The organism is Streptomyces sp. NPDC055103 (assembly GCF_053607625.1).
The window spans coordinates 1-55577 of the sequence record NZ_JBSGTX010000017.1 but is presented as its reverse complement, the minus strand read 5'-3'; the positions used below and the strand labels follow the sequence as shown (position 1 = coordinate 55577).

Annotated in this window: 53 protein-coding genes and 1 pseudogene (1 of these 54 running past the window's edge); 29 read left to right on the top strand and 25 right to left on the bottom strand. The window is 71.6% G+C overall.

Annotation, left to right across the window (positions count from 1 at the left end; translation table 11 throughout):
* Together ACWFR1_RS13815 and ACWFR1_RS13810 are read right to left on the bottom strand one after the other, a co-directional pair.
* Positions 1-414, bottom strand: partial view of a DUF6230 family protein gene (locus ACWFR1_RS13815; protein WP_453550250.1) — the 5' portion only. Its footprint begins 276 nt before the window's first position; 414 of the gene's 690 nt are visible here — the first part of the coding sequence; the start codon lies at positions 412-414; its stop codon lies off the left edge, out of view.
* A gap of 627 nt (positions 415-1041) precedes the next feature.
* The gene (locus ACWFR1_RS13810) at positions 1042-2013 is read right to left on the bottom strand and encodes a tetratricopeptide repeat protein (RefSeq protein ID WP_453550247.1); all 972 of its coding nucleotides are present in this window, start codon (positions 2011-2013) and stop codon (positions 1042-1044) included.
* A 333-nt stretch (positions 2014-2346) separates the two neighbouring features.
* Between ACWFR1_RS13810 and ACWFR1_RS13805 the strand changes: the two genes are divergently transcribed.
* Together ACWFR1_RS13805 and ACWFR1_RS13800 are read left to right on the top strand one after the other, a co-directional pair.
* A complete protein-coding gene (locus ACWFR1_RS13805; protein ID WP_453550245.1) occupies positions 2347-2976 on the top strand; it encodes a TetR/AcrR family transcriptional regulator in 630 nt (209 codons plus the stop codon).
* Positions 2977-3071: 95 nt separating this feature from the next.
* On the top strand, positions 3072-3491 hold the full coding sequence (locus tag ACWFR1_RS13800; RefSeq protein WP_453550243.1) for a PPOX class F420-dependent oxidoreductase: 420 nt from the start codon (positions 3072-3074) through the stop codon (positions 3489-3491).
* 120 nt (positions 3492-3611) lie between these two features.
* Here the strand turns inward: ACWFR1_RS13800 and ACWFR1_RS13795 are convergent, their stop codons facing one another.
* From ACWFR1_RS13795 to ACWFR1_RS13780, 4 genes are all read right to left on the bottom strand, one after another.
* Positions 3612-5312 carry an acyl-CoA mutase large subunit family protein gene (locus tag ACWFR1_RS13795; protein WP_453550241.1) on the bottom strand — a complete coding sequence of 567 codons (1701 nt, stop codon included), beginning with the start codon at positions 5310-5312 and terminating at the stop codon, positions 3612-3614.
* Positions 5313-5384: 72 nt separating this feature from the next.
* A complete protein-coding gene (locus ACWFR1_RS13790) occupies positions 5385-5717 on the bottom strand; it encodes a DUF3817 domain-containing protein (protein WP_453550238.1) in 333 nt (110 codons plus the stop codon).
* A gap of 135 nt (positions 5718-5852) precedes the next feature.
* Positions 5853-6362, bottom strand: a complete 510-nt coding sequence (locus ACWFR1_RS13785; RefSeq protein ID WP_453550236.1) for a MarR family winged helix-turn-helix transcriptional regulator — start codon at positions 6360-6362, stop codon at positions 5853-5855.
* A 42-nt stretch (positions 6363-6404) separates the two neighbouring features.
* Positions 6405-7574, bottom strand: coding sequence for an MFS transporter (locus ACWFR1_RS13780; RefSeq protein ID WP_453550374.1), 1170 nt, complete (start codon positions 7572-7574; stop codon positions 6405-6407).
* A gap of 638 nt (positions 7575-8212) precedes the next feature.
* On the opposite strand from ACWFR1_RS13780, the gene ACWFR1_RS13775 reads away from it, so the two are divergent.
* Together ACWFR1_RS13775 and ACWFR1_RS13770 are read left to right on the top strand one after the other, a co-directional pair.
* The gene (locus ACWFR1_RS13775) at positions 8213-9205 is read left to right on the top strand and encodes a DUF5937 family protein (protein WP_453550233.1); all 993 of its coding nucleotides are present in this window, start codon (positions 8213-8215) and stop codon (positions 9203-9205) included.
* Positions 9206-9298: 93 nt separating this feature from the next.
* Complete coding sequence (locus ACWFR1_RS13770; protein WP_453550231.1) at positions 9299-10318, top strand: glycoside hydrolase family 6 protein; 1020 nt, start codon at positions 9299-9301, stop codon at positions 10316-10318.
* Between the two features lie 18 nt (positions 10319-10336).
* Here ACWFR1_RS13770 and ACWFR1_RS13765 read toward each other — a convergent pair whose 3' ends face one another.
* The 7 genes from ACWFR1_RS13765 to ACWFR1_RS13735 all read right to left on the bottom strand — a co-directional run bounded on the left by ACWFR1_RS13765 (position 10337) and on the right by ACWFR1_RS13735 (position 17937).
* Positions 10337-12298, bottom strand: a complete 1962-nt coding sequence (locus tag ACWFR1_RS13765) for a galactose oxidase-like domain-containing protein (protein WP_453550228.1) — start codon at positions 12296-12298, stop codon at positions 10337-10339.
* Between the two features lie 3 nt (positions 12299-12301).
* Complete coding sequence (locus ACWFR1_RS13760) at positions 12302-14131, bottom strand: glycosyltransferase family 2 protein (protein WP_453550226.1); 1830 nt, start codon at positions 14129-14131, stop codon at positions 12302-12304.
* A 90-nt stretch (positions 14132-14221) separates the two neighbouring features.
* Entirely contained in the window at positions 14222-14917 is a 696-nt protein-coding gene (locus tag ACWFR1_RS13755; protein WP_453550224.1) for a TetR/AcrR family transcriptional regulator, read from the bottom strand.
* Complete coding sequence (locus ACWFR1_RS13750) at positions 14914-15573, bottom strand: DUF4166 domain-containing protein (protein ID WP_453550371.1); 660 nt, start codon at positions 15571-15573, stop codon at positions 14914-14916. Before ACWFR1_RS13750 ends, ACWFR1_RS13755 begins: the two co-directional genes overlap by 4 nt.
* Before the next feature lie 32 nt (positions 15574-15605).
* Positions 15606-16328 carry a hypothetical protein gene (locus ACWFR1_RS13745; protein WP_453550222.1) on the bottom strand — a complete coding sequence of 241 codons (723 nt, stop codon included), beginning with the start codon at positions 16326-16328 and terminating at the stop codon, positions 15606-15608.
* Positions 16329-16492: 164 nt separating this feature from the next.
* Positions 16493-17074: a hypothetical protein gene (locus ACWFR1_RS13740; RefSeq protein WP_453550220.1), complete on the bottom strand. Its 582-nt coding sequence runs from the start codon at positions 17072-17074 to the stop codon at positions 16493-16495.
* 50 nt (positions 17075-17124) lie between these two features.
* Positions 17125-17937, bottom strand: coding sequence for a class I SAM-dependent methyltransferase (locus ACWFR1_RS13735; protein WP_453550218.1), 813 nt, complete (start codon positions 17935-17937; stop codon positions 17125-17127).
* Positions 17938-18025: 88 nt separating this feature from the next.
* On the opposite strand from ACWFR1_RS13735, the gene ACWFR1_RS13730 reads away from it, so the two are divergent.
* Both ACWFR1_RS13730 and ACWFR1_RS13725 read left to right on the top strand, forming a co-directional pair.
* Positions 18026-18754 carry a GntR family transcriptional regulator gene (locus tag ACWFR1_RS13730; protein ID WP_453550216.1) on the top strand — a complete coding sequence of 243 codons (729 nt, stop codon included), beginning with the start codon at positions 18026-18028 and terminating at the stop codon, positions 18752-18754.
* An 81-nt stretch (positions 18755-18835) separates the two neighbouring features.
* Positions 18836-19186: a hypothetical protein gene (locus tag ACWFR1_RS13725; RefSeq protein WP_453550214.1), complete on the top strand. Its 351-nt coding sequence runs from the start codon at positions 18836-18838 to the stop codon at positions 19184-19186.
* Positions 19187-19195: 9 nt separating this feature from the next.
* On the opposite strand, the pseudogene ACWFR1_RS13720 reads toward ACWFR1_RS13725, so the two are convergent.
* Positions 19196-19366 (bottom strand): annotated as a pseudogene (locus ACWFR1_RS13720) (thiamine-binding protein); the annotation flags it as partial.
* 14 nt (positions 19367-19380) lie between these two features.
* On the opposite strand from ACWFR1_RS13720, the gene ACWFR1_RS13715 reads away from it, so the two are divergent.
* The gene (locus ACWFR1_RS13715; RefSeq protein WP_453550211.1) at positions 19381-20766 is read left to right on the top strand and encodes a recombinase family protein; all 1386 of its coding nucleotides are present in this window, start codon (positions 19381-19383) and stop codon (positions 20764-20766) included.
* A 178-nt stretch (positions 20767-20944) separates the two neighbouring features.
* On the opposite strand, the gene ACWFR1_RS13710 is transcribed toward ACWFR1_RS13715, so the two are convergent.
* Positions 20945-21295, bottom strand: coding sequence for a DUF3817 domain-containing protein (locus ACWFR1_RS13710; RefSeq protein WP_453550209.1), 351 nt, complete (start codon positions 21293-21295; stop codon positions 20945-20947).
* 123 nt (positions 21296-21418) lie between these two features.
* On the opposite strand from ACWFR1_RS13710, the gene ACWFR1_RS13705 reads away from it, so the two are divergent.
* The 4 genes from ACWFR1_RS13705 (at position 21419) to ACWFR1_RS13690 (ending at position 24049) form a co-directional block, all read left to right on the top strand.
* Positions 21419-22057 carry an AIM24 family protein gene (locus ACWFR1_RS13705; RefSeq protein ID WP_453550207.1) on the top strand — a complete coding sequence of 213 codons (639 nt, stop codon included), beginning with the start codon at positions 21419-21421 and terminating at the stop codon, positions 22055-22057.
* Entirely contained in the window at positions 22057-22707 is a 651-nt protein-coding gene (locus tag ACWFR1_RS13700; protein WP_453550204.1) for an AIM24 family protein, read from the top strand. Before ACWFR1_RS13705 ends, ACWFR1_RS13700 begins: the two co-directional genes overlap by 1 nt.
* Positions 22704-23489 carry an AIM24 family protein gene (locus tag ACWFR1_RS13695; protein WP_453550201.1) on the top strand — a complete coding sequence of 262 codons (786 nt, stop codon included), beginning with the start codon at positions 22704-22706 and terminating at the stop codon, positions 23487-23489. The genes ACWFR1_RS13700 and ACWFR1_RS13695 overlap by 4 nt, the downstream gene beginning before the upstream one ends.
* Before the next feature lie 83 nt (positions 23490-23572).
* Positions 23573-24049: a MarR family winged helix-turn-helix transcriptional regulator gene (locus ACWFR1_RS13690; protein WP_453550199.1), complete on the top strand. Its 477-nt coding sequence runs from the start codon at positions 23573-23575 to the stop codon at positions 24047-24049.
* 68 nt (positions 24050-24117) lie between these two features.
* Here the strand turns inward: ACWFR1_RS13690 and meaB are convergent, their stop codons facing one another.
* Both meaB and ACWFR1_RS13680 read right to left on the bottom strand, forming a co-directional pair.
* Complete coding sequence (meaB, locus tag ACWFR1_RS13685; protein ID WP_376399954.1) at positions 24118-25074, bottom strand: methylmalonyl Co-A mutase-associated GTPase MeaB; 957 nt, start codon at positions 25072-25074, stop codon at positions 24118-24120.
* A 50-nt stretch (positions 25075-25124) separates the two neighbouring features.
* Positions 25125-26327, bottom strand: a complete 1203-nt coding sequence (locus tag ACWFR1_RS13680) for an acetyl-CoA C-acetyltransferase (RefSeq protein ID WP_453550196.1) — start codon at positions 26325-26327, stop codon at positions 25125-25127.
* Positions 26328-26464: 137 nt separating this feature from the next.
* Between ACWFR1_RS13680 and mce the strand changes: the two genes are divergently transcribed.
* From mce to ACWFR1_RS13645, 7 genes are all read left to right on the top strand, one after another.
* Positions 26465-26917, top strand: coding sequence for a methylmalonyl-CoA epimerase (gene mce / locus ACWFR1_RS13675; RefSeq protein WP_453550193.1), 453 nt, complete (start codon positions 26465-26467; stop codon positions 26915-26917).
* A 224-nt stretch (positions 26918-27141) separates the two neighbouring features.
* Positions 27142-31674: a polarized growth protein Scy gene (scy, locus tag ACWFR1_RS13670; protein ID WP_453550369.1), complete on the top strand. Its 4533-nt coding sequence runs from the start codon at positions 27142-27144 to the stop codon at positions 31672-31674.
* 114 nt (positions 31675-31788) lie between these two features.
* Complete coding sequence (locus ACWFR1_RS13665; RefSeq protein WP_453550191.1) at positions 31789-32724, top strand: cellulose-binding protein; 936 nt, start codon at positions 31789-31791, stop codon at positions 32722-32724.
* Between the two features lie 67 nt (positions 32725-32791).
* Positions 32792-33760, top strand: a complete 969-nt coding sequence (locus ACWFR1_RS13660; RefSeq protein WP_453550188.1) for an ABC transporter ATP-binding protein — start codon at positions 32792-32794, stop codon at positions 33758-33760.
* Between the two features lie 3 nt (positions 33761-33763).
* Positions 33764-34543: an ABC transporter permease gene (locus tag ACWFR1_RS13655; protein WP_453550186.1), complete on the top strand. Its 780-nt coding sequence runs from the start codon at positions 33764-33766 to the stop codon at positions 34541-34543.
* Positions 34544-34747: 204 nt separating this feature from the next.
* Positions 34748-35878, top strand: a complete 1131-nt coding sequence (locus ACWFR1_RS13650; RefSeq protein WP_453550184.1) for an ABC transporter ATP-binding protein — start codon at positions 34748-34750, stop codon at positions 35876-35878.
* Positions 35875-36711, top strand: coding sequence for an ABC transporter permease (locus ACWFR1_RS13645; RefSeq protein ID WP_453550181.1), 837 nt, complete (start codon positions 35875-35877; stop codon positions 36709-36711). Before ACWFR1_RS13650 ends, ACWFR1_RS13645 begins: the two co-directional genes overlap by 4 nt.
* Before the next feature lie 15 nt (positions 36712-36726).
* Here ACWFR1_RS13645 and ACWFR1_RS13640 read toward each other — a convergent pair whose 3' ends face one another.
* Positions 36727-37059 (bottom strand): ATP/GTP-binding protein, encoded by a 333-nt coding sequence (locus ACWFR1_RS13640; protein WP_453550178.1) that lies wholly within the window; start codon positions 37057-37059, stop codon positions 36727-36729.
* 198 nt (positions 37060-37257) lie between these two features.
* Between ACWFR1_RS13640 and ACWFR1_RS13635 the strand changes: the two genes are divergently transcribed.
* Positions 37258-38292 (top strand): LLM class flavin-dependent oxidoreductase, encoded by a 1035-nt coding sequence (locus ACWFR1_RS13635; protein ID WP_453550176.1) that lies wholly within the window; start codon positions 37258-37260, stop codon positions 38290-38292.
* A 117-nt stretch (positions 38293-38409) separates the two neighbouring features.
* Here ACWFR1_RS13635 and ACWFR1_RS13630 read toward each other — a convergent pair whose 3' ends face one another.
* Positions 38410-38802, bottom strand: a complete 393-nt coding sequence (locus ACWFR1_RS13630; RefSeq protein ID WP_017236120.1) for an SCO5389 family protein — start codon at positions 38800-38802, stop codon at positions 38410-38412.
* A gap of 227 nt (positions 38803-39029) precedes the next feature.
* Between ACWFR1_RS13630 and nucS the strand changes: the two genes are divergently transcribed.
* Positions 39030-39701, top strand: a complete 672-nt coding sequence (gene nucS, locus ACWFR1_RS13625; RefSeq protein ID WP_453550174.1) for an endonuclease NucS — start codon at positions 39030-39032, stop codon at positions 39699-39701.
* Between the two features lie 112 nt (positions 39702-39813).
* Here nucS and ACWFR1_RS13620 read toward each other — a convergent pair whose 3' ends face one another.
* From ACWFR1_RS13620 to ACWFR1_RS13610, 3 genes are all read right to left on the bottom strand, one after another.
* On the bottom strand, positions 39814-42516 hold the full coding sequence (locus ACWFR1_RS13620; protein WP_453550172.1) for an ATP-binding protein: 2703 nt from the start codon (positions 42514-42516) through the stop codon (positions 39814-39816).
* 451 nt (positions 42517-42967) lie between these two features.
* Positions 42968-43291, bottom strand: a complete 324-nt coding sequence (locus ACWFR1_RS13615; RefSeq protein WP_376399989.1) for an STAS domain-containing protein — start codon at positions 43289-43291, stop codon at positions 42968-42970.
* Positions 43292-43418: 127 nt separating this feature from the next.
* Positions 43419-44267 (bottom strand): 3-hydroxyacyl-CoA dehydrogenase family protein, encoded by an 849-nt coding sequence (locus tag ACWFR1_RS13610; protein WP_453550169.1) that lies wholly within the window; start codon positions 44265-44267, stop codon positions 43419-43421.
* Between the two features lie 201 nt (positions 44268-44468).
* Between ACWFR1_RS13610 and ACWFR1_RS13605 the strand changes: the two genes are divergently transcribed.
* Genes ACWFR1_RS13605 through ACWFR1_RS13595 form a run of 3 tightly spaced genes read left to right on the top strand, consistent with a single transcriptional unit; the run spans position 44469 to position 47333 of the window.
* The gene (locus tag ACWFR1_RS13605; RefSeq protein ID WP_453550166.1) at positions 44469-45386 is read left to right on the top strand and encodes an EamA family transporter; all 918 of its coding nucleotides are present in this window, start codon (positions 44469-44471) and stop codon (positions 45384-45386) included.
* Positions 45383-46153, top strand: a complete 771-nt coding sequence (locus ACWFR1_RS13600; protein WP_453550164.1) for a hypothetical protein — start codon at positions 45383-45385, stop codon at positions 46151-46153. The genes ACWFR1_RS13605 and ACWFR1_RS13600 overlap by 4 nt, the downstream gene beginning before the upstream one ends.
* Positions 46154-46184: 31 nt before the next feature.
* Positions 46185-47333, top strand: coding sequence for a cysteine desulfurase family protein (locus ACWFR1_RS13595; RefSeq protein ID WP_453550162.1), 1149 nt, complete (start codon positions 46185-46187; stop codon positions 47331-47333).
* A gap of 24 nt (positions 47334-47357) precedes the next feature.
* On the opposite strand, the gene ACWFR1_RS13590 is transcribed toward ACWFR1_RS13595, so the two are convergent.
* Positions 47358-48029, bottom strand: coding sequence for a TetR/AcrR family transcriptional regulator (locus ACWFR1_RS13590; protein WP_453550160.1), 672 nt, complete (start codon positions 48027-48029; stop codon positions 47358-47360).
* An 88-nt stretch (positions 48030-48117) separates the two neighbouring features.
* On the opposite strand from ACWFR1_RS13590, the gene ACWFR1_RS13585 reads away from it, so the two are divergent.
* The 3 genes from ACWFR1_RS13585 (at position 48118) to ACWFR1_RS13575 (ending at position 50314) form a co-directional block, all read left to right on the top strand.
* On the top strand, positions 48118-48891 hold the full coding sequence (locus ACWFR1_RS13585; RefSeq protein WP_453550159.1) for an ABC transporter ATP-binding protein: 774 nt from the start codon (positions 48118-48120) through the stop codon (positions 48889-48891).
* Between the two features lie 86 nt (positions 48892-48977).
* A complete protein-coding gene (locus ACWFR1_RS13580) occupies positions 48978-49727 on the top strand; it encodes an ABC transporter permease (protein ID WP_453550156.1) in 750 nt (249 codons plus the stop codon).
* 14 nt (positions 49728-49741) lie between these two features.
* On the top strand, positions 49742-50314 hold the full coding sequence (locus ACWFR1_RS13575; protein ID WP_453550154.1) for a cob(I)yrinic acid a,c-diamide adenosyltransferase: 573 nt from the start codon (positions 49742-49744) through the stop codon (positions 50312-50314).
* Here ACWFR1_RS13575 and ACWFR1_RS13570 read toward each other — a convergent pair.
* Complete coding sequence (locus ACWFR1_RS13570; protein ID WP_453550152.1) at positions 50234-50869, bottom strand: hypothetical protein; 636 nt, start codon at positions 50867-50869, stop codon at positions 50234-50236. The genes ACWFR1_RS13575 and ACWFR1_RS13570 overlap by 81 nt on opposite strands.
* Before the next feature lie 162 nt (positions 50870-51031).
* Between ACWFR1_RS13570 and ACWFR1_RS13565 the strand changes: the two genes are divergently transcribed.
* From ACWFR1_RS13565 to ACWFR1_RS13555, 3 genes are all read left to right on the top strand, one after another.
* On the top strand, positions 51032-52231 hold the full coding sequence (locus ACWFR1_RS13565; protein WP_453550150.1) for a sensor histidine kinase: 1200 nt from the start codon (positions 51032-51034) through the stop codon (positions 52229-52231).
* Positions 52232-52338: 107 nt separating this feature from the next.
* Positions 52339-52989: a response regulator gene (locus ACWFR1_RS13560; RefSeq protein WP_453550148.1), complete on the top strand. Its 651-nt coding sequence runs from the start codon at positions 52339-52341 to the stop codon at positions 52987-52989.
* Positions 52990-53113: 124 nt separating this feature from the next.
* The gene (locus tag ACWFR1_RS13555) at positions 53114-54961 is read left to right on the top strand and encodes a glycosyl hydrolase family 18 protein (protein WP_453550146.1); all 1848 of its coding nucleotides are present in this window, start codon (positions 53114-53116) and stop codon (positions 54959-54961) included.
* Between the two features lie 62 nt (positions 54962-55023).
* Here the strand turns inward: ACWFR1_RS13555 and ACWFR1_RS13550 are convergent, their stop codons facing one another.
* On the bottom strand, positions 55024-55470 hold the full coding sequence (locus ACWFR1_RS13550) for a DUF2550 domain-containing protein (RefSeq protein WP_453550143.1): 447 nt from the start codon (positions 55468-55470) through the stop codon (positions 55024-55026).
* Positions 55471-55577: the final 107 nt, after the last annotated feature.

Genomic DNA, 55577 nt, shown 5'->3' with positions numbered 1-55577 from the left:
GACATCGAGGTAGAGGTCCTTGGCGAAGACCTGCTTGTCCTCGTCGCCGCCCTTGGCCGCGTCGCTGCCACCCGCCTCCAGGCGGAGGGTGATGTCACCGAGACCCGGAACCGGCGTCACGACCGACTGGCACATGTTGGTGATCTTGGCCGTGTCGAAGCCGGAGACCGCGACCGGGGCGCCGAACGGCGTGCCGTCCAGCTTGTGGCCCTTGGCGACACTGCCGTACTGCACGAACTCGGTGCCCACGAGCTTGTCGGTGGAGACCTTGAACTCCTGGCCGGAGATGGCGAAGGACGCGGCCAGCGCGCCCTGGGCCAGGCCGACGCCGATCGCTGCCGTCGCGGCCACGCTCGGGACCATGACGAGGGCGAACCGCTTCCATCTGGTTCCGCCACGAACCTGGGACTTCATGAGAATTCCTCCTTCTCGGACGTACATCTCCGGGAGGGCCGGGGGCCCGTCCTGGGATGGAGAAGAGCTACGTCCTCGGGAAGGGGAGCGCCGAGGCATCAGGCGGCGCGCTGCGCGTCCGAATCACCGGCGATCACTCCCGAGCGACAACCATGAGCCACGCTTTGCGCGTGACCGGGGTTGGACAGGCCCCGTTCGGTGAGATCGGGAACCCCCCTGTCCACGGCAGGCGCCTGGGGCGCCGGCCCGCCCGGTGGGGACCCTCGCCGTGTTCCCGGTTGGTTGCCGGGGTGTGCGGTTCGGACCGAGCGTCGCCGATCGTGGTCGATTCCGGGCCTTCGCACAAGGGGGTTCGTTACTCGCTAGTAACGGGTGGATAACCGGGGCGTGGCGGGGCGGCGCCGAACGGGCACTCAGGGTGCGGTCGGGTGATGCCCGATATCAGCAGATGACCGGATGAATGAGGACAGAACCCTCGGTTCGATTTACTGCAAGTAACAGCGGCCGCGATTACCAAGTTTTGGTAAAGCACGGCCGCTGTTTGTCGCTGTGTCGCCAAATCGCCGGAGGATCCGGCGGGTCAGGAACGCCTCGGAGGGCGTCCCGGGAGATATCCCGGAAGACGTCTCAGAAAAGGACCCGGGCGAGGGCCTGGCGGGCCGTCGTCACCCGCGGGTCGTCGACGCCGATCACCTCGAAGAGCTCCAGAAGCCGCAGCCGCGCCGCGTTCCTGTCCTCGCCCACCGTGCGGCGGACGGTCTCCACGAGGCGCCCGAAGGCGTCCTCGACATGACCGCCCACCAGGTCGAGGTCGGCGGCGGCGATCTGCGCGGCGACGTCGGACTGGTCGTCCGCCGCGTTCTTGCGTACGACGGCGGGGTCGAGGTCCTGCACCCGGGCCAGGAGCTCGGCCTGGGCCAGGCCCAGCTTGGCCTCCGGGTGGGCCGGGTCGTCGGCGAGCACGTTCTTGTACGCCTGGACGGCACCCGCCAGGTCACCCGCGTCGAGCGCGGACATGGCCGCTTCGAGGAGGGCGTCGTACGGGCCGGCCGGGCGCTCGGCGGCGGCCGAGTCGGCACCGTCCGCGTCACCGGCCACGGCAATACCCGTCAGACCGAAGCGCTCCTCGCCGACCATGATCAGCTGGTCGAGGGTCTCGCGGATCTGGGCCTCGGGCACCGCACCCTGGAAGAGCGGCAGCGCCTGACCGGCGACCACCGCGAAAACGGCCGGAATTCCCTGGATGCCGAACTGCTGCATCAGCATCTGGTTGGCGTCGACGTCGATCTTCGCGAGCAGGAAGCGGCCGTTGTACTCGACGGCCAGCCGCTCCAGGAGGGGGCCGAGCTGCTTGCACGGCTCACACCACTCGGCCCAGAAGTCGAGGACGACCGGGACCTCGGCGGAGCGCTGGATGACATCGCGCTCGAAGCCGGCCTCGTCGACGTCGATCACCAGGGCGGAAGGGGGCACCGCGGCGGAGCCACCCTGCCGGGCCGTCTCGGCCCGGACCTGCTCCGCCTTGGCCTTGGCCTCTCCGGCCGCCTTCACCGCGGCAAGGTCGACGACGCCGCTCATGGACATGTTTCGGGGCTGCATGCGTACATCCTCCCCCCTCCGCGCGCGTAACCGGTAAGTCATGGCTGAACCGTGCCGCCCGTACGCCTCCCGCCGGTGTGCGAGACGCCCGGGCAACACGGTTCCTCGTGCACTTCGTCTTCGGTTCGCACCGGATCCCCACCCGGTGCGTGCATGCCGGGTCCCCACCCGGCACATGGTTGTCGCTGGGGCCGCTCAAAGCCTTTCGCTACAGGTCGTAGCGTAACTCCCCGGAAGGATCGGCGGGGAGGGCGCGGGCGGGATCCTCTCGGTGAACTGCCTCACACCGCGCGCCTCTGGCGTCGTACTTACCGGCGGGTATGGTCGACGTCCATGTGCAGCAGTACCCCCCGCAACAGCCGTACGGGACGCCCCCGCTCCACCGAGGCCGACACGGCCATACTGGAGGCGACCCGCGCCGCCCTGGTCGATCTCGGCTGGTCCAAGCTCACGATGGGGGACGTCGCCGGCCGCGCCGGGGTTGCGAAGACGACCCTCTATCGCCGCTGGGCCAACAAGAACGAGCTCGTGGTGGACGCCGTCGCCGTCCTCTTCGACGAACTCGAACTGCCCGACCTGGGTTCCCTCCAGGCGGACATCGAGCATGTCGTCCTCCAGTTCGCGGCGCTCCTCGAACGCCCGGAGACCAAGACGGCCCTGATGGCGGTGGTGGCCGAATCGACCCGCGACGCGCCGCTCCGCGAGCGTATCCGCGCCTCGATCGTCGACCGTCAGAAGCGGCTCGTCCTGGCGGGGCGCCGACGGGCACAGCAGCGCGGCGAGCTCCCCGAGGACCGTGATCCGGTCGCGGTGGACGCCACGGACGACCTGGTCTTCGACGTCATCGCGGGCGCGGTCGTCCACCGCGCCCTGGTGAGCGCCGAACCGGTCGACGGGGAGTGGGTGGCCCGCCTCTCGGCCCTCCTCGTGGGCGGCCTGGGCGCGGTGGCGGCCCTCGGCTGAGGGGCGGCCCGCGACCCTCGGTTCAGCTGCGGCCCTCGGCTGAGGGCGGTGGGCCGCCGGAAACTCCCGGCGCCGCCCACGGCCCGCCCCCTACCGTGGCCGCCGTGACGAATCACCTCACGGACTCCGTCCGCACGCTGCTCGACGACGTCAACCCGGCCGTGCTGGCCACGATCCAGCCCGACGGCTCCCCGCAGACCTCGGTCGTGTGGGTCGGCCGTGACGGCGACGACCTGCTGATCTCCAGCCAGGACGGCCGCCGCAAGATCAAGAACATCCGGGCCGACGCCCGGGTCAGCCTCACCGTCCACGACCGCCACGACCCGCTCCTCTACGCGGAGATACGGGGCACGGCGACGGTCACCGAGGACACCGGCCGCGCGCTGGCCGTGGCGCTCGCGGAGAGCTACGAGGGCGAGGGCGCCGGCCGCGAGTACCTGGAACTACCGCCGGAGGAGGTCCGGGTGGCGGTCCGGATCACCCCGACGAAGATCCTGGGCACGGCGGCGAAGTAGGCCGCGAAGTACGTCAGGTCGATCAGGGCGCGGTCCGTCCCTATGACGGCGGGGGCGGTACGGGGACTCCCCGTACCGCCCCCGCCGTCGTACCCCGGCGCACCGGGGTCCGGGAAGGCTCTAGAAGCCCGGGGGCTCCGTGTAGACGCCCCACTCGTCCCGCAGGACGTTGCAGATCTCGCCGAGGGTGGCCTCGGCGCGGACGGCCTCCAGCATCGGGACGATCATGTTCGAGCCGTCCCGGGCCGCCGCGAGCATCGCGTCGAGCGAGGCGCGGACCTTGGCGTCGTCGCGGCGCTCCTTGCGCTCGCCGAGGACGCGGACCTGCTCCCACTCGACCTCGTGGCTGACCCGCAGGATCTCCAGGTCGCCGGTGACGGAGCCGTGGTGGCAGTTGACGCCGACGACCCGCTTGTCGCCCTTCTCCAGGGACTGCTGGTACTGGAAGGCGGACTCGGCGATCTCGCCGGTGAACCAGCCGTCCTCGATGCCGCGCAGGATGCCCGAGGTGATCGGCCCGATCGGGTGCTGCCCGTCCGGGTGGGCGCGGCGGCCGCGCTCCTTGATCTGGTCGAAGATCCGCTCGGCGTCGGCCTCGATGCGGTCGGTGAGCTGCTCGACGTACCAGGAGCCGCCCAGCGGGTCGGCGACGTTGGCCACGCCGGTCTCCTCCATCAGCACCTGCTGGGTGCGGAGCGCGATCTCGGCGGCCTGCGCGCTGGGCAGCGCGAGGGTCTCGTCGAGGGCGTTGGTGTGGAGGGAGTTGGTGCCGCCGAGGACGGCGGAGAGGGCCTCGACCGCCGTACGGACGACGTTGTTGTACGGCTGCTGGGCGGTGAGGGAGACACCGGCGGTCTGGGTGTGGAAGCGGAGCCACTGCGCCTTGTCGGTCTTGGCGCCGTAGACCTCCTTCATCCAGCGCGCCCAGATCCGGCGGGCCGCGCGGAACTTGGCGATCTCCTCGAAGAAGTCGAGGTGCGCGTCGAAGAAGAAGGAGAGGCCGGGGGCGAAGACGTCGACGTCGAGGCCGCGCGAGAGGCCAAGCTCCACGTAGCCGAAGCCGTCGGCGAGGGTGTACGCCAGCTCCTGCGCGGCCGTCGCCCCGGCCTCGCGGATGTGGTAGCCGGAGACGGAGAGCGGCTTGTACGCGGGGATGCCCGCCGCGCAGTGCTCCATGAGGTCGCCGATGAGGCGCAGATGGGGCTCGGGCTCGAAGAGCCACTCCTTCTGCGCGATGTACTCCTTGAAGATGTCGGTCTGGAGCGTGCCGTTGAGCACGGCCGGGTCGACGCCCTGCCGCTCGGCGGCGACCAGGTACATGCAGAAGACGGGCACGGCCGGCCCGGAGATCGTCATCGAGGTGGTGACGTCGCCGAGCGGGATGTCCTTGAAGAGGACCTCCATGTCGGCGGCGGAGTCGATGGCGACACCGCAGTGGCCGACCTCGCCGAGCGCCTTCGGGTCGTCGGAGTCGCGGCCCATGAGGGTCGGCATGTCGAAGGCGACCGAGAGGCCGCCGCCACCGGCCTCCAGGATCATCTTGTAGCGCTCGTTGGTCTGCTCGGCGTTGCCGAAGCCCGCGAACTGCCGGATGGTCCAGGTGCGGCCCCGGTAGCCGGTCGCGTGGAGTCCCCGGGTGTAGGGGTACTCGCCGGGCCAGCCGATCCGCTCGAACCCCTCGTAGGTGTCGCCGGGCCGCGGCCCGTAGACGGGCTCCACGGCGTCGCCGGAGAGCGTGGTGAAGTCGGCGTCCCGCTTGCGGGCCTTGTCGTAACGGGCCTGCCAGCGACGGCGGCCTTCCTCGATGGCGTCAGCGTCCATGCACTCGAATTTACTAGGACGTCCTAGTAAATGTCGATGGCAAACCTCCGCACATACGTGCGGAGGTGGGGGTCAGGCCTTGACGGGCTCCGGCCGCACGTCGCTGACCAGCGGCAACGTCTCGCGGACGACCTTGCGCTCGACGAAGAAGGCGGCGAAGGGAATCGTCCCGGAGAGCAGCACCCACAGGAGTTTGCCGAACGGCCACTTGGCCTTGGATCCCAGGTCGAAGGCGAAGACCAGGTAGATGATGTAGAGGACGCCGTGGGCCTGGGAGACCGCGAAGGTCACGTCCTCGCCCATGTCGAACCCGTACTTGAAGATCATGCAGGTGCACAGCACGAGCAGCATGACGGCGGTCACGTAGGCCATGACGCGGTAACGGGTCAGCACGCTGGATTTCATGCCGTCGAGCGTAACGGCACGTTCCGGGCGATCTTCGCGCGGGTCAGCTCTCGTCGAAGGCGCGGGTCAGCCCTCGCCGGACGCGCGGGTCAGCTCTCGTGGAACGCGCCGGTCAGCCCTCGCCGAACGCGCCGGTCAGCTCTCGTCGAAATCGTGCGCGCTCACCCGGAGCGGGCGCAGCATCGCGAAGATCTCCCCGCATTCCTCGGCGTCGTACACGCCGAGACCGAACTCCATGTCCATCAGGTCGCGGGTCGCCGCCTCGACCACCTCGCGCCCCTTCTCGGTGATGGTCGCGAGGGTGCCGCGGCCGTCGTTGGGGTTCGGGCGCTTGGCGACCAGGCCGGACTTCACGAGCCGGTCGACGGTGTTCGTCACCGAGGTGGGGTGCACCATCAGACGCTCGCCGATCTTGGACATCGGCAGCTCACCCGCCTTGGAGAAGGTGAGCAGGACCAGGGCCTCGTACCGCGCGAAGGTCAGCCCGTAGGGCTTGACGACGGCGTCGACCTCGGCGAGGAGGATCTGGTGGGCGCGCATGATCGAGGTGATCGCGGCCATCGAGGGGACCGGACCCCAGCGCTTCTGCCAGAGTTCGTCGGCACGGGCGATCGGGTCGAAGGGGAGACTGAGCGGCTTCGGCACCCGACGACCTTACCCATGGGCCAGTTGGCGGTCAGCACCGTCTCATTTCCCGGTCGCCCCGGAGGCCCTCAGCTCGGCCGCGGCGCCGAGGAGACAGAGCGTGCCGACGACGCCCGTACCCGCGACGACCGTGTGCACGGGGGCGAACTCGGCCGCGATCCCGGCTCCCGCCATCCCGATCCCCTGGACGGTCATCATGCCCGCCGTCATCAGGGTCATGGCCCTCCCCCGCTGGTCCTCCGGGACGGCGGCGACGAACCAGGCGTCGAGACCGAGGGTGTACGCGCCGGTGGCGCCCGCCAGGAAGAGCGCGGCGACCGCGAGCGCGACGCCGGGCTCGGGAGCGTAGAGGAGATAGGGCAGGACGCCGGCCACCGCAAGCGGGAGCACGATCCGGGAGCGGGTCGCGGCGGAGAGGAACGAACCGGCGAAGAGCTCGCCCGCGATCGTGCCGACCGGCAGCGCGCACATCAGCAGGCCGAGGGCGGCGGTGGAGACGCCGATCTCGTCGGCATAGGGCGCTGCGAGGGCCTCCGGCACGACGGCGAAGAGCGGCGGCACCCAGAACATCAGCATCAGCGCGCGCACGCGCCGGTTGCGCAGCACGGCCCAGGTGCCGGAGAGCCCGCTACCGGTCCCGGCGGCCGCCCGGGCGGGGCGGCGGGCGGTGCCGAGGCGCAGCAGCAGCGCCGAGACGAGGAAGGTGACGGCGGTGACGGCGAGGGCGCCGCGCGGCGGGACGACGGTGAGGAGGACGCCGCCGACGGCGAAGCCGGCGAGGAGGGCGCTCTGCGAGACGATCCGCAGGAGGGAGCGGCCGAGGACGAAGAGGTCCCCCTCGCCGAGGATGTCGGCGAGGGTCGCCATGCGGGTGCCGTTGAAGACGGGCGAGACGACGGCGATGGCGCAGCGGAGCACCAGCAGGACGGCGACGGGGGTGGCGGGGACGACCATCGTCGCGACGCAGGCGGAGCAGACGAGGTCGCAGACGACGAGGATCCGGCGGGGCGGGAGGCGGTCGGTGAGGCCGGCGAGGAGGGTGCCGCCGAGGAGGTAGGGGAGGAAGCCGAGGGCGAAGGTGAGGGAGGAGAGGAGCGGGGAGCGGGTGAGGTCGTAGACGAGCACGGTGAGGGCGAGCTCGCTGACGACGACCCCGAGGAGCGAGAACAGATGCGCCACGAACACGAACCGGAACTCCCGCACCCGGAACACGGCCCGGTAGCCGGGACGGTCGCCGGGTGGGACGGGGGCGGCGGGGTCGGGACCGGCCGGGGCCGGATCAGCCGGCGCGGGACCGACCCGGGCGGGACCGGCCGACGCGGGACCGGCCAGGCCGGCGCCGGAGCCCGCCGGGGGCGCGGGCGGGGCAGGGACGTTCACGGCCAGGGCGCCCGTGGGGCCCGGCGGGTGCGGGAGCGAGGACGGCAGGGGTGTGTCGAGCGAGTCGGGCGTGGACATGACCGCAGCGTGCCGCCGGGGGCGCCTCCGCCCTAGACTTTCGGCTCCAGCCGAATCTTCCGCCGGAACGCCCGAAGCCCAGCCCGGCCCCGTCCTGCCCGGCCCTGCCCAGCCCTGCCCTGCCCTGCCCAGCCGGGCCTGCCCTGTCCAGCCCTGCCCAGCCCGACCCAGCCCCGTCCTGCCCAGCCCAGCCCGACCCAGCCCGACCCAGCCCCGTCCTGCCGAGCCCAGCCCGACCCAGCCCCGTCCTGCCCGGCCCCGTCCTGCCCGGCCCAGCCCCGCCCGGCCCTGCCCAGCCCCGTCCTGCCCGGCCCAGCCCCGCCCTGCCCTGCCCTGCCCTGTCCAGCCCTGCCCAGCCGGGCCCTGCCCAGCCCGAGGGAGGCGCCACCCCCGTGCCGTACCACCTGCGCTTCGGCGAGGCCGATCCCCTGCGGATCCGTTTCGCGATCTCGCCGCTCTGGGAGACGCACTCCGCCGTGCGGGTCCTCGCGCGGCCCGGGAAGCAGGGCTACCACCTGCCGTGGATGCGGCGGATCGCGGGCGCCGCGCGGGAGCTCGACCTCGGGCCGCTCCAGCTCCTCATGCCGCTCCGCGGGCACAGCCCGGACTTCCTCTATCCACCGCCGCTCGGGCCCGCCGCCTCCTTCGAGGAGGAGATCGCCGCCGTACGCGAGACCGACCCGGCCCTCGCGCTGGTCGACTTCGAGCGGGCGCTCGCGGAGACGCCGGGGGCGGCCGCCACGGACGAGGGGCGGCGGCTGCTCGCCGATCCGGCCGACGGGGTGCGGCGGCTGGCCGTCCTCCTGGAGGCGGCCTGGGAGGCGCTGATCGCCCCCGAGTGGCCCCGGCTCCGGGCGCTCCTGGAGGCGGACGTCGCGTACCACTCGCGCCGGCTCGCGGAGGGCGGTCTCGAACGGCTCCTGAGCGAGCTGCACCCCGCCTTCGCCTGGGCCGCCGAGACCGCCACCCTCCAGGTCGCCTACGCCGGGGAGCACGACCGTCCGCTGGACGGGCAGGGGCTCGTCCTCATGCCCTCGGTCTTCACCTGGCCCGACGTGGTGAGCGGCTTCGATCCGCCGTGGCAGCCGACCGTGGCCTATCCGGCGCGCGGGATCGGCGGACTGTGGGCCGAGCCCCGGGACCGCACCCCCGAGGCGCTCGCCCGGCTGCTCGGCCGCGCCCGGGCGGACGTCCTGTGCGCCCTGGACGAGCCGACGGGGACGACGGCGCTCGCGCACCGGCTCGGTCTCGCACCCTCCTCCGTCTCCGCTCATCTGGCGGTGCTGCGCGACGCGGGTCTCCTCGCCTCCCGGCGGTACGGCCACCAGGTGCTGTACGAGCGGACGCCGCTCGGGATCGCGGTGTCGCAGCCCGGAACCGGCTGACCGACATGTCACGATGGCGCCGATTGCCCTGAACGTCGCATCACCCCGTACCCGTATGCCCGACGTACCGACGTACCCGACCCTGGGGGCCGGATGTCCCGCCGCACCGTCACCGCCGCCGCCCTGGCCCTCGTCTCCGCGCTGCTCCTGACCGGATGCTCCACGACGGACGAGCCCCCGAAGACCCCGGTCGGCCCGCCCTCGTCGGCGGGCGAGGCGCCGGCCCCCTCCGCCGGCTCCCCCTTCTGGGTCGACCCGGAGAGCGACGCGGCGAAGCAGGTCAGGGAGTACGAGGCCCAGGGCAGGACCGAGGACGCGGCGATCCTGAAGCGGATCGCGGAGCGGCCGGTCGCGGACTGGCCGGCCGGGGACGACCCCGTCCCCGAGGTCACGCGCGCGGTCCGGGGCGCGGCGGCCGAGGGCCGGACCCCGGTCTTCGTCGCGTACAACATCCCCCACCGCGACTGCGGGATGTACTCGGCGGGCGGCTCGCACGACGCGCAGGCCTACCGGAGCTGGGTCGACTCCTTCGCCTCCGCGATCGGGGACTCCTCCGCGATCGTCGTCCTGGAGCCGGACGCGGTGCCGCACATCGTGGACGGCTGCACCCCGGCGCAGTACCACGACGAGCGCTACCAGCTGCTCGCCGAGGCGATCGAACGGCTCAAGCGGCAGCCCCGCACCCGGGTCTACCTGGACGCGGGCAATCCGGCGTGGATCGACGACCCGGGCAAGCTGGTGGAGCCGCTGCGCCGGGCGGGCGTCGCCCGCGCCGACGGCTTCTCGCTGAACGTCTCCAACTTCCAGACGAACGACACGGTGAAGGGCTTCGGCGCGACGCTCTCGGGGCTCCTCGGCGGCGCCCACTTCACGGTGGACACCAGCCGGAACGGCGACGGCCCCCTCCCGGGTGACCGGGCGGAGGCCTGGTGCAATCCGCCGGGCCGGGCCCTCGGCGTACCGCCGACGGACCGGACCGGGGACGAACTGGTCGACGCCTATCTGTGGATCAAGCGCCCCGGCGACTCGGACGGTCAGTGCCGGGGCGGCCCGGCCGCCGGGACGTGGTGGCCGGAGTACGCGCTCGGCCTGGCCCGGCGGGCGAAGGCCTGAGCCCGAAGGACCGGGAGCTCACCCCACCTGGATCCACTTCGCCTCGCTCGGGATGCCGTCCGCGTCCGTCACGAAGAGCATGTACCAGCCGGGCGGCACGAGCGTGCGGTCCTGCGGTACGTCGACGGTGACCGTCCGCCCGTCGCGGCCCTTCGTCAGGCCGAGTTCCACAGAGCGCTGTTCGACGTCCGTCGTGTGGGTGACGGCGCTGGGCCGCATCAGCCGGGCCTTGACGATCCGGCCGGCGTCCTGGGTCTTGAAGGTGGCGCGGCCGTTCTGGTCGAGCTCCTGCGAGCCCTCCCCCAGGACGGGCCGGTCGGCGCCCGCCTTGTGGAGGTAGGGCGGGGTGAAGACCTCGATGCGCTGCTCGAACGTACCGAGCTTGGTGTTGTCCTTGTCGTCGAAGAGGGGGTCGGAGCCGAAGGTGGCGACCCGGCCGTCAGGGAGCAGCAGCGCCTCGGAGTGGTAGTTGCGGCCGATGGTGGGTTCCGCGGCCTCGGCGAAGGCGTTGGCCTTCGGGTCGTAGAACTGCGCCTTGAGGATGTCGCTGCCGCTGCGGCCCCGGTACTCCTTGGATCCGCCGCTGGTGAAGACGGTGTCGTCCGGCAGCAGGACGCTGCTGAGGTAGCGGGTGCCCTGCGGGAGCGCGGGCCCGTCGGTGAAGACGGGGCTGTCCTGGGAGAGGTCGATGATCGAGGTGCGGGCGGTGGACTTCGGGGACTCGCCGACCCCGCCGCCGCCGAGGACCATGACCTTCTGGCTCTGGACGGGCGGCAGCATCAGGGAGGCGGAGGTCTCCAGCTGGTCGGGGTCGGTGAGCCCGCCGAGCTTGGTGAAGGAGTTCTTCTTCAGGTCCCACAGGCCGGGTTCGCGGCCCTTCTCGGCGGGGCCGTAGCCGGCGTTGGAGCCGGTGTAGAGGACCTTGCCGCCCTTGGTGAGGAAGAGGGAGGGGTAGGTGGGGAAGTAGTGGAAGGGGCCCTTGGACCACTTCTTGGTCTCGGGGTCGTAGATCTCGTTGTCGCCGGGGACGACGTCTCCGACGTCGTTGAGCCCGGAGACGGCGAGGACCTTGCCGTCCTCGAGGGTGAGGAGGGTGGGGTACCAGCGGGCGTCCTTCATGGGGGCCACGGGGATGTACTTCTCGGCCCGGGGGTCGAACTCGTAGGCGCCCTTGATGCCCTGGAAGTCCTGCTTCTCGGTGGTGAGCTTCTGCGCGAGGCCGTAGACGTTGTCGGCCTCGTCGCCCTTGAGGCCGACGACCTCGTACTGCGCGGCCTCGGTGGTGAGGGCCTGCGGGCCCGGCTTGCGCGCCTCGACGAAGACCCGCGCCTCGGCGGCGGTGACCTTGGTCTCCCACGGCTTCATCTGGCCGCTCTTGAAGTACGAGATCTCGAACTCGCGCTTGGCCTTGGGGACGGTGACGTCGAACTTGGAGACGTACTCGACCCCGGACGGCGAGCGGAAGACGGTGCCCTTCTTGAGGGTGACCGCCTTGTCGGGGCTCTCGTTCTTGACCCGCATGCCGCCGCCGGCCTTCTCGACCCCTTCTTCGAGGACCTCGTAGCGGGCGGTGCCGCCGGCGACGAGCAGCCGCCCGTCGGGGAGCTGGGTGTGTCCTGAGCAGAAGAAGTCCACGGGGGTGGGGATCTTCTTGAAGGTGTTCTTCGCGGGGTCCCAGAGGATGGTCTCGAAGGTCCCGGCGTCGAAGTTCTTCTGGTCGTTGCCCGAGCCGGCGATCAGCAGCACCTTCCCGGTATGCAGGAGGGCCGCGTGGATGGCGTTGATGCGGTACTCGTCGGGGACGTCCAGCTCCGCCCAGGAGCCGTACCGCTTCTTGTAGCCGGGCTGGGCGATCTTGTAGGCGTGGTACTTCTCCTCGGCGAAGGAGACGGCGGCCGGGGCGTTCAGTGCGGCGAGGACCATGACGGCCCCGCTGCCGAGCAGCGTCTTCTTGAGCTTCTTCGACGGCCGGTAGGCCATAACTCAGTTCCCTCCGGTCGTCGGGGCCGGGGCCGGTGCGGGTGCGGGTGCGGGTGCGGTGGGCGGAACAGCGGTCGGGCGGACTGCGATCGCTTCTCGGGCGTCTGCGAGCCCACGGGTTCGGGCCCGTGCCCGTGCGCGGTCCCGGACGCGCTGGACGCGCCGGGCCCGTACCGTCGTCCACGCCCAGAGGGAGACCGGGGCCAGGGCGATGACCAGGGCGAGGGACGCCCAGGTGCGCATGGCCGCGTGGGTGTGGCCGTAGTGGACGGAGGCCACGAGCGAGGCGATGAGGACCGCCGCCCAGTAGAGGTGGATGCGGAAGGTGGCGATCCGGTCGGGGCTGGCCTCGCCGCCCTTGGGGGTCACGACGAAACGGCCGCGGGTGCGGAGGACCGCCGAGCCGAGGGACTTGAGGTAGATGGGCGCGGAGAGCGCGGACATCGCCATGCCGGCGAGGCCGCCGGAGCCCTCGGGTTCGTGGGGCGAGACGTTGTGGCGCCGGTTCCAGAGGTAGAGCCCGATCTGGAGGGCGACGGCGTCGCTGTAGATCATCAGCCACACCGAGGTGGAGACCTGGGTGCCGGAGGCGCCGAACCAGAGGTAGAGGACACCGCTGAGGATGCCCACGAACCAGTTGACGGCCGTCATCGGGTAGTAGACGAGCATCAGCGTGTAGTTGAGGAAGCGGCCCGGCGGGGTGCGGAAGGGTGCCTTCCAGAACTGCCTGACGATCGTCTCGTACGTGCCCCGGGACCAGCGCAGCTGCTGGGTGAAGAAGTCGGTCCAGGAGGCCGGGCCCTCGCCGACGGCGAGGACGTCGGGGGTGTAGACGGAGCGCCAGAAGTGGCCGGTGCGCGGGTTCTTCCTGCGGTGCAGTTCGAAGCCCGTGGCCATGTCCTCGGTGATGGAGTCGTACAGCCCGCCGATCTGCTTGAGGGCGGAGATCCGGACGATGTTGTTCGTGCCGACGAACATGGGCGCGCGGTAGCGGTTCCCGGCCCGCTGGATGAGGGCGTGGAAGAGGAACTGCTGCGACTCGGCGGCCTTGGTGACGATGTTGGTGTAGTTGCCGTACACCTGCGGTCCGACGACGAAGGCGATGTCGGGGTCGCGGAAGTAGCCGAGCATCCGCTCCAGGAAGTTGGGGAGCGGGACGTGGTCGGTGTCGACGGAGGCGAAGAAGTCGTACGCGTCTCCGTGCATGGCGAGCCAGGCGTTGTAGTTGCCGTGCTTGGTCCTCGCCTTGTGCACGCCCTTCTTGCGGTTCCACTCGGGGACGCCGGCCCGGGTGAAGTGGCGTACGCCGAGCTCGGCGCAGAGCGCCTTGGCCTCGGCGGAGTCGCCCTCGTCGAGGAGCCAGATGTCCAGCGGCCCGTCGTGCCGCAGCCGGACGGCGCCTTCGAGGGTGCCGCGGACCATGGAGAGCGGTTCCTTGCCCGGGACGTACGTGGTGAGGAACGCGACGCGGGTGCCGGGCTCGGCGCGGACGGGTATCGGGTCGCGGGCGACCATGGTGGCGTGGGCGATCGACGTGACGTTCACCAGCATGAAGAAGCAGATGAGGCCGATCGACACGAGCATCACGGTGTCGAGGTGGACGAGCCAGGCTTCGCCGCCCTCGCGGACGGTCCAGTGGCTCGGCCAGACGAGATAGGCCAGGAGCAGCGCCGACAGGAGCGGCGCGAGGCACATCAGCAGGACGGCTCGTATTCGGTGCGGCTCCTTCGAGAGCAGACTTCGGTACTGCACCGTGTAGGCCGCCGGGTCCGGTTCGGTCAGCGGACCGGCGAGTCGGCTGTAGGTGTCGTAGTCGTAGCCTCCCGGCCGCACGGTGCCTCCAGCTGTCGTCGAACGGGTCGATACCCCAACAAAAGGGGACTTCGTTCGGCGTGTCGACTGGAGTAGTCCGAGTGGGCGTCCTTACCGGCCGCGACCGCTCTGTCGACGCAGCGTGTACGTGACGGCCTTCCGGGCGACCGGGTTCAGCTCCTCGATCGCGGCCATCAGGGCGCCGAGCTGCTCCAGGGCGGTGAGCGCGGCCTCCGCGCCGGCCGGGTCGACGCCCTCGTACAGTTCGAGGCCGACGAAGGAGGCGGCGACGGCGCGGGCGAGCCCGGCGGGGTCGGTGAACCCGTCGAGCGGGGTCCCGGCGAGGACCCGGACGAGGACCTGCTCGATCTCGGCGATCCACAGGTCGAGCCCGGCGGCGGTGGCCGGGGCGAGCCGGGGGTGGGTCTGGGCCCCGGCGAGCAGCTGGCCGAGGACGGCGACGTGTCCGGCGTCCCGCTCCTCCTGGTGCATCTCGCGCCCGAAGGCGAGCAGCTCGGAGAGGCTGCCGACGGAGCGGAGCCGCTCGCGGTGACGGGCGACGCGCAGCTCGGCGCCGCGCCGGCAGGCGGCGGCGAGCAGCTCGTCGACGGAGCCGAAGTGGTAGAAGACCAGGGCCTGATTGACTCCGGCGGTGGTCGCAATCGCGCGCGCGGAGGCCTTGGCGATGCCCTGCTCGACGAGGGTGCGCAGAGCGCCGTCGAGCAGCTTGTCCCGGGTCTCCTGACTCCGCGCGTCCTGACCTTTCGGTCCACCGGCGGCCTTCCCGACAGCGGTCTCCGCACTCACGCCCGTACCTCCTCGCGCACCGGGCGCAGCCCCGCGCGCACCCCCTGCGAGCGTACGTCGGCGTACTCGGCGGTGAACGACCCCTCGTAGCCGAAGAGCGGCCCGAAGTACCGGTTCACCACCCGGACGTTGATGCGGAAGCGCCCGGTGCGCTCGTCGAAGGACTCGCGGACCTCGGCCCGGCCGCCGATCAGTTCGGGGACGCGCACGTCCAACGGGCCTTCGCGGAAGCGGTGTTCACCGGAGGCGATGAGGAGCGAGCCGTCGGGTTCGGCGGACAGGTGCAGATCGCTGGCGAGGTGCTGGTGGGTGCCGAGGTAGTCGAGGACGCAGCCCCGCTCGGGGCTGTGGACCATGATCGCGTCGAAGCGTCGGGGACCGCCGGGCAGGGCGAAAGTCCGGACGAAGGTGACGGTCTCGCGTCCGTACAAGTCGGCGTACGGCACGTTCTCGATCGTGAAGGGGACGTCCCGGCCGGTGCGGGGCAGCAGGATGTTCCGCGACCCGCCGACCGCGAGGAACGGCTTCACGAAGGCCCTGCCGTGCCAGACGCGGTCCATGACGCCCCGCCCGACGCACAGCTCCCCGCTCGCGAGCCCCACCGAGAAGCGCCGCCGGAGCTCCGGGTGGAGCCGCTCGAAGGCGGCGTCGCCCATGGCGGTCCGGAAGATCGAAGCGGGGCTCGCGGTCACGGCTGCTCCAGGGTGACGAGGAGCCGGGGCTCCCGGGTACGGGCGGGCGGGGTGCGCAGACAGCGGCGGGCCGCGGGGGTGCGCGACGAGGGCGGTACGAGGACGGCGGCGGCGAGTCCGAGGACGGTGAGCGGCACGGCGGCGAGCGAGACCGACCCCAGCGGCAGCGAGGCCGCGACGAACGGCACGGCCACGACCAGCAGCCGAGCGGAGGTCTCGATCAGCCAGCGATTCCGTGAGCCCTCCGGAGTGACGCCCTCCTCGCACCAGAGCCGCAGCCGGTCGAAGGACCAGGCCGTGGCCCAGCCCATGAGGGGCCGGAAGAGGAGCCGGTCGGCGGCGCGGCCGAGGCGGCCCCAGCGGGGCCGGTAGTCGTAGCCGGTGAGGAAGCGGACGCCGTCGGGCGTGGGGACGTACCGCCAGTACCCGCTGCCCTCGGCGAGGAGCGAGAGCGGGTGCGACGAGGCGAAGCGGAGGGCGGAGACCCGGTCGCCGCCGGCCCGGTGGCGCTCCCCCGCGGAGACACCGGTGCCGGCGACGACCAGGAAGGGCAGGACGCGGGTCGCGTACCGGAAGTGCTGCGGCTCGCCCTCGACGGGCGGGAGGTAGGAGATCTCCGTGAACCTCAGGTCCCACCGCTGATGCCGGTCGGGTTCCTGCGTGCGACCCCAGAGCGTCTCCAGGTCCGCGCGCACCAGCGTCTCGATGTAGAGGCCCATCGGCGTTCCCCCAGCTCAACCGGCATCTTGAGCGACCGCTCAAAACTGCCCCGCGAGGAAGGTAACTGATTTTGAGCACTCGCTCAACCAGCGGACAGAGAGAAACCCCGGCCCTGGATCAGGACCGGGGACGAACGGTTCAGGTCGCTTGGGGCAGGGACGCTCTACCAGTGATGCCAGACCTCTACGGGGGCGATGTCCCAGGAAGTGCCCGCGATCTCCCCCGTTTCGAAGAACAGGGCCCAGGTCACGACGGCGTCGCCGGAGCGCTGCGCGCCCAACTCGACCTCGAAGCTATGGCAGGACAGGTCTCCCCCGGGGCTGGCCCGGAGCCCCGTCTCGCGCTCGATCGCGTAGGCCTCCATCTCGCGAGAGAGTTCGGACGGCACACGACCGATCAGCCGGATCCCCTCGTGGGTGACCTGTGGGCCGACCAGTCCGTCGACGAGCACGCACGTCAAACCTGCACCATCGACGAAGTAGCACTTCACCGCTGGCCGACTCCGGCGTAGCTCGGGCTTGCCGAACTCGACGCACCACTGAGATCGACGCGTCGAATGCCAGCCCCCGAGGTCACGGTGCTCGGCGCTGAATCCGCGCCCTGCCATGACGGCGACGGCATCGTCCCGATTCATTCCAAACCCCAGCGGTCCGATGATCCGGTGGGGGACGTACCCCCACTGGTCCCGATCGGAGTCAGCGAGCACCGCCCAATAGCCCGTGTCCACGACCTGATGATCGTCCATGCAGCTCCGCTCAGCACAGTCGAACCGGAGAGATCCAGAGGAAGGGCGCCCTAAACCCGCGCGACCGCGAGCATATGTGAGCTCGCCGCGAGCAGGTCCGGGTGCGGCTCGGCAAGACGGGCCGCCGTCAGCGCCGCCTCGAACATCGGCGAGTCGATCAGACTCTCCTTGGTGTACTGCTCGGTCGCCTTGAGGGCGGCCCACACCGGCCCCTCGATTCCATACACCACCGGGTCCCGCAGACCGGCCTCGCTCAGTTCCGTGACCAGCCCATCTCCCGTATGGAAGTACGAGCTGGTGAAGCCCTTTCGGCCGGGCGCATGGACACCCGTGACGAGGATGTCGGCCACGGCGTCGCGCACCCGGTCGACAGTGAGCATGGTGGTTGCGACGTGCTCGAAGAGCGAGGCGTAGCGGCCGATGGCCGCTGCAGCGACGAAGCCACCCGGGCGGACGACGCGAGCGGCCTCGCGCAGGGCTTGGACGCGGTCGCCGTGATCCAGCAGGTGGTAGAGCGGCCCGAGAACGAGAGCCACGTCGTACGTGCCGTCGGGCGCGCCCAGGGACCGCGCGTCCCCGAGTTCGGCACGGAAGCCTGCCACCGCCGCCGCCTCCACGTGGCGCGGCACAGGATCGATGAGATCCACCTCGTACCCATCCTTGGTGAGCCACCGGGCGTGCGCGCCGGGACCGCCGCCGATGTCGACGATCCGGGCAGGCGCTGGAGGCAGATACCTCCGTAGCAACTCTTGTGTGCGGACCATCTCCAGGACGCCGTCGGCACTGCCTGTCAGCCGCTCGGACTCGTCGATGGTCTCGCTGTAGAAGGCGATGATCTCGGGACCTACGGAGGGTGTGGGCATGGTTGCGATTGTGACCGCTGGTGGCGTGAGGTGGTAGCCCCTTAGCCTGACCGGTCAACCGGTCAGGCCAACAGAGCAAGGAACGCACATGCCCCTTTTGAAATACGAGCAGATCGCGGAGAGCCTGCGGCGCCGCATCGCCGACGGAGAGTTCGGTTCCGGCTCGCTCCTGCCGTCCAGCCGCGACCTGTGCGAGCAGTGGGGCGTTTCACGCGCAACCGCGATCAAGGCCATGGAGGCGTTGCGCGCCGACGGGCTGGTGATGCCTCATCAAGGTCGAGGCTTCTCCGTGGTCGAAACTCCGGTAGCGCGGCCGGCGGGTGGGCGTGGCGCGGGGACCAGCAGGACTCAAGGAGGGATGCCGTTCAAGCGACTGGGTGCACCGGAGCTGCTCGTACCGCCCTCCCATATCGCCGAGGCCCTTGGCCTGGAGAGCGGCGTACGAGCGCTACACCGGGCCCGGTTGGCGCTCATGGACGACAACCGGCCGCACTCCTACACCGTGGCGTGGTTCCCACCGGACATCGCCGACGCGTGCCCTCGCCTGCACCAGGGTGGCCCGATCGCGGAAGGAACCACTCACTACGTACGACGCACCACCGGACGTGGGCCGGTTCGGGGCGCGGACATCACCTCGGTCCGCCTGGCAACCAGCGCCGAGGCGGAACACCTTCGAGTGAAACGACCCTGCGCAGTGGCGGTCGTACTGCACACCGCGTACGACCACGAAGAAAGGCCTCTGGTCTGCGAAGAAGGTGTCATGCCGGAGGGCACGTGGGAACGAACGGACAACTATCCCATGGGCCAGGTGGATTGACTGGACCGGTGGACCGGTCCAGCCTGAATCCGACAGCAAGCACACATACCGTGCGCTCGTCATGCCGGAAGGAGCACCCGCATGCCCACACCACCCGAGGAACCCCGCCCCTGCGAGCCGAGCCGGGCCCTGCGCTTACGGGCCGCCGACGGATGGGAGCGGTTCATGCGCCGTGGCCAGGGGCAGGCCGGACGGGAGGACGCCCTTCATGTGGTCGGCCCCGACGGCTACGAGCAGCACCCGCTCCTGAACACGCTGGTCCGCGATGTCGCCTCGCGCGGCGTGGGCCGCCTCACCGCCGTCACCCACAAGCTTCAGGAAAGCGGCCGCCCGGTTCGCCTGGCGCACATCCGGCCTGCGTCCGGTATCGAGTGGACCACGGCAGCGGACAACATCCGTCCCGTGCCGACCGAGCGCAACGCCACTTCATGACCGTCGGCGTCAGCCGGCCAGGTACCGCTCCACCGTCTCGACCTTCTCGGTCAGGCCGCCCGTCACACCAGGACGGATGTCCACCTTCAGGACGACCGAGACACGCGGGGCGCGCGCCTCCACGGCGGCGACGGCACGCTTCATGACATCTATCACCTCATCACGTTCATCGTAAAAAGAGCAGGTTGGAGCACATGACGACGTTAGGCATCTACCTCAGGCTCAGTCGCGAGTCGGACGACAGCGCCAGTCTCGACACGCAGCGCGCCGCCGCCCACCGCTGGCTGGAGGCGCACGGCTACGACCCGTCGGACGCCGTGGAGTACTCGGATGCGGGAGTCAGCGGAACCAAGCCACTGGAGGACCGTAAGGCCATGTCCGGACTCATGGCCGACAGGCCGTCCGTTGTGGTCGCGTGGAAGCTCGACCGCTTCGCGCGATCCGTGAGTGAGTTCCTGCGCCTGGTCGCCTGGGCCGAAGCTCACGGCGTGGCCCTGGCGACCACGGACAACTCGATCGACACGACGACGCCGACGGGGCGCATGGCGGCCACGGTCCTGTCCGCGCTCGCGGAGTGGGAGCGCAACATGATCGCGTCCCGCATTACCGACGGGCACGCCACGCGTCGAAGCCAGGGCCGCTGGTCCAGTGGACGCCCACCCTTCGGATACCGAATCGAGCGCAGGGACGGGGCCGCCTATCTCGCCATCGATGACAACCAGGCCGCGTCGGCCCGCGATGCAGTCAACGCTCTCGTCAACGGCTCCACGGTGGCCGCCACGGCGCGCATGACGGGCCTGTCAGAACCTCAATGGCGGCGACTCCTGAAGTCCCCCACACTGCGTGGACAGCGCGCCCACAAGGAGGAGTTGGTCTGCGAGGCGGACGGCATCACGCCCATTCAGTTCGCGCCCCCGATCCTGGCCGCCGCAGAGCTGATGGCGGTCCGTGAGCGAATGCTGGCCCTCGCGACCGGAGCCGATCGGGCGCCCCGCCGCGCTACCCCCATGTGCTCCGACATGGCGCAGTGCTATCGCTGCAAGGGACGCCTGAACGGAGGCACGTCGGACAAGGGCGTCCCGCTCTATCGCTGCAAGGCCGGTCACGTCACCATCTACGCGGAGACCCTGGACACGCGCGTGGAGAAGGACTTCTTGGCCGCCTTCGGTACGTACGCAGAGACCGTGGTCCGCCTGGACGGGGGCAACGACCTGTCCGCCGAACTGCTCGAAGCGAAGGAGCAGGCGGAGCGACTGGCCGCACGCATGGCCACCGCCGGCCCGCTAATGCTGGGAACCCTGGAGAGCCTGGCCCAGGACCTGGAAGACACGTATGCCCGCCTTCGAGACGCTCACAACCCTGACGTTCGGGAAGTCCAGGTGGCCACCGGGCAGACCATGGCGGATGCATGGGAGGCATACGACGCGTCAGCCCGGTCCCGGCTCCTGTCGGGCATGGGATTGCAGGTGACGCTTCACCCGAAACAAGCGGCCGATCGTCTGACGGTGTCCTGGGGGCTGAAGCCTGAAGACGCGGCGGAAGCCGCGCTGGAAGACATCGCCTGGCAGGAGGCGTCATAGCAGCACCTGGTACCGACTGCGGCCCGTCGCCGGGTCCTCTTCCAGTGGCGGGCCGCTCCCCTGCTCGCGACGAACCCGCCCAGGGCTCCACGCCGGAGCGCCGCAAGGGTGGCACCCCTCACGCGAAATCCAGGCACCGCGGCGATTCAAGCCAGCGGGGTCACCGAGAACGCGACGATCACGCCTTCACCGCATCCCCGGCGCCGGCGACGGCGCGGGCGGCGGCGACCGCGTCGGCGGCCTCGCGCTTCAGCTTGCGCTCGGCGTAGAAGCCGCCGAAGGGCAGCACCGAGAGGACGAAGTAGAGCGCGGCGGTGCCGAAGCTCCACTTGGTGCGGTTCCAGGCGTCCAGCCAGAAGAGGACGTACAGGATGAACAGCACGCCGTGGACCGCGCCCATGACCGGCACCGCGTTGAAGTCCGTCGTCCGCTTGAGTACCGAGCAGACGAGCAGCAGCAGGAACGAGACGGCCTCCGGCGCGGAGACGAGCCGGAGCCGGTGGAGCGAGGAAGCGGTCTTGATGTCCACGGAGGGGGTCACCTTCGTTCGATCTTGTGAACGCGCGATCTTGTGAACGGATGCACAAGGGCCCGTCCATTGTGCACGCCGACTTTGCTGTCTCTTTATCCGGGTCCCCAGTACCTTCAGCGGGTGGCAACGTTCCGACTCCAAGGCAGCAAAGTGCTCGCCGTCTCCATGACCGGTGACGCCGTCAAGGCGAAGAACGGCTCGATGGTCGCCTACGACGGCCAGATGGCGTTCAAGAAGATGAGCGGTGGCGGTGAGGGTCTGCGGGGCATGGTGACCCGCCGGCTCACCGGTGAGCAGATGGAGGTGATGGAGGTACGAGGCCAGGGGACCTGCTGGTTCGCCGACCGGGCCTCCGAGATCAACCTCGTGTCCCTGCACGGCGACAAGCTCTGGGTCGAGGCGAGCAATCTGCTCTGCACCGACGCGGGGCTGCGCACCGGCACCAGCTTCACGGGGATGCGCGGCGGCGCGACCGGCAACGGTCTCTTCACGACGACCGTCGAGGGCACGGGCCAGGCGGCGATCATGTCCGACGGCCCGGCGGTCGTGCTGCGGGTGACCCCGCAGTACCCGCTGCAGGTCGACCCCGGCGCGTACATCGCCCACCAGGGCAACCTCCAGCAGCACTTCCAGTCTGGTGTGACCTTCCGCACGTTCATGGGCGAGGGCGGCGGCGAGGCCTTCCAGATCCGCTTCGAGGGGGACGGCCTCGTGTACGTCCAGCCGAGCGAGCGGAACACGATCGGGGGCGACGTCTGATGCCGTTCCGCGAGATCAACTCGAAGATGGTCGAGGCGACCGTCATCCCCGGGCAGCGGATGTTCAGCCAGCGCGGGGCGATGCTCGCGTACCGCGGCGACGTCACTTTCACGCCGAACATGGCGGGCGGTCAGGGCGGCGTGATGTCGATGATCGGCCGCCGGGTGGCCGGCGAGGCGACGCCGCTGATGAGCGTCGAGGGCAACGGCACGGTGATGTTCGGGCACGGCGGCCATCACATCCAGGTGATCGCACTGACGGGCGACACCCTGTACGTCGAGGCCGACCGGCTCCTCGCCTTCGACGGCACCCTGGAGCAGGGGACGATGTTCATGGGCTCGCAGGGCGGGGTCATGGGCATGGTCCGCGGCCAGGTGACCGGCCAGGGCCTCTTCACCACCACGCTCAAGGGCCACGGCTCGGTGGCGGTCATGGCGCACGGCGGGGTCATCGAGCTGCCGATCACCCCGGGCCGCCCGGTCCACGTGGACCCGCAGGCGTACGTGGCCCACCACGGCGACGTACGGAACAAGCTCTCCACCGCGCTGGGCTGGCGCGACATGGTGGGGCGCGGCTCGGGCGAGGCGTTCCAGCTGGAGCTGAGCGGCAGCGGCGCGGTGTACGTCCAGGCCTCGGAGGAGAAGCTGTGAGCACCCCGGTGATCCACGACCCGACGACGCTTCCGTCGGACGACAACGTGAACCCGTACACCTTCTGCGTGGAGCTCAAGGGCTCCCAGTGGTTCCTGCAGAAGGGCAAGATGATCGCCTACTACGGGCGGATCGAGTTCAACGGCATCGGGCACGGGAGGCTGGACCGGCTGGTCCGTACGTCGTTCCACTCGCCGCTGCACGCGAGCGACTGGGTGGTCGCGGAGGGCAGCGGCAAGATGCTGCTCGCGGACCGGGCCTTCGACGTGAACTCGTTCGACCTGGACCAGGGCAATCTGACGATCCGTTCGGGCAACCTCCTCGCCTATCAGCCGACGCTGGCGCTGAAGCAGTCGATCGTGCCGGGCTTCGTGACGCTGATCGGCACGGGCAAGTTCGTGGCCGCGTCGAACGGTCCGGTGGTCTTCATGGAGCCGCCGATGCGGGTGGATCCGCAGGCCCTGGTGGGCTGGGCGGACTGCCCCTCGCCGTGCCACCACTACGACCACGGCTACATGACGGGCGTGATGGGCGGTGTCCGGGCCCTGACGGGTATCGGCGGGACGTCGGGCGAGGAGCACCAGTTCGAGTTCGTGGGGGCGGGTACGGTCCTGCTGCAGTCGACGGAGCTGCTGATGGCGGAGCGGGCGATCGGCGGCCCGCCGGCGCAGGCGGGGGTCCCGGGCGGTCAGGGATCACATGGTTCCGGCCAAGCTGTGCCAGGCTCGGTACCGCGCCTTCCCGGCCAGCTCGGCGACCTGCAGCGGCGCTTCGGTCTGTGAGCGGTAGTCTGCGGAGTGTGACGTCTTCGAACGCACGCTCCCAGACTTCGTCAAGTATTCAACTTCTTAGGTAGAATCCATATATGGAGACCGAGACCGCCACCCCGTGGCTCACCGATGGCGAGCAGTGCGCCTGGCGCACCTTCCTGGACGTACAGAGAATGCTGACGTACCAGCTGGAGAGGGACCTCCAACCGTTCGGTCTGACGATGAACGACTACGAGATCCTGGTGAACCTCTCGGAGTCGGCGGAGCGGCGGCTGCGCATGAGCGACCTCGCCACGGCCACCCTCCAGTCGAAGAGCCGGCTCTCCCACCAGATCACCCGGATGGAGAACGCCGGACTCGTCCGGCGCGAGAACTGCGAGTCCGACCGGCGCGGGCTGTATGCCGTCCTCACGGACGAGGGCATGGAGACCATGCGCAAGGTCGCCCCGCACCACGTCGAGTCGGTGCGCAGGCACTTCATCGACCAGATGGCCCCCGAGGCCCTCGGCGACCTCCACGAGTCCCTGAAGCCGATCGCGGAGCAGCTGCGCGGGCGGCGCGGCAAGCCGTAGCGGTAGCCGTAGCCCGCGTACGCGAAAGGGCCTCCCCGGCGCTGCGGGGAGGCCCTTTCGCGTACCGCTCAGTTGCCCGTCAGGCTCGCGACCAGCTCGTCGGAGGCCGCGTACGGGTCGAGGTCGCCCGCGACGATCCGCTCGGCGAGGGCGTCCAGGCGCCGGTCGCCGTGCAGGTCGCCGATGCGCTCGCGCAGGGCCGTGATGGTGATCGTCTCGACCTCGCGCGCGGCACGGGACCGGCGGCGGTCCGCGAGCACCCCGTGCTCCTCCATCCACGCGCGGTGCTTCTCCAGGGCCTCGACGACCTCGTCGATGCCCTCGCCGCGCGCCGCGACCGTCTTGACGATCGGCGGCCGCCAGTCACCGGCGGACCGCGCCTCGCCCAGGCCCAGCATGTGGTTGAGCTCGCGGGCGGTGGCGTCCGCGCCGTCCCGGTCGGCCTTGTTCACCACGTACAGGTCGCCGATCTCCAGGATGCCCGCCTTCGCGGCCTGGATGCCGTCGCCCATGCCCGGCGCGAGGAGGACGACCGAGGTGTCCGCCTGGGAGGCGATCTCGACCTCGGACTGCCCGACGCCGACCGTCTCCACGAGGATCACCTCGCAGCCGGCCGCGTCCAGGACGCGGATGGCCTGCGGGGCGGACCAGGCGAGGCCGCCCAGATGGCCGCGGGTGGCCATGGAGCGGATGTAGACGCCCGGGTCGGAGGCGTGCTCGGACATCCGGACCCGGTCGCCGAGCAGCGCTCCCCCGCTGAACGGGGAGGACGGGTCGACGGCCAGGACGCCGACCCGCTTGCCCGCCCGCCGGTACGCGGAGACGAGCGCGGACGTCGACGTGGACTTGCCGACGCCGGGCGAGCCCGTCAGGCCCACCACATAGGCGTTGCCGGTCAGCGGCGCGAGCGCCGCCATCACCTCGCGCAGCTGCGGGGACGCCCCCTCCACGAGCGAGATCAGCCGGGCCACGGCCCGCGGCCTGCCCTCGCGCGCCTGGGCGACGAGTGCGGGGACGTCCACCATCTGCACTGCTCCTTAGGTGCCGGATTACTTGCCGGTCGCTTGCCGGCGACTTACTTGCCGGCGACGCGGACGATCAGTGCGTCGCCCTGACCGCCGCCGCCGCAGAGGGCCGCGGCGCCGATGCCGCCGCCGCGCCGCTTGAGCTCCAGGGCGAGGTGCAGCACCACACGGGCGCCGGACATGCCGATGGGGTGGCCCAGGGCGATGGCGCCGCCGTTGACGTTCACCTTCTCGGGGGTAACGCCGAGGTCCTTCATTGACTGGACGGCGACCGCGGCGAAGGCCTCGTTGATCTCGATCAGGTCGAGGTCCTCGACGGTCAGGCCGTCCTTCTTCAGGGCGTGCAGGATCGCGTTGGACGGCTGCGACTGGAGGGAGTTGTCCGGTCCGGCCACGTTGCCGTGGGCGCCGATCTCGGCGATCCACTCCAGGCCCAGCTCCTCGGCCTTGGCCTTGCTCATCACGACGACGGCGGCGGCGCCGTCCGAGATCTGCGAGGAGGTGCCGGCGGTGATGGTGCCGTCCTTGGCGAAGGCCGGGCGGAGCTTGCCGAGGGACTCGGCGGTGGTCTCCGCGCGGATGCCCTCGTCCTTGGAGAAGACGACCGGCTCGCCCTTGCGCTGCGGGATCTCGACCGGGGTGATCTCGGCCTCGAAGATGCCGTTCTTCTGCGCGGCGGCGGCGCGCTGGTGCGACAGCGCGGCGATCTCGTCCTGCTCGGGGCGCTTGATGCCCAGGCGGGTGTTGTGCTTCTCCGTGGACTCGCCCATGGCGATGTTCTCGAAGGCGTCGGTGAGGCCGTCGTACGCCATCACGTCGAGCATCTCGATCGCGCCGTACTTGAAGCCCTCGCGGGACTTCGGCAGCAGGTGCGGCGCGTTCGTCATCGACTCCTGGCCGCCGGCCACGACGATGTCGAACTCACCCGCGCGGATCAGCTGGTCCGCCAGAGCGATGGCGTCGAGACCCGACAGACACACCTTGTTGACGGTGAGGGCCGGGACGTTCATCGGGATGCCGGCCTTGACGGCGGCCTGGCGCGCGGGGATCTGCCCTGCCCCCGCCTGGAGCACCTGGCCCATGATCACGTACTGGACCTGGTCGCCGCCGATGCCCGCACGGTCGAGGGCGGCCTTGATCGCGAAGCCGCCGAGGTCCGCGCCCGAGAAGGACTTGAGCGAGCCGAGCAGGCGGCCCATGGGCGTACGGGCACCCGCGACGATCACTGAGGTGGTACCGGTCGTTCCAGACATGAGGCACGGCCCCTAGGGATGAGGAGTGAACGAGGGTTTACCGCCAATGTACTGAGGGGCGCGCCACGCGGTCACCGGCCAAAGGGTGTGATCGCGCGCACGTTGCGTAACCGCCCTCCTGGCGCTGCACTAGGGGCATGCTGACGCGAATCGACCACATCGGGATCGCCTGTTTCGACCTCGACAAGACTGTCGAGTTCTACCGTGCGACCTACGGTTTCGAGGTCTTCCACACCGAGGTCAACGAAGAGCAGGGCGTCCGCGAGGCCATGCTCAAGATCAACGAGACCTCCGACGGCGGGGCCTCCTACCTCCAGCTCCTGGAGCCGACCCGGGAGGACTCGGCGGTGGGCAAGTGGCTCGCCAAGAACGGCGAGGGCGTGCACCACATCGCCTTCGGCACGGCGGACGTGGACGGGGCCTCCGAGGACATCCGCTCCAAGGGCGTCCGCGTCCTCTACGACGAGCCCCGCATCGGCTCGATGGGCTCCCGCATCACCTTCCTGCACCCCAAGGACTGCCACGGCGTACTCACGGAACTGGTCACCTCGGCCGAGCCGTCCGCTGACCACTCCTCAGCGGAGCACTGACCTCCGGATTCCTGGCCCGGTAGAGTGGGCGACTCCGGGCCGGGGCCGGTCGGGGCTGCCCCGCGTGGCACCGAAGTCGGGATGTCGGGGTCGTCCGATCTGCCACGATTCCCCGGGGGTCCGTCCTCGTCGGTGAGGGCGGTGCTCGTTGGAGTGTTGAGACCAGGGTTGGGGTCTCCCCTGCTCGAACGAAGTCGAGAGCTCGGGGAAGGATGGACCGCGCAGTGCGGGGCTACGAACGCCAGGAGAGCCACCGAGCTGAAGACGACCATCTCGCCAGGTTCGAAGCCGAGATGGACCGGCTGAAGACCGAGCGGGAAAAGGCCGTCCAGCACGCCGAGGACCTCGGTTACCAGGTCGAGGTCTTGCGTGCCAAGCTCCACGAGGCGCGCCGCACCATCGCGTCCAGGCCCGCGTACGACAGCGCGGACATCGGCTACCAGGCCGAGCAGCTGCTGCGCAACGCGCAGGCGCAGGCCGAGCAGCTCCGGCAGGACGCCGAGCGCGAGCTGCGCGAGGCCCGTGCCCAGACGCAGCGCATCCTCCAGGAGCACGCCGAGCACCAGTCCCGGCTCCAGGCCGAGCTGCACAACGAAGCGGTCCAGCGCCGCCAGCAGCTGGACCAGGAGCTCAACGAGCGCCGCCAGACCGTCGAGGCGCACGTCAACGAGAACGTCGCCTGGGCCGAGCAGCTCCGCGCCCGTACGGAGTCCCAGGCCCGCCGTCTCCTGGAGGAGTCCCGCGCGGAGGCCGAGCAGTCGCTCGCCACCGCCCGCGCCGAGGCCACCCGGCTCGCCGAGGAGACCAGCCGCCGCGTCGGCGCCGAGGCCGAAGCGGCCCGCGCCGAGGCCGAAGCACTTCTGCTGCGCGCCCGCAAGGACGCCGAGCGGCTCCTGAGCGCCGCCTCCAGCCAGGCCCAGGAGGCCACGAGCCACGCCGAGCAGCTCCGCTCGACGACGACCGTCGAGACGGACCAGGCCCGCCGCCAGGCCACCGAACTCTCCCGCGCCGCCGAGCAGCGCATGGCCGAGGCCGAGGAGAAGCTCCGCTCGGCCCGCGCCGAGGCCGAGAAGGCCCTCACGGAGGCCAAGGACGCGGCCGCCAAGCAGCTCTCCTCCGCCGAGTCCGTCAACGAACAGCGCACCCGTACGGCCAAGGCGGAGATCGCCCGGCTCGTCGGCGAGGCCACCAAGGACGCCGAGGCCCTCAGGACCGAGGCCGAGGAGAAGCTCCGCGAGGCGACCGCCGAGGCCGAGAAGCTCGTCACGGAGGCCTCCGAGAAGGCCCGTACGGCCGTGGCCGAGGACTCCGCCGCCGCGCTCGCCAAGGCCGCGCGCAGCGCCGAGGAGATCCTCACCAAGGCCTCCGAGGACGCCCGCGAGACCACCCGCAAGGCCACGGAGGAGGCCGAGCGGGTCCGCCGCGAGGCCGAGGCCGAGATGGACCGGCTGCGGGCCCGGGTCGAGGAGCAGGCCGACGAGCTGCTCGGCTCCGCGAAGGACGACACCAAGGAGTACCGCGCCAAGACGGTCGAGCTCCAGGAGGAGGCCCGCCGGCTGCGCGGCGAGGCCGAGCAGCTGCGCGCCGAGGCCGTCGCGGAGGGCGAGCGGATCCGCGGCGAGGCCCGGCGCGAGGCACTCCAGCAGATCGAGGAGGCGGCGAACACCGCCGAGGAGCTCCTCACCAAGGCCCGTACGGACGCCGACGAGCTCCGCACCAAGGCCGGCACCGAGGGCGAGCGGGTCAAGTCGGAGGCCGTGGAGCGCGCCCAGACGCTCCGCGCGCAGGCCGAGGAGACCCTGGAGCGCACCCGCGCCGAGGCCGAGCGGCTGCGCGCCGAGGCCGAGGAGCAGGCGGAGGCGGTCAGGGACGCGGCCGAGAAGGCCGCCGCCGGGCTGCGCGCGGACGCCGAGCGGGCCGCCGAGGCCCGCCGCGCCGAGGCCGCCGAGGAGCTGACCCGGCTGCACACCGAGGCCGAGGCCAAGGTGACGGCGGCGGGCGAGGAGCTCACCGACGCCCGCGCCGAGAGCGAGCTGATGCGGCGCGAGGCCGCCGACGAGACGGACCGGCTGCGGACCGAGGCCGCCGAGCGCATCCGTACGCTCCAGGAGCAGGCCGAGCAGGAGGCCGAGCGGCTGCGCGCCGAGGCCGCTTCGGACGCGTCCACCGCGCGTACCGAGGCCGAAGCCGCCGCCGTACGCCTCCGCACGGAGGCCGGCGAGGAGGCCGAGCGCCTGAAGTCGGAGGCGCAGGAGACCGCCGACCGGGTGCGCGCGGAGGCCGCGGCCGCCGCCGAGCGGGTCGCCGCCGAGGCCGCAGAGGCGCTGGCCGCCGCGCAGGAGGAGGCCAACCGGCGCCGCCGCGAGGCCGAGGAGACGCTGGAGTCGGCCCGCTCCGAGGCCGGCCGCGAGCGCGAGCACGCCCGCGAGCAGTCCGAGGAGCTGCTCGCCGCCGCCCGGAAGCGCGTCGAGGACGCGCAGACCGAGGCGCAGCGCCTGGTCGAGGAGGCGGACGCGCGGGCGACCGAGATGGTCGCCGCCGCCTCGCGAGCCGCCCAGGAGGTGCGGGACTCGGTGGCCGGTCTGCGCGAGCAGGCCGAGGAGGAGATCTCCGGGCTGCGCAGCGCCGCCGAGCACGCCGCCGAGCGGACGCGCACCGAGGCGCAGGAGGAGGCGGACCGGGTCCGGGCCGACGCGTACGAGGAGCGGGAGCGGGCGTCCGAGGACGCCTCCCGCACCCGGGCGCGCGCCCACGAGGAGTCGGAGGCCGCGAAGGCGCTGGCCGAGCGGACCGTCGGGGACGCGATCGCCGAGTCGGAGAAGCTGCGGGCGGACACCGCGGAGTACGCGCAGCGGGTACGGACCGAGGTGACGGACTCGCTCGCCTCGGCGGAGCAGGACGCGGCCCGTACGCGGGCTGACGCCCGGGACGACGCGAACCGGATCCGTTCGGAGGCCGCCGAGCGCGCCGAGACGCTGGTCGGCGAGGCGCGTGCGGAGGCGGACCGGATCGGCGCGGAGGCCGCGCAGGTCCTCGACGAGGCGCGCACGGCCGCCGACAAGCGGCGCTCCGACGCCGCCGAGCAGGCCGACAGCCTCGTCGGCGAGGCGACGAGCGAGGCCGAGCGGCTCACCGCCGAGGCGATCGCGGAGGCCGAGCGGGTCACCCGCGAGGCGACCGCGGAGGCCGAGCGGCTCACGGTCGAGGCCGCCGAGCTCCTGGAGAGCACCGAGCAGGACGCGCGGCGGCTCCGGACCGAGGCCGAACAGGTCAAGGCCGACGGGGAGGCGCACGCGGAGGCGCTGCGGACCGCGGCGATCGCCGACGGCGAGCAGGTCCTCGACGAGGCCCGCAAGGCCGCCGACAAGCGGCGCTCCGACGCGGCCGAGCAGGCCGACGCGCTCATGGCGGAGGCGACGAGCGAGGCCGAGCGGCTCACCGCCGAGGCGATCGAGCTCATGGAGACGACCGAGCAGGACGCGCGGCGGCTCCGGACCGAGGCCGAACAGGTCAAGATCGACGGGGAGGCGCACGCGCAGGCCCTGCGGACGGCCGCCCTGGCCGACGGCGAGCAGGTCCTCGACGAGGCCCGCAAGGCCGCCGACAAGCGCCGCTCCGACGCGGCCGAGCAGGCCGACGCGCTCATCGCCGAGGCGACGAGCGAGGCCGAGCGGCTCACCCGTGAGGCGGGCGAGCTGGCCGACGCGGTCGCGGCCGACGCGCGCGCCGAGGCGGAGCGGGTCGCGGCGGAGGCCGCCGAGCAGGCCGCGCGGACCGTCGCCGAAGGCGAGCGGGCCAAGGCCGAGGCGGAGGCCGCGGCGGCCGCGACGGTGGCCGCGGCGCGGCAGGACGACGAGCGGATCCGCGGCGAGTCGGAGCGGCTCAGGGCGGACGCCGAGGCGGCGGCCGAGCAGATGCGGTCGGAGGCCCGTGAGGAGGCGGACCGGACGCTCGACGAGGCCAGGGACGCCGGCGCGCGGAAGCGTTCCGACGCGGCCGAGCAGGCGGACCAGCTCATCGCCAAGGCCCAGGAGGAGGCGCTGCGCGCCACCACCGAGGCCGAGACGCAGGCGGACACGATGGTCGGCGCGGCCCGCAAGGAGGCCGAGCGGATCGTCGCCGAGGCGACCGTCGAGGGCAACTCGCTGGTGGAGAAGGCCCGTACGGACGCCGACGAACTGCTCGTCGGGGCGCGCAGCGACGCGACGGCCATAAGGGACCGGTCCGAGGAGCTGCGGGGCCGTGTCGAGGGCGAGATCGAGGAGCTGCACGAGCGGGCGCGGCGCGAGACGGCCGAGCAGATGAAGACGGCCGGCGAGCGCGTCGACAAGCTCGTCAAGGCGGCCACGGAGCAGCGCACCGAGGCGGACGAGAAGGCCAAGGAGCTGATCTCCGAGGCGAGTTCCGAGGCGAGCAAGGTCCGCATCGCGGCGGTGCGCAAGGCGGAGGCGCTCCTCAAGGAGGCCGAGCAGAAGAAGGCCTCGCTGGTGGCGGAGGCCGAGGGCATCAAGGCGGAGGCCGAGCGGGTGCTGGCGGAGGCCGAGGCCGAGGCCGCGAGGACCGTCGCGGAGGGCAAGCGGGAGCTGGAGGTGCTCGTGCGGCGACGCTCGGACATCAATGCCGAGATCTCCCGTGTCCAGGACGTGCTGGAGGCGTTGGAGTCTTTCGAGACTCCGTCAGCGGGGGCGAAGGACGGGCTCAAGGCGGGTGCGTCGACGGGAGCCACTCGTTCGAGTGGCAAGTCCCAGGACGGGTAGCCACTCAAAAGGCTGGACATTCTCCAGATCAAACGGGCATACGCTCGATGACACGCCGCTTCGGCCCCTAGGATTCCCTCTAACACCTCACCGGTCTCATTCGACAGGAAACCCATGAGCGACACTTCCTCCCCCTTCGGCTTCGAGCTCGTGCGGCGCGGTTACGACCGCGGTCAGGTGGACGACCGCATTACCAAGCTCGTTTCCGACCGCGACAGCGCGCTGTCCCGCATCACCTCGCTGGAGAAGCGCATCGAGGAACTCCACCTCGAAACGCAGAACGCCCAGGCGCAGGTCACCGACGCCGAGCCGTCCTACGCCGGCCTCGGCGCCCGCGTCGAGAAGATCCTCCGGCTCGCCGAGGAGGAGGCGAAGGACCTGCGCGAGGAGGCCCGTCGCGCCGCCGAGCAGCACCGCGAGCTGGCCGAGTCGGCCGCCCAGCAGGTGCGCAACGACGCGGAGTCCTTCGCGTCCGAGCGGAAGTCGAAGGCCGAGGACGAGGGCGTCCGGATCGTCGAGAAGGCGCAGGGCGAGGCCAACTCGCTGCGTGCCGAGGCGCAGAAGGACGCGCAGTCGAAGCGCGAGGAGGCGGACGCCCTCTTCGAGGAGACCCGCGCCAAGGCCGCCCAGGCCGCCGCGGACTTCGAGACCAACCTGGCGAAGCGCCGCGAGCAGTCGGAGCGGGACCTGGCCTCGCGTCAGGCGAAGGCCGAGAAGCGCCTCGCCGAGATCGAGCACCGCGCCGAGCAGCTCCGCCTGGAGGCCGAGAAGCTGCGTACGGACGCGGAGCGCCGCGCCCGTCAGACGGTGGAGACCGCCCAGCGCCAGGCCGAGGACATCGTGGCCGACGCGAACGCGAAGGCCGACCGGATCCGCAGCGAGTCGGAGCGCGAGCTCGCGGCGCTGACGAACCGCCGCGACTCGATCAACGCGCAGCTGACCAACGTCCGCGAGATGCTGGCGACCCTGACGGGTGCCGCGGTCGCGGCGGCCGGCTCCCCGATCGACGACGAGCGCGCGGCCGGCGTCCCGGCCCAGCAGTCCCGGTAACACCCCGTGCGAAAACCCCCTGTCACTCCGGTGGCGGGGGGTTTTGCGCGCCCTTAGGTTGGTACGCATGATCGAGCTTGAGGGCCTGACCAAGCGCTACGGGACGAAGACAGCGGTCGACCATCTCTCCTTCCAGGTCCGGCCGGGCGTCGTCACCGGATTCCTCGGGCCGAACGGGGCGGGCAAGTCGACGACGATGCGGATGATGCTCGATCTGGACAACCCGACCAGCGGTACGGTCCGGATCGACGGCAAGCACTACCGGGACCTCGACGAGCCGCTGAAGTACATCGGCGCGCTGCTCGACGCCAAGGCGATGAACGGCGGCCGTTCCGCGTACAACAACCTCCTGTGTCTCGCGCAGTCCAACCGGATCCCGCGGAGCCGGGTGGGCGAGGTGCTCGACCTGGTGGGTCTGACGGCGGTCGCGCGGAAGAAGTCGAAGGGTTTCTCCCTCGGCATGGGCCAGCGGCTCGGTATCGCCTCGGCGTTGCTCGGCGACCCCGAGATCCTGATGTTCGACGAGCCCGTCAACGGTCTGGACCCCGAGGGAATTCACTGGATCCGCAATCTGATGAAGGCCTTGGCCGGCGAGGGCCGGACGATCTTCGTCTCCAGCCATCTGATGAGTGAAATGGCGCTGACGGCCGATCATCTGATCGTGATCGGCCAGGGAAAGCTGCTGGCCGACACGTCCATGGCCGATTTCATCCAGCAGAATTCGCGGAGTTATGTACGGCTGCGCTCCCCGCAGCAGGAACGCCTGCGGGACGCCCTCCACACCAACGGATTCATCGCGGTGGAGGCGGGCAACGGGACCCTTGAGGTGGACGGGGCGACGACCGAGAAGCTGGGCGAGCTGGCGGCGGAGTACGGGCTCGTGCTGCACGAGCTGAGCTCGCAGCGCGCCTCGCTCGAAGAGGCCTTCATGCAGATGACGGCCGGTGCGGTGGAGTACCACGCGCACGGCACCGACGTACACGGCGCCGCGTCGGCGCCCGGCCCCCGGTGGGGCTCGACCTCCGAGGGAGCCTGAACGATGGCACTGGCATCCGCGGTCCTCCAGTCCGAGTGGACCAAGATCCGGACGGTGTCGTCGACCGTCTGGACGCTGGCGAGCGCCCTCCTCGTCACGGTGGCGATGAGTGCGGCGCTGTGCGCGCTCCTGAACTCCACCTTCGACGATCTGAGCCAGGCCGAGCAGCTCACCTTCGACCCGACCTTCGTCAGTTTCTCCGGGATGATCCTCGGTCAGCTGGCGATGGTCGTCTTCGGCGTCCTGGTGGTGGGCACCGAGTACTCCTCCGGCATGATCCGCACCTCGCTCGCCGCCGTGCCGCAGCGCGCGACCTTCCTCTTCTCGAAGATCGCGGTGGCCGGCGGTCTGGCCCTGCTCGTGGGCCTCGTGACGAGCTTCCTCTCCTTCTTCCTGGGGCAGGCCCTGCTCGGTGAGCACCGGGCCTCGATCGGCGACGACAACGTGCTGCGGGCGGTGATCGGCGCCGGGCTCTACATGTGCCTGATCGCGCTGTTCTCCATGGGCGTGGCAGCGATGCTGCGCTCCTCGATGCTCTCGCTCGGCATCCTGGTGCCCTTCTTCTTCCTGATCTCCCAGATCCTGTCGGCGGTACCGAAGGCGAAGGAGGTCGCCAAGTACTTCCCCGACCAGGCCGGCGCGAAGATCATGCAGGTCGTCCCGGACGCCATGAACAGCGAAGAGGCGCCGTACGGGCCGTGGGGCGGGCTCGGGATCATGCTGGTCTGGGTGGTGGCCGCGCTTCTCGGCGGCTACCTGGTGATGAAGAACCGCGACGCCTGATCCCGGGGCCGGACCCTTGGGGGATGCCCCCGGGTCCGACCCGTAGGGGACGACCTGGGAATCTCCCGGAGATTCCCTTGCGCTTCTCTTCCGCTTCGCTGGAACCGTCAACGGCTGGATAAGCTCCTCATTCATACGGGGGGCTCCGGCCGACGGCCGCCACGCCCCGACATGGATGCGACGACCTGTCGATGGGGCTGGAGAATGATCGAGGCAGTCGGCCTGACGAAGCGCTACGGCGCCAAGACGGCCGTGTACAACCTTTCCTTCCAGGTGAGGCCCGGTGTGGTCACCGGCTTCCTGGGTCCCAACGGGTCCGGGAAGTCGACGACGATGCGCATGATCCTCGGGCTCGACCGGCCCAGCGCGGGTCACGTGACGATCGGCGGCCACCCCTTCCGGCAGCTGCCGAACGCGCCCCGTCAGGTCGGCGCGCTGCTCGACGCCAAGGCCGTGCACGGCGGCCGGAGCGCGCGCAGCCACCTGCTGTCGCTCGCCCAGCTGGCCGGCATCCCGGCGCAGCGGGTCGACGAGGTCCTCGGCGTGGTCGGCCTCCAGGACGTGGCCAAGCGGCGCTCGAACGGCTTCTCGCTCGGCATGGGCCAGCGGCTCGGCATCGCGGCGGCGCTCCTCGGCGACCCGCAGGTGCTGCTCTTCGACGAGCCGGTCAACGGCCTGGACCCGGAGGGCATCCTCTGGGTCCGCAACCTGATGAAGAAGCTGGCCTCCGAGGGCCGGACCGTCTTCGTCTCCAGCCACCTCATGAGCGAGATGGCGCTGACGGCTGACCACCTGATCGTGATCGGCCGGGGGCAGCTGCTCGCGGACATGAGCGTCACGGACTTCATCTCGGCGAACTCCGCCGACTTCGCCCGGGTGCGGACGCCGCAGACCGAGCCGGCGCAGCGGGAGAAGCTGACGGCGGCGCTGATGGAGGCCGGCGGCCAGGTGCTGTCCGAGCCGGACGGCGCGCTGCGCGTGACGGGCCTGGCCCTGCCGAGGATCAGCGACCTGGCGCACGACGCGGACGTACGGCTCTGGGAGCTGTCCCCGCACCAGGCCTCTCTCGAGGAGGCGTACATGCGGATGACGCAGGGCGCGGTGGACTACCGCTCCACCGACGACCGGCTCGCCCACCTCCAGGCGCCGCAGCATCCCGGGCAGCCGGGGTACGGCATGCCGCCGCAGCAGCCGGTGGCGCCCGAGGCTCCGCAGCAGGGCTGGTACGCCCCGCCGCCGCCCGGACAGAACCCGTACGCCGGGGCTCCGCAGGCACCCGCCCCGAGCCCGTACGCCGCCCCGCAGCCGAGCGACACCCCCAAGGACGCCCGATGACCGCCCCCCTCCACCACCACGCTCCGGCGCCGCACGCCTACGTCTCCCCCATCCCGGTCCGCAGGGCGCACCTCGGTGACGCCCTCGCCTCCGAGTGGACGAAGATCCGCTCGGTCCGGTCGACGATGTGGACGCTCGGCGTCATGATCCTGCTGATGCTGGGCATCGGTCTGGGGGTGGCGGCGATCGCCTCGGCCTCCGAGGCGCCCATGGGCGAGGATTCCGCGCTGGCCTTCGGCTTCTTCGGGATGCTTCCGGCGTCGATCTGCGTGATCACGCTCGGGGTCCTGACGATCGCCTCCGAGTACGGCACGGGCATGATCCGCACGACCCTGACCGCCTGCCCGAGCCGGGCGCGGGTGCTGACGGCGAAGGCGGTCGTCTTCTTCCTGCTCGTCTTCACGGTCACCACCGTCTTCGCCTCGCTGGTGGCGGTCGTGCAGGTGGCCATCGTGGACACCGCGGGAGAGCCGACGACCTCCGAGTGGCTGCGGGCGACGGTCGGCGCGGGCGCCTACCTGGCCCTGCTCGGTCTGCTGTCGCTGGCGCTCGGGACGCTCATCCGGCACTCGGCCGGTGCGATCACCGTCATGATCGGTCTGCTGCTGCTCCCGCTGGTGGCGGCGCTGTTCATGTTCTCGGAGGCGCTGAGGTCCGTGCAGGAGGCGCTGTTCACGTACGCGATCCCCTCGCAGATGATCGCGCTGTACAGCGAGCGCCCGCCGTTCGGTGACAGCGGCCCGGCGGGCTGGGAGCCGCTGCTGATCATGGCGGGCGTCACGGCCGCCGCGCTGGCCGGCGCCTACGCCCTGCTCAACAGCAAGGACGTGTGACGACGGGCTGAGAGGTCAGTACCTCGGCGCGTTACGGGACCGCTGCACCCTGCTGGTGCGGCGGTCCTTCGCGTTCCAGCAGGCCTTGTGCCAGTGGCGCCGGTCGTCCACGCCGCCGTACTCGGGCCAGGCGACGACGTGCGGGGCTCCGGACGGGATCTCCTGGTCGCAGCCGGGGCAGCGGTAACGCTTGCCGGGCGAGCTCGCTCCGGCGACCAGGCGGACGTACCACTCCTCGCCCTGCCAGGTCTCGCTGCGCTGCGCACCGCCGTACCGGTCGCCGGGTTCGCCCTGTTGCTGCTGTTCGGGCTTATCGCCGCCTCGGGCACGGTTGTGGCGCGGGGACACGGGCACACCTCACGGGGTCTGGGAACACGGACCGTTCTCTCCAGCCTACGGGCCGCGACACGGTGCCCCGGGCCCCGTCCCCGGCGGCTTAGCCGAAAATCGCAAGAACTTCATGAACGGCCGTTGCCTTTGGCACGTGTCAGACGTTGTTGCCAGTGCGAGGGGAGATACGCGTCGGCCGCGAGGAGGCAGAAGGCGATGCGCGTGGGTACGTTCGTTCTGGCCGCCCAGTTCCCGGGCCAGGGACAAGGCGAGGCGTTGCACCGGGCGGTGCGGACCGCCGAGGTCGCCGAGGAGGCGGGGCTCGACTCCGTCTGGCTCGCCGAGCACCACTTCGTGCCGTACGGGGTCTGCCCCTCGGCCGTGACGCTCGCCGCGCTGCTCCTCGGGCGCACCCGGCGGCTGAGGGTGGGCACGGCGGTGAGTGTGCTGCCGACCGTCCACCCGGTCGCCCTCGGCGAGCAGGCGGCGCTGCTGCACCTCACCTCGGGCGGTCGATTCACCCTCGGGGTGGGCAGGGGCGGGCCCTGGGTCGACCTGGAGGTGTTCGGCGCGGGTCTCCCGGCGTACGAGGGAGGCTTCCCCGAATCGCTCGACCTGCTGCTGCGGTGGCTCGGTGAGCCCCGGGTCGGCGCCGAGGGGGAACGATTCGCTTTCCGCGAGGTGGCGGTCGTGCCCCGGGCCGACGAGCTGATCGGCGGCGAGGCGGGGCCCGAGGTGGTGGTGGCCTGCACCTCGCCGAAGAGCGTGCGGCTCGCCGCGGAGCGCGGGCTTCCGATGCTGCTCGGGATGCACTGCGGCGACGAGGACAAGGCCGAGATGGTCGCGGCCTGGGAGCGCTGTGCGCGGGAGGCCGGGCGGGACCCGGACGAGATCGCGCGGATCGGCGCCGGGCACGTCTCGGCGGGGCTGGCCCAGCTCGCGGACCGGGGGGCGGACGCGGCCGAGGCGCTGGTGAAGGCGATGCCGGGCTGGCTGAAGCAGGGACTCGACGCGCATGTGACGGTCGACGGCCGGCACCGGGCGATGCGGGACCCCGTGGCGTACACGGAGCTGCTGTGCCGGCTGCACCCCGTGGGCACGCCCCGGCAGGCGGCGGACCGGCTCGCGGCGACGGCGGAGCGTACGGGCATCACGCGGTTCGCCCTGCTCGCGGAGGGCTCGGGCGACCTCGCGGCGACCGAGGAGAACGTCCGGCGGCTCGGCGCCGAGGTCCTCCCGCTGCTGGGCTGAGGTCGCGGGGAGAGAGTGTGCTGCCGCTCCGGCATCACTTCGAGGTCGACGCCCGCCGACGCGTGTCGGCACGCGTCGGCCACGTCTCTCGCGGATGCGGAGCGGCAGCACCATGTCTCAGCAGTCGCGCAGTTCCGGCGACTGGTTGAGCAGCTGCCCCCGTACGGACGTGAAGCGGGCGAGCCGCTCGTCCACCGCCGGGTCCAGCGGGAAGACCGCCACGCGGTGGCAGTTCTGGAAGGCGAGACGCACCCCGAAGTGCCGCTGCAGGGCGCCACGAATGGCATCGCTCGCGAGCGCGCGCAGCAGCTGACCACGTGCCTGCTCATTCGGCGGCGGCGTCTGGTTGTCGGCGAACTCTCCGCCGTCGACCTTCAGCTGGGCCACCAGAGAACTGATCATCTCCCATGCGTAGGGCAGGGAGGTCCGGACGCAGTCGACGAAGTCGGCTTCGTCGACCTCGCCTCGCTCGGCCTGTTCCAACAGTGCCGGTGAGACGTCGAGCGACATGGGTTCTCCTCTCGCGACCCCGCGGACGGGGCCTTGCGGGCAGGGACGAAGGCCGGCCGTACGCCACGCAGCGTGCACGGACGACGACCTCCAGCTTCCACGGTAAGCGCGCAGACCGGGTCGCACCAGAAGATTGAGAACACAACAGGCTGATAACCGACGGGTGTTCGGCTCAGGATGATGCCCGAATCGCGCGGAAGAGCGCCCGTCTTGTAGCGTTGCGGACCATGCGTCTCGTCATTGCCCGTTGCTCCGTGGACTACGCGGGTCGGCTCACGGCCCACCTGCCCTCCGCACCCCGTCTGATCCTGATCAAGGCAGACGGGAGCGTCTCGATCCACGCGGACGACCGGGCGTACAAACCGCTCAACTGGATGTCCCCGCCGTGCAACCTGAAGGAGGGTGTCGACGGTGAGGCGGGCGTCTGGACCGTGATCAACAAAGCGGGCGAGAAACTGATCATCACGATGGAGGAAATCCTCCATGACTCCTCGCACGAGCTCGGTGTGGACCCCGGTCTCATCAAGGACGGCGTGGAGGCCCACCTCCAGGAGCTGCTCGCCGACCGAATCGAGACCCTCGGCGAGGGGTACACCCTGATCCGCCGCGAGTACCCGACGGCGATCGGCCCGGTCGACATCCTCTGCCGCGACGCGGACGGTGCGACGGTCGCGGTGGAGATCAAGCGGCGCGGCGAGATCGACGGCGTCGAGCAGCTGACCCGCTACCTGGAGCTGCTCAACCGCGACCCGCACCTGGCTCCCGTGCGGGGCGTCTTCGCGGCGCAGGAGATCAAGCCGCAGGCGAAGGTGCTCGCGACGGACCGCGGCATCGGCTGCGTGGTCCTCGACTACAACGCGCTGCGCGGCATCGAGGACGACAAGCTCCGGCTCTTCTGAGACCGGAGGACGAAGCGGTACGAGTACGGGGGCGGCCCCGGGTGCGGTGAGCGCGCCCGGGGCCGTCCCCGTCTCCGTATGCCTGGTCCCTGGCCCCTGGTCCCCGCGCGGGTCAGGCGGTCGTCGTCTCCGAGGCGGCGGGGCTGTCGGAGGCGGAGGGGCCGCCGCCGAGGGTCGCCGAGGCGGAGTTGCTCGGGGAGTTCTCCCCCGTCGCCGGAGGGCTGGTCGTCGCCGGCGGAGGCGTGGTCGTCTGGGGCGGGGTCGTCGGCGGGGTGGTGCTCGGGGACGGCGTCGTCGTGGTCGTCGGAGGCGTGGTCGACGGGCGCGGCGGGCGCGTCGTGGTCGACGGGCTCGCCGGCGGCTTGGTCGTGGAGGGAGCCGTGGTGCCCGTCGGGCTGCCCGACGGCGACGACGAAGAGGACGGGGACGAGGAGGTGCCCGGCGAGCTCGGGGAGCCCGTGGCGCCGGGGCTCGTCGGCGTGCTCGACGGCGAGGTGCCGTCGGAGCCGGAGGGGCTCGGGGAGCCGGAGGTCGTGGGCGTGCCCGTCTCGCCGGGCTTGCCGGTCTCGTCTCCCTCCCCCGCCTCGCCCTCGGCCGGCGGCTCGTCGCCGTCGAGGCCGTCGTCGGTGCCGCCGTCGGTGGCCGTGCTGTCGGAGGTGACGCGGTTCGTGGCGGGGTCCTCGCCGTTGCCGGAGGTCGCGCCGAGGGTGACGACGGTGCCGAGGACGGCCACGAGGAGCGCGCCCGCGCCGACGGCGGCGAGGTTGCGGCGGGCGCCGGTGAGGATGCCCCCCTTGAGGCCCGCGACGCGGCCGCCCTGGACGGTGTCGGGGCGGGTGATGAGCGTCGGACCCTCGTCGGCGAAGTCCGGGAACGCGGGTATCGCGGAGGCCGCCGCCGGGCCGCTCACGGCACCGCCGGGCAGGGGGGCCGTGAGGGGCTCCGCTGCCGGGAGCGCGAGGCGGGTGGTGCCGCGCCGCAGGGCCGGGGTGCCGCGCGGCGGGGAGACGGGCTCCTCGGCGCGGGCAGCGGCCGGAGTGCCGTGCTCTCCGGAGAGGTCGGCGACGAGCGCGAGCGCCCGGCGGCCGGCGACGGTGCCGCGCTTGTCGGCGAGGACGCCGCGCATGCCGATGGAGGCTTCCAGCTCGGCGCGGGCCCGCTCCAGGTTTCCGGCGCAGATCGCGAGGACGCCGAGCTCGTGGTGGAAGTACGCCTCCTCGGCGACGTCCCCGGCGAGCCGGGCGGCCTCCTGCCCGGAGCGCAGGGCCCGCTCCCAGGCGCCCCAGTGCAGTCCGGCGGCGAAGGCGGGCGCGGCGGCGCGGGCGAGGAGGACGGCGGTGGCCCGGCGCTCTCCGTCGGCGCCGGCCTCGGGGCCGGAGACGAGGGCGGCCAGGGCGGCGAGGAGGGCGTCGGACTCGGCGGCGGCTCGCTCGGGCGTGACGGAGGGGTGGCCGGCCCACCAGGCGTAGTGCTGGGCGGCGCTGTGGACGCGGTCGGCGGCGTCGTGCTCGTACCCGTGGGCGAGGAGCTGGGTGAGGACTCCGGCGGAGAGCCGGTAGCGGGTGCCGACCGGGGAGAGCAGTCCGCAGGCGACGAGTTCGCCGAGGGCGGCGTCGGCGTGGGTGTCGCCGACGAGGGCCGGCAGGTGGGCCTGGTGCGGGACCTCGCCGCCGAGGGCGACGGCGAAGCGCAGGGCGGCCTGGGCGGAGCGGCTGAGGCGGGAGGCGAGGAGGGCGGCGGGGGCGGCGCCCTCGCCGAGGCTGGGCAGGGGTATCTCGCGGAGCTCGACGTCGGGGTCGTCGACGCCGTCGAAGGCGGCGGCGGCAACGGCGGCGGCGGCAGAGGCGGCGGCCGCGGGGTCGGTGGGGCCGAAGGCCTCTTCGAGGGCGCCGAAGGCGTCGAACTCGGCGGGGGTGACGCGCAGCCGGTCGCGCTGGCGCAGCAGCGCCCCGGCCTGGACGAAGCGCAGGGGCAGGCCCTCGGACTCGAACCACAGGTCGCCGGCCCAGTTGGCCTCCTCGTCGGTGAGGGTGCGGCCGACGGCGCTCTCCAGGAGCTTGAGGGAGGCTCCGCGGCCGAGGCCGGCGAGGGCGACCTCCTCGACGTGGGCGCCGGCCGAGGGGGCGGGCGCGTCGGGGGCGGTGGCGAGGAGGAAGGCGCACTCGGGGGCGGCGGCGAGGAGCTCGTCGAGGGCGGAGCCGCCGAATTCGAGGTCGTCGACGACGACGACGGCGCCGATGTCGCGGAGCCGGTCGGGGAGCGTGGTCCGGTCGGGCCGGTGGTTCGGGGCGTACCGGACGGCGGTGAAGAGTTCGTGGAGGAGCTCGGTGGGGGTGCGGTGGTGACCGGAGAGGCGGACGACGCCGTCGGGGGCGAGCTCCGCGCAGTCGCCGGCGACCGCGTCGAGGAGGGCGGTGCGGCCGGATCCGGCGGGGCCGGTCAGGCGGGCGGAGCGGCCGCGGGCGAGGATCTCGGCGAGCCGCTCGCGCTGCTCCTGGCGTTCGAGGAGGGGCAGCGCGGGGGCGGCGGGCCCGGGCGGTACGGGCGGGGCCGCGGCGCGGGCGGCCTCGGCGCGCTCCTCGGGGGTGCGGCGGCGGGGGGCCTCGGGTTCCTGCCCCGGCGGGCAGGGTTCGATCTCGCTGCCGTCGACGGGGTTGACGGTGAGGAGCAGCTCGCCCGAGACGAGCCGGACGACGCGGGCGCGCGCGGGGGCCGCGGGCGAGCGCTCGGGCAGGGCCGCGCCGAGCGCGGCGCGGGCGTCGTCGCCCTCGGTGTCGTGACCGTACTGCTCCGACCCAGAGTTGATCGGGTCCATGGTCCAAGCCCCCAAGAAGCGGTGTCAGGTGCCCGCCGGGTGGGTCCGTCAATGTGCAGGCGACCGAACCCTAGACCGTGGTCAGGCGGTCGGGAACAGCCGGGGTGCTCCGGAGACCAAGACGTCACGGTCTTGTGAGGATTGAGCGTGACGCCTGGCTCACACAGCGGCTTCACAGGCCCGTGTCCCGCCTGTCACCTCCGCCCGCCGGGTCCGCCCGTACCGGCTCCGCCCGTGCCCGCCCCGCCCGTACCGGCTCCGCTCACGTCGAACCCAGCCCGCACCGGCTCGGCCCGTCGGGCCCCGCCCGCACCGGCTCGGCCCGTCGGGCCCCGCCCGCACCGGCTCGGCCCGTCGGGTCCCGCCCGCACCGGCTCGGCCCGTCGGGTCCCGCCCGCACCGGCTCCGCCGTCCGGGGCCCGCCCGTACTGCCGGCTCCGCCCGCCGTGTGTCAGACCCGCGGCAGCGACTCCGCGGCGAGTCCGCCCTCGATGGCGAGGATGCGGTGGAGCTTGGTGGCCACGAGCAGCCGCTGCATCTGGGGCGGCACCCCGCGCAGGACGAGGCGCCGGCCGCAGCGGCCGGCCCTCCGGTGAACGCCCATGATCACGCCGAGCCCGGTCGCGTCCCAGGAGTCGAGGCCGGTCAGGTCGAGCACCAGATCGCCGACTCCGTCGTCGACGGCCGAGTGCAGGACCGTACGGGCGTCCGCCGCGCTGCGGACGTCGAGGCGGCCCCCGACGACCAGCTCGACATGGTCGCCCCTGATGTGCATATGCGCTCCCCGAGAGTGCTCCGTCTTCGCAACAACTGACTGCCGCACCGGCAGATACGTTGCGCCTTGTCAGCGAACCGATACCGAAATTCACCCCACGGAGTGAGGGCGGGGTGGCGGGCCGGACTCAGTGCTTGTAGAAGCCCTGCCCGCTCTTGCGCCCGATGTCACCCGCGTCCACCATCCGGCGCATCAGCTCCGGGGGTGCGAACTTCTCGTCCTGGGACTCGGTGTAGATGTTGTTGGCCGCGTTCACCAGGATGTCGATGCCGGTGAGGTCGGCGGTGGCGAGCGGGCCCATGGCGTGGCCGAAGCCGAGCTTGCAGGCGATGTCGATGTCCTCGGCGGTGGCGACGCCCGACTCGTAGAGCTTGGCGGCCTCGACGACGAGGGCCGAGATGAGGCGGGTGGTGACGAAGCCGGCGACGTCGCGGTTGACGACGATGCAGGTCTTGCCGACGGACTCGGCGAACTCCCGGGCGGCGGCCAGGGTGGCGTCGCTGGTCTTGTAGCCGCGGACCAGCTCGACGAGCTGCATCATCGGGACCGGCGAGAAGAAGTGGACGCCGACGACGGCCTCCGGACGCTCGGTCACCGCGGCGATCTTGGTGATCGGGATCGCGGAGGTGTTGGACGCGAGGACGGCGCCGTCCTTGGCGATCTTGTCGAGCGAGCGGAAGATCTCGTGCTTGACGTCGAGGTTCTCGAAGACGGCCTCGACGACGATGTCGGCGTCGGCGACCGCGTCGAGCTCGGTGGTGGCGGTGATCCGGCCGAGGGCGGCCTCCGCGTCGGCCTCGCTCAGCTTGCCCTTCGCGACGAACCGGTCGTACGACGTCTTGATGCCGTCGGTGCCGCGGGTCAGCGCGGCGTCCGTGACGTCACGCAGGACGACGTCCCAGCCCGCCTGTGCCGAGACCTGCGCGATGCCGGATCCCATGAGTCCGGCCCCGATGACGGCGAGCTTCCTGGCCACGATGTTCCACCCCTTAACGCCTGTTCACTTCTGACTCTCCGGCGGAGATTAGCGGTCGCGGGGCGCCATGTGACCGCTAAGTAATGCGCGTCACGCCCTCTTTGACGGACGTCACACTCACGACACCTCTTCCATGCCACCCTTCCGGTCGCGACATACCCCTAGGGGGTATAGAGTCCTCCGGCGAGAGGAGGCACCACCATGCGTCCGTACGCCCTGCGAGCCGCCCCGGCACCCGTGCTGCTCCTGGCGGGCATGGTCAGCCTGCAGTTCGGGTCCGCCTTCGCGAAGCGGCTCTTCGAGCAGACCGGCCCGACCGGCGCGACCCTCCTGCGCCTGCTCATCGCCGCCGCCCTGCTCTGTCTGGTGTCCCGGCCCGCGCCCCGGCTCCTGCGCACCCACTGGCGCCTGCTGCTCCCCTACGGAGCGGTCTTCGCCGTCATGCAGTTCGCCTTCTACGAGGCGACCTCCCGGCTGCCCCTCGGGGTCGTCGTGACGCTGGAGTTCAGCGGACCGCTGCTGCTCGCGGCGGTCACCTCGCGGCGCGCGCTCGACCGGCTCTGGGTGGCCGTCGCCGCCGCCGGCCTGCTCGTCCTCGGCGGTACGCGGGGCATGGACGATCCGGCCGGCCTCGCGGCGAGCCTGCTCACCGGCGCGGCGCTGACCGGCTACATCCTGCTCGGCGCCCGGGTGGGCCGCGCGGTCCCCGGCGGCTCCGGCCTGGCGCTCGGCCTGACCGTGGCCGCCGTCCTCGCGCTGCCCGTCGCGCCGGTGCTGGGCCTGCCCTCCCTGGACGTCCTGCTCGACCCCGGAGTGCTCGGTGCGGCGCTCGCGGTGGCGGTCCTGACGACCGTCGTCCCCTTTTCGCTCGAGTTCGCCGCGCTGCGGCGGCTGCCGCCGCGGGTCTTCGCCGTGCTGTCCACGGTGGAGCCGGTCATCGCGGCGCTGGCCGGCCTCGCCCTCCTCGGCGAACGGCTCTCCCCCGCCCAATGGGCCGCCGTGCTCTGCGTGGTGACCGCGGCCGTCGGCACCGCCCGCCGGCCGGCCGCACCCGACGGAACCCCCGGCCCCGCATCGTCCGATCGATCCCCTTCACGGAAGAACGGAGTGCACACATGACCACCCTGACCACCTCCCGCACCCGCACCCGCACCGTCCCGCCGCGGGTCGCGCCCCTCCTGGAGACCGTCAGCCGCGCCCACCGCTCGGCGGTCCTCGTCGCGGGCGGCTACTTCGAAACGACCGCCGGCATCGGGGAGTTCTCACTGAGCTCCTTCGCCCTGGCCCAGGAGACCGGCGCCGCCGCCCGCCACCTGCACCGGGGCAACAAGGTCGTGTACGACGTCATCGTCAACGACCTCGGCATGTCCTGTTCCGACGACGTCTGCACGCTGCCGGCCGCCGGCCCCGCGGAGACCGACCTCTCCCCGCTCACCGCCGCGGCGGCCGCCGCCGGGTCCTCCTTCACCGTCACCCGCGAGCGCACCCTGCGCAATCGCGCCGCGCGGGCCATGAAGCACCGGCTGCGCGAACCGGCGGAGCACCCGTTGTTCCACCGGGACGGGGACGAGGTCCTGTTCCGTTCCCGCCAGTACGCGAAGGTGCTCGCCGGGGCCGTAAAGGACGACCACGTCGTACCGCGCTGCCCGCTGATCGTCGCCGAGTACTTCGCGCGCTACTTCGCCCGGCTGAGGGCCGCCTTCCCGGACTGCGCCCGCCGTCACGTCGTCGACATCAACTCGCTCGCCGACCGGGACAAGGTGACCAAGGGCGCCGAGATCTACCTCCGTACGCAGGCGGGCCCCGACGAGGAGATCGTCCTCGTCTTCGCCGACGCGGCGTGCGCCGATCCGATCGCCCTGCCGTACACCGCGCTCGACTTCTGACGGACCGCCACCGAGGACAGGGAGCACAGCCATGGCCACGATCTACCTCGACCACCAGGCGACCACACCGGCGGACCCGGCGGTCGTCGAGGCGATGACCTTCGCCGCCACCCACTGCTTCGCCAATCCGTCGAGCCCGCACGCGGCCGGCATCCGCGCCTTCCGCGAGGTCGAGCGGGCACGCGGGGCCGTCGCCCGGCTCGTCGGGGCGGCGCGCAGCGAGATCTACTTCACGTCGGGCGCGACGGAGGGCAACAACCTCGCGATCAAGGGCGTCGTCACGCCGGGCGAGCGCCGTCATGTGGTGACCACGGCGGTGGAGCACAAGTCCGTGCTCGACAGCTGCCGTTCCCTGCGGGACGCCGGGCACGACGTGACCGTGCTGCCCGTCGACGCCGAGGGCAGGGTCTCCGCGCGCGAGGTGGCGGCGGCGCTCCGGCCGGAGACGGCGCTGGTGTCGGTGATGCTCGCGAACAACGAGATCTCCACCATCCAGCCGGTGGCGGAGATCGGCGCGGTGACCCGGGCGGCCGGGGTGCCGCTGCACTGCGACGCGACGCAGGGCGTGGGCTCGCTGCCCGTCGACGTCCGGGCGCTCGGGGTCGACCTCCTCACCTTCTCGGGGCACAAGATCTACGGCCCGAAGGGCGTGGGCGTGCTGTACGTCTCCAACGACCTCTCCGACCGCGCCCCGCTGGCGCCCCTCCTGCACGGCGGCGGCCAGGAGCGCGGACTGCGTGCGGGCACGGTCAACACCGCCGCCGTCATCGGTCTGGGCGCGGCCGTCGGCGTGCTCGCGGCGGGCCGGGAGGAGGAGGCGGTACGCCTCGCGGGGCTGCGGGACCGGTTCCTCTCCACGCTCGCGGAGTCGGTCCCGTACACGCTGAACAGCGGGACGGGACCGGGGTTCCTGCCGCACGCGGTGAACCTGTCCTTCGAGGGCACGGACGCCCAGCAGCTCCTCCTGGAGGTCACGGACATCGCGGTGTCGACGGGTTCGGCCTGCAACAGCTCGGCGCAGGAGCCCTCGCACGTCCTCACGGCGGCCGGTCTCGCGCCGGAGCGGATCCGGGGCAGCATCCGGGTGGGCTTCGGCCGCTTCACCACCGAGGAGGACGCCGTCCGCGCGGCGCGCGCGCTGGCGGCGGGGGTGGCACGCCCGACGGTCGGGGCCGCCTGACGGCGCGAAGGCGGCCGCGGACCCTCAGCCCTCGCGCGCGGCGGCGGGCCCGGCCCCTCGGCCCTCGCGTACGGCGTAGGTCAGGACCCTCTCGCTGAGCAGCTCCTCGATCTCGTCGAGGAGGACGAGGGCCTCGCGAGAGACCGTCGTCGCCTTGCGTCCCGCGGTCATCTCGCGCGTGATGTAGGCGACGACGGTGTTCTCGATCCAGGCGAGCTGGCCGCCGACGAGCAGCGGCAGCGGGTCGTCGGCGGCGGCTCCGGTCTCCTCGCGGAGGGTGGTGACGACGGCGTCGTGGACCTGCTGCTGGAGGTGGAAGAGCCGGGCCTTGAGGGTGGGGGCGTGCTCGATGACGTTCATGAAGGCGTCGAAGCCGTCCATGAGTCCGTACGCGGGCGAGACGGCGCCGATGTCCTGGCGGAGTTCGCGCAGGACGGCGCCGGCGGCGGACTCGCCCCGGTCGCGGCCGCGGATCATCCGGGCGAGGCGCTGGGTGACGCCGTCCATCCGGTCGAGGAAGAGGTCTTCTTTGGCCGGGAAGTAGTTGTACACGGTGTTGACGGAGACGTCCGCCGCCTCGGCGACGTCGGCGACGGTCACGGCCGTGAAGCCGTGCTCCAGGAAGAGCCCGGTCGCGATGTCCGAGATCCGCTGCTTCGTCTCGCGCTTCTTGCGTTCCCTGAGTCCCTCGGCCATGCCCACATCCTAGGCTCCCTGAAATTTTGCACCACCTGAAAACTTGGTGCCGTTGCAAAATTTCAGTGACTCTGTTTCTGTAGTCGCCATGCCCATCATCAGTACGGCCGGGCTCGCCCGGACCTTCTCCAGCAAGAACGGCCCCGTCGAGGCCGTCCGCGGGATCGACCTGACCGTCCGGCCGGGTGAGATCCTCGGACTCCTCGGACCCAACGGCGTCGGCAAGACCACCACCCTGCGGATGCTCACGACGCTGCTCCCGCCCACCGGCGGCGCGGCCACCGTCGCCGGCCACGACCTCGTCAAGGCCCCCGCGGCCGTACGCCGCCGCATCGGGTACGTCGCCCAGTCCGGCGGGCTCGACCCCCAGGAGACGGTCCGCTCCGAGCTCGTCCTCCAGGGCAGGCTCCACGGACTCGACCGCACCCGCGCGACCGCCCGCGCCGAGGAACTCGCGGAGGACCTCGGCCTCACGGAACTGCTCGACCGGCCGACCCCGGCGCTCTCCGGCGGCCAGCGCCGCCGCCTCGACCTCGCGATGGGGCTCACCCACCGACCGGAGGTCCTCTTCCTCGACGAGCCGACGACCGGCCTCGACCCCGGCAGCCGCGCCGACCTGTGGGCCCTGGTGCGGCGGCTGCGCGACGAGCACGGCACGACCGTCGTCCTCACCACGCACTACCTGGACGAGGCCGACGCGCTCGCCGACCGCATCGTGATCGTGGACAAGGGCACGGTCGTCGCCGAGGGCAGCCCCGCCGCGCTCAAGGCCGAGCACGGCGCGACCACACTCCAGGACGCCTTCCTCGCCGTCACCGGCCGCGGCCCGGCCCCCGCCGACACCACTCCCGTAGCGGTCTGACGCCTGCCTTCCGGATCGGACCCCGCTCCCTGTTCCGGCCGCCTGATCCGGAAGACAGGCCCTGACGCCACCCGACAAGGACCCTGATGCTTCTCCACGACACCGCGCTGCTCTTCGGGCGCTACGCCCGCCAGACCCTGCGCTCCCCGTTCCAGATCTTCTTCGGCGCCCTGATGCCGCTGCTCTACCTGTTCCTCTTCGGGCCGCTGCTCACCGATCTCCCGCTGGGCCGCGAGGGCGACTCCTGGCAGATCCTCGTCCCCGGCCTGCTGCTCCAACTCGGGCTCTTCGGTGCCTCGTTCGCCGGCTTCTCGATCATCATGGAGAAGAGCTGGGGCGTGTTCGACCGGATGCGGGTCACCCCCGTGAGCCGGCTCGCGCTGCTGCTCGGCCGGGTCCTGCGCGACGCCGCGCTCTTCGTCTTCCAGGCGGTGCTGCTCGTCCTGGTGGCCGTGCCGATGGGCCTCAGGGCGCCGCTCGCCGGGATCCTGATCGGCTTCGGGTTCGTCGCCCTGCTCTCGGCGGCGCTCGCCTCGCTCTCGTACGCGCTGGCCCTGAAGCTGCCGAGTCCGCAGGAGTTCGGCCCCGCGATCAACACGCTCGCGATGCCGGCGATGCTGCTGTCCGGCCTGATGCTGCCGATGGCCCTCGCGCCCGGCTGGCTGGACGCGGTCTCGCACCTCATGCCGTTCCGCTATCTGGTGGACGCGGTCCGGGAGGCGTACATCGGCCACTACACGTCACCGGCCATGCTGTACGGCGTCCTCGTCGCCCTCGCGCTGACGGCGCTCGCCGTGACGGTGGGCACACGGACGTTCCGGAGCTCCCACGCCTAACTAGTCTTGACCCCATGGTCAATCTGACGCGCATCTACACCCGTACCGGCGACCAGGGCACCACCGCCCTCGGCGACATGAGCCGGACCGCCAAGACGGATCTGCGGATCTCGGCCTACGCCGACGCCAACGAGGCCAACGCCGTCATCGGCACGGCCGTCGCCCTCGGACAGCTGGACGAGGAGGTCGTGAAGGTCCTCGTCCGCGTCCAGAACGACCTGTTCGACGTGGGGGCCGACCTCTGCACGCCCGTCGTCGAGGATCCCAAGTACCCGCCGCTGCGTGTCGAGCAGAGTTACGTCGACAAGCTGGAGGCCGACTGCGACCGCTTCCTGGAGGAGCTGGAGAAGCTCCGCTCCTTCATCCTGCCCGGCGGCACGCCCGGTGCGGCCCTGCTGCACCAGGCGTGCACGGTGGTCCGGCGCGCGGAGCGCTCCACCTGGGCGGCCCTGGAGGTGCACGGCGAGTCGATGAACGCCCTGACCGCCACCTACCTCAACCGTCTGTCAGACCTGCTCTTCATCCTTGCGCGGACGGCGAACAAGGAGGTCGGGGACGTGCTCTGGGTCCCCGGCGGCGACCGCTGAGACGCTCTCCCGAGCCGAGGCCGCCGGGTCCTTCTTCGGCCAGATCGCGTAGCTGAGCGCGATCAGGCCGTGGATGCCCGCCGCCCTCCAGGCGAAGAAGATCCAGCTCCGCAGCGCATCGGTGTTCCCGTCGCCGCCGACGTACCAGGCCGCAAGGAGCAGCAGCACGGAGGCGACGGAGGCGGCGACCACCGAGCCGAGCCAGAGCCGGCCCTCGTGGCGGGCGCGCGCCATGCCGTACCGCGGCGGCTTCGGGGGCGGCGGGCCGCCGCCGAGGCGGTGGGCGGCGTGGCCGTCGAGCCACTTCACGGTCCGGTGGCCGTGGCCGACGGTGTAGCCGATGTAGACGGCGGCGAGCCCGTGCCGCCAGCTCGGTTCCGCTCCGTTCTTGAGGTCGATCGCGGTGACGACCAGGAGCAGCACCTCCAGGAGCGGCTCGCACAGCAGCAGCGCCATGCCCGCGCGGGGCATCTTCAGGAGATAGCGGGTGGCGAGGCCGGCGGCCAGCAGGACCCAGAAGCCCACCTCGCAGATCACGATCAGCGCGACGATCACGGCGGTTCCCCTTTCGGTTCCCCCTCAGCGTCCCGTGGGATCGGGCCCGGTTCGTCGTCGCCGGTGACGAAGTCCGTCTACATCCTTCGACGGAGGCCGACCGGGGAACGGATCGGCCCGGACGAGGAGGTCTCCGCACGTGGGGGCGTGTTGGATGGGTACGTGACGCTCCCCCGCCCGCACCGTACCGACCTTCTCATCGCCGTCTCGGGTCTCGCCTGCGGCCTGCTTCTGTGGTCGTTCGGGCTGTACACCACGGGCGACGACCGCCTCTTCGGCCAGCGCTGGGCGCCGCTGATCCCGCTCGTCGTGATGGCCGGGACGGAGGCCCTGCGCCGTACCGCTCCGCAGACGGCCCTCGCCGTCGCGACCCTGGCGATCGTCGGAGACCAGTTCACCCACGGCAACCTCGCCACGGTCCTGATGTTCACGGACGTGGTCTACGCCGCCGTGGTCTACGGCACGCCCAAGCAGGCCCGGCGCATCCCGTACACGACGGCGCTCGTCACCGTCACGACGACGGTGGTGTTCCTCGTCTGGTGGCAGAACGCGATCGCGCTCCTCCTGGGCGTGATCACCGGCATACTCTCCTTCCTCCCCGCGATCACCGGCGCGGTGGTCCGCAACCACCGGGAGGCGGCGGATGCCGCCCGGCTGCGCGCCGAGCAGACCGCGCTGCTCGCCGAGATGGACCGGACGCAGGCCGTGGTGGCCGAGCGGTCCCGGATGGCGCGCGAGCTGCACGACATGGTGGCGAACCACCTCTCCGCGATCGCGATCCACTCCACGGCCGCGCTCTCGCTCGACGAGCCGGCCACCACCCGGCAGGCGTTGACCGTGATCCGTGAGAACAGCGTCGCGGGTCTCGCCGAGATGCGGCGGCTCATCGGGCTCCTGAGGGACAGCAGCGGGGACACGGAGCCGGCCGCCGCGCCCACGCTCGCGGGTCTCGACGCGCTGGTGGCCCGGTCCGCGGCCAACGCGGAGCCGAGCGGTCTCGTCCTCGTCCTCGACGACACCCGCCGGAGCCAGGGCGGACTCCCGGCGCCGGTGGAGCTGGCCGCGTACCGGATCGTGCAGGAGTCCCTGACGAACGCGCTCAAGCACGCGGCACCCGGCGAGGTGCGGGTGACCGTGGGCCAGGACCCGGGCGCGCTGTGGGTCCGGGTGACGAGCCCCTTCGGGGAGCGGCCCGGACCGACCGCGCCCGGTTCGGGCGCCGGTCTGGTGGGGATGCGGGAGCGGGTGGCGCTGCTCGACGGCGTCTTCGAGGCGGGCCCGGTCACGGACGGCGAAGGACGGAAGAGGTGGCGGGTCCGGGCGGAACTGCCCGTGGGCGCGAACGACGAGGAGCGGACATGACGGGTGCGGGCGGGCGAGGAGCGGATGACGGCACGGGCGGGCGAGGAGCTGATGGCAGCACGGGCGGAGTCGGCGGGGACGGCCGTACGGGCGAAGGGGGCGCGGACATGACCGTGCGGGTGGTGGTCGCCGAGGACCAGAGCGCGGTACGGGCGGGGCTCGTCCTGATCCTGGGCAGCGCCCCGGACATCGAGGTGGTCGGGGAGGCGGCGGACGGGGAGCGCGCGGTGGAGCTGGCCCGCGAACTGCGCCCCGACCTGGTCCTGATGGATGTGCAGATGCCGCGGATGGACGGGGTGACGGCGACCGGGATCGTCGTGTCGGAGGGGCTCGCCGACGTGCTCGTCCTGACCACCTTCGATCTGGACGCGTATGTGTTCGGGGCGCTGCGGGCGGGCGCCGCGGGCTTCCTCCTGAAGAACGCGGAGGCGCGGGAGCTGATCGAGGCGGTGCGGACGGTGGCGCGCGGCGAGGGGCTGATCGCCCCGGCGGTGACCCGGCGGCTGATCGCGGAGTTCGCCGCGGGCCGTCCGGCGCGGACGGCGTCCGGGACGGATCCGGCGGTGCTCGACGCCCTGACGCCCCGGGAGCGGGAGGTGCTGTCCGCGCTGGGCGGCGGTCTGTCGAACGCGGAGATCGCGGTACGTCTCGACATGGCGGAGGCGACGGTGAAGACGCACGTCAGCAAGGTGCTGGGGAAGCTGGAGTTGCGCAGCAGGGTTCAAGCAGCGGTGCTGGCACAGGAGTTGGGCGTTTAGGAGGACATCGGCGACGTTGGTCTGGACCTCTTGACGATTGGTCCAGACCTTCCTACGCTCGCGGGGCGCGCGCATCTTCACGGACCACCCCCACCTATGTCCGTCCGCAACTTGAGGAGCACCGTTGAGCACTCAAGCACCGACGCGCAGAACAGGGTTCAGAGCCCGGGCCGCCGCCGGTCTCACCGCCCTGATCCTGCCGCTGGCCGCCATGGTCGGCCTCGCGACCCCCGCCGAAGCGGCCACCTCGGCCACGGCGACCTACACGAAGACCCAGGACTGGGGCACCGGCTTCGAAGGCAAGTGGACGGTGAAGAACACCGGCACCACGACCCTCTCCTCCTGGACCGTCGAGTGGGACTACCCCGCCGGCACCGCCGTCACCTCCGCCTGGGACGCCACCGTCACCAGCTCCGGCACCCACTGGACCGCCAAGAACGTCGGCTGGAACGGGACCCTCGCGCCCGGCGCCTCCGTCTCCTTCGGCTACAACGGCACCGGCTCGGGCGCGCCCACCGGCTGTAAGATCAACGGCGCCGCCTGCGACGGCACCTCCCAGCCGGGCGACACCCCGCCCTCGGCCCCCGGCGCCCCGGTCGCCTCCGGCATCACCGACACCTCGGTGAAGCTGACCTGGACCGCCGCGACCGACGACAAGGGCATCAAGAACTACGACGTCCTGCGCGGCGGCACCAAGGTGACCACCACCACCGCCCTCACGTACACCGACAGCGGGCTCACCGCCGGCACCGACTACAGCTACACGGTCGTCGCCCGCGACACCATCGACCAGACCGGCCCCGCCACCGGCCCGGTCCCCGTCCGCACCACCGGCGGCGGGGGCGGCAACCCGATCCCCAACGCCGTGAAGATGGGCTACTTCACCAACTGGGGCGTCTACGGCCGCAACTACCACGTGAAGAACATCGTGACCTCGGGCTCCGCGTCCAAGATCACCCACATCAACTACGCCTTCGGCAACGTCACCGGCGGCAAGTGCACCATCGGCGACGCGTACGCCGACTACGACAAGGCCTACACCGCCGACCAGTCCGTCGACGGCGTCGCCGACACCTGGGACCAGCCGCTGCGCGGCAACTTCAACCAGCTCCGCAAGCTGAAGAAGGCCTACCCGAACATCAAGGTGCTGTGGTCCTTCGGCGGCTGGACCTGGTCCGGCGGCTTCGGCCAGGCCGTGCAGAACCCGACCGCCTTCGCCCAGTCCTGCTACGACCTGGTCGAGGACCCGCGCTGGGCCGACGTCTTCGACGGCATCGACCTGGACTGGGAGTACCCGAACGCCTGCGGTCTGTCCTGTGACACCAGCGGTGCGGCTTCCTTCAAGAACATGATGCAGGCCATGCGCGCCAAGTTCGGCGCGAACAACCTCGTCACCGCGGCCGTCACGGCCGACGCCTCCGCCGGCGGCAAGATCGACGCCGCCGACTACGCGGGCGCCGCGCAGTACATGAACTGGTTCAACGTGATGACGTACGACTTCTTCGGCGCCTGGGCGGCGCAGGGCCCGACGGCCCCGCACTCCCCGCTCACCTCGTACGCCGGCATCCCGCAGGCCGGCTTCAACTCCGCCGAGGCGATCGCCAAGTTCAAGGCGAAGGGCGTCCCCGCCAACAAGCTGCTCCTCGGCATCGGCTTCTACGGCCGCGGCTGGACCGGCGTCACCCAGTCCGCCCCGGGCGGCACGGCGACGGGCCCGGCGCCGGGCACGTACGAGCAGGGCATCGAGGACTACAAGGTCCTCAAGACCTCCTGCCCGGCCACCGGCACCGTCGCGGGCACGGCGTACGCCAAGTGCGGCAGCAACTGGTGGAGCTACGACACCCCGGCCACGGTCACGTCCAAGATGAGCTGGGCGAAGAACCAGGGCCTGGGCGGCGCGTTCTTCTGGGAGTTCAGCGGTGACACCGGCAACGGCGAACTCGTCGGCGCCATCAACACCGGCCTGAACTGACACGGACGGCTAGGGCGGAAGCGGGGGCCGGCGCAGCACGCCGACCCCCGCTTCTTCACGCACTACGCGACATTCACCCGCTGACCGGGAGGCGCCGCCTCCAGCCAGGCCATGAAACCGGTCCGCGCGTCCTCGCTCATCGCGAGCTCCAGGCGGACCCCGCCGTACGTACAGGCCTGGATCACCGCGTCGGAGAGCAGCGCGAGCTCTTCCTCGCCCTCCGGCATCCGGCGCTCCATGGCCACGATGGCCGAACGCTCCAGGACACGGCGCGGACGGGGGGAGTACGAGAAGACACGGAACCAGGCGATCTCGTCACCGCTGTAGCGGGCGACGCCGTACACCCAGCCCTTGCCGGTCGGATCCGGCTCGTCGGGGATGTCCCAGCGCAGCGAACAGTCGAAGGTGCCGCCGGCGCGCTGGATCAGTCTCCGGCGCAAGCCGAAGACGAAGAGCCCGATCACCACCAGTGCGACGACCAGGCCGCACACGAGCAGAGCGAGGAACATCTTCACCGACCTCCTCGCTGCGTCCCGTAGCCGGCACCGCCGGCAGAACCGAATACAACCTGCATCTGCATCGCCTCAGCCGCGGCACGGTCCGGAAGATTCCGGAC

What these genes read in the sequence shown, in the direction of transcription:
- ACWFR1_RS13810 (WP_453550247.1), bottom strand. Translation starts at nt 2,013, where the DNA reads ATGCAGCCCCGAAACATGTCCATGAGCGGCGTCGTCGACCTTGCCGCG.
- ACWFR1_RS13805 (WP_453550245.1), top strand. Translation starts at nt 2,347, where the DNA reads ATGTGCAGCAGTACCCCCCGCAACAGCCGTACGGGACGCCCCCGCTCC.
- ACWFR1_RS13795 (WP_453550241.1), bottom strand. Translation starts at nt 5,312, where the DNA reads ATGGACGCTGACGCCATCGAGGAAGGCCGCCGTCGCTGGCAGGCCCGT.
- ACWFR1_RS13790 (WP_453550238.1), bottom strand. Translation starts at nt 5,717, where the DNA reads ATGAAATCCAGCGTGCTGACCCGTTACCGCGTCATGGCCTACGTGACC.
- ACWFR1_RS13770 (WP_453550231.1), top strand. Translation starts at nt 9,299, where the DNA reads ATGTCCCGCCGCACCGTCACCGCCGCCGCCCTGGCCCTCGTCTCCGCG.
- ACWFR1_RS13765 (WP_453550228.1), bottom strand. Translation starts at nt 12,298, where the DNA reads ATGGCCTACCGGCCGTCGAAGAAGCTCAAGAAGACGCTGCTCGGCAGC.
- ACWFR1_RS13750 (WP_453550371.1), bottom strand. Translation starts at nt 15,573, where the DNA reads ATGGGCGACGCCGCCTTCGAGCGGCTCCACCCGGAGCTCCGGCGGCGC.
- ACWFR1_RS13745 (WP_453550222.1), bottom strand. Translation starts at nt 16,328, where the DNA reads ATGGGCCTCTACATCGAGACGCTGGTGCGCGCGGACCTGGAGACGCTC.
- ACWFR1_RS13740 (WP_453550220.1), bottom strand. Translation starts at nt 17,074, where the DNA reads ATGGACGATCATCAGGTCGTGGACACGGGCTATTGGGCGGTGCTCGCT.
- ACWFR1_RS13735 (WP_453550218.1), bottom strand. Translation starts at nt 17,937, where the DNA reads ATGCCCACACCCTCCGTAGGTCCCGAGATCATCGCCTTCTACAGCGAG.
- ACWFR1_RS13730 (WP_453550216.1), top strand. Translation starts at nt 18,026, where the DNA reads ATGCCCCTTTTGAAATACGAGCAGATCGCGGAGAGCCTGCGGCGCCGC.
- ACWFR1_RS13725 (WP_453550214.1), top strand. Translation starts at nt 18,836, where the DNA reads ATGCCCACACCACCCGAGGAACCCCGCCCCTGCGAGCCGAGCCGGGCC.
- ACWFR1_RS13715 (WP_453550211.1), top strand. Translation starts at nt 19,381, where the DNA reads ATGACGACGTTAGGCATCTACCTCAGGCTCAGTCGCGAGTCGGACGAC.
- ACWFR1_RS13700 (WP_453550204.1), top strand. Translation starts at nt 22,057, where the DNA reads ATGCCGTTCCGCGAGATCAACTCGAAGATGGTCGAGGCGACCGTCATC.
- ACWFR1_RS13690 (WP_453550199.1), top strand. Translation starts at nt 23,573, where the DNA reads ATGGAGACCGAGACCGCCACCCCGTGGCTCACCGATGGCGAGCAGTGC.
- meaB (WP_376399954.1), bottom strand. Translation starts at nt 25,074, where the DNA reads ATGGTGGACGTCCCCGCACTCGTCGCCCAGGCGCGCGAGGGCAGGCCG.
- ACWFR1_RS13680 (WP_453550196.1), bottom strand. Translation starts at nt 26,327, where the DNA reads ATGTCTGGAACGACCGGTACCACCTCAGTGATCGTCGCGGGTGCCCGT.
- mce (WP_453550193.1), top strand. Translation starts at nt 26,465, where the DNA reads ATGCTGACGCGAATCGACCACATCGGGATCGCCTGTTTCGACCTCGAC.
- ACWFR1_RS13665 (WP_453550191.1), top strand. Translation starts at nt 31,789, where the DNA reads ATGAGCGACACTTCCTCCCCCTTCGGCTTCGAGCTCGTGCGGCGCGGT.
- ACWFR1_RS13660 (WP_453550188.1), top strand. Translation starts at nt 32,792, where the DNA reads ATGATCGAGCTTGAGGGCCTGACCAAGCGCTACGGGACGAAGACAGCG.
- ACWFR1_RS13655 (WP_453550186.1), top strand. Translation starts at nt 33,764, where the DNA reads ATGGCACTGGCATCCGCGGTCCTCCAGTCCGAGTGGACCAAGATCCGG.
- ACWFR1_RS13650 (WP_453550184.1), top strand. Translation starts at nt 34,748, where the DNA reads ATGATCGAGGCAGTCGGCCTGACGAAGCGCTACGGCGCCAAGACGGCC.
- ACWFR1_RS13645 (WP_453550181.1), top strand. Translation starts at nt 35,875, where the DNA reads ATGACCGCCCCCCTCCACCACCACGCTCCGGCGCCGCACGCCTACGTC.
- ACWFR1_RS13635 (WP_453550176.1), top strand. Translation starts at nt 37,258, where the DNA reads ATGCGCGTGGGTACGTTCGTTCTGGCCGCCCAGTTCCCGGGCCAGGGA.
- ACWFR1_RS13630 (WP_017236120.1), bottom strand. Translation starts at nt 38,802, where the DNA reads ATGTCGCTCGACGTCTCACCGGCACTGTTGGAACAGGCCGAGCGAGGC.
- nucS (WP_453550174.1), top strand. Translation starts at nt 39,030, where the DNA reads ATGCGTCTCGTCATTGCCCGTTGCTCCGTGGACTACGCGGGTCGGCTC.
- ACWFR1_RS13620 (WP_453550172.1), bottom strand. Translation starts at nt 42,516, where the DNA reads ATGGACCCGATCAACTCTGGGTCGGAGCAGTACGGTCACGACACCGAG.
- ACWFR1_RS13615 (WP_376399989.1), bottom strand. Translation starts at nt 43,291, where the DNA reads ATGCACATCAGGGGCGACCATGTCGAGCTGGTCGTCGGGGGCCGCCTC.
- ACWFR1_RS13605 (WP_453550166.1), top strand. Translation starts at nt 44,469, where the DNA reads ATGCGTCCGTACGCCCTGCGAGCCGCCCCGGCACCCGTGCTGCTCCTG.
- ACWFR1_RS13600 (WP_453550164.1), top strand. Translation starts at nt 45,383, where the DNA reads ATGACCACCCTGACCACCTCCCGCACCCGCACCCGCACCGTCCCGCCG.
- ACWFR1_RS13595 (WP_453550162.1), top strand. Translation starts at nt 46,185, where the DNA reads ATGGCCACGATCTACCTCGACCACCAGGCGACCACACCGGCGGACCCG.
- ACWFR1_RS13590 (WP_453550160.1), bottom strand. Translation starts at nt 48,029, where the DNA reads ATGGCCGAGGGACTCAGGGAACGCAAGAAGCGCGAGACGAAGCAGCGG.
- ACWFR1_RS13585 (WP_453550159.1), top strand. Translation starts at nt 48,118, where the DNA reads ATGCCCATCATCAGTACGGCCGGGCTCGCCCGGACCTTCTCCAGCAAG.
- ACWFR1_RS13580 (WP_453550156.1), top strand. Translation starts at nt 48,978, where the DNA reads ATGCTTCTCCACGACACCGCGCTGCTCTTCGGGCGCTACGCCCGCCAG.
- ACWFR1_RS13575 (WP_453550154.1), top strand. Translation starts at nt 49,742, where the DNA reads ATGGTCAATCTGACGCGCATCTACACCCGTACCGGCGACCAGGGCACC.
- ACWFR1_RS13560 (WP_453550148.1), top strand. Translation starts at nt 52,339, where the DNA reads ATGACCGTGCGGGTGGTGGTCGCCGAGGACCAGAGCGCGGTACGGGCG.
- ACWFR1_RS13550 (WP_453550143.1), bottom strand. Translation starts at nt 55,470, where the DNA reads ATGTTCCTCGCTCTGCTCGTGTGCGGCCTGGTCGTCGCACTGGTGGTG.